General features: G+C 73.8%; 56 protein-coding genes and 4 tRNA genes (1 of these 60 cut by a window edge). 42 read left to right on the forward strand and 18 right to left on the reverse strand.

Annotation, left to right across the window (positions count from 1 at the left end):
- Positions 1-254: 254 nt before the first annotated feature.
- Positions 255-1,448 (reverse strand): helix-turn-helix domain-containing protein, encoded by a 1,194-nt coding sequence (locus ABD879_RS10250; RefSeq protein WP_345019964.1) that lies wholly within the window; start codon positions 1,446-1,448, stop codon positions 255-257.
- A gap of 306 nt (positions 1,449-1,754) precedes the next feature.
- On the opposite strand from ABD879_RS10250, the gene ABD879_RS10255 reads away from it, so the two are divergent.
- Positions 1,755-2,924 (forward strand): serine hydrolase domain-containing protein, encoded by a 1,170-nt coding sequence (locus tag ABD879_RS10255; protein WP_345019846.1) that lies wholly within the window; start codon positions 1,755-1,757, stop codon positions 2,922-2,924.
- 73 nt (positions 2,925-2,997) lie between these two features.
- On the opposite strand, the gene ABD879_RS10260 is transcribed toward ABD879_RS10255, so the two are convergent.
- The 6 genes from ABD879_RS10260 to ABD879_RS10285 form a co-directional block, all read right to left on the reverse strand.
- Positions 2,998-4,452, reverse strand: a complete 1,455-nt coding sequence (locus tag ABD879_RS10260) for a serine hydrolase (protein WP_345019848.1) — start codon at positions 4,450-4,452, stop codon at positions 2,998-3,000.
- Between the two features lie 129 nt (positions 4,453-4,581).
- Positions 4,582-4,977 (reverse strand): NUDIX hydrolase, encoded by a 396-nt coding sequence (locus ABD879_RS10265; protein ID WP_345019850.1) that lies wholly within the window; start codon positions 4,975-4,977, stop codon positions 4,582-4,584.
- A gap of 2 nt (positions 4,978-4,979) precedes the next feature.
- Entirely contained in the window at positions 4,980-5,807 is an 828-nt protein-coding gene (locus tag ABD879_RS10270; RefSeq protein ID WP_345019851.1) for an SAM hydrolase/SAM-dependent halogenase family protein, read from the reverse strand.
- A 24-nt stretch (positions 5,808-5,831) separates the two neighbouring features.
- Positions 5,832-6,143: a DUF202 domain-containing protein gene (locus ABD879_RS10275; protein ID WP_345019852.1), complete on the reverse strand. Its 312-nt coding sequence runs from the start codon at positions 6,141-6,143 to the stop codon at positions 5,832-5,834.
- An 11-nt stretch (positions 6,144-6,154) separates the two neighbouring features.
- Entirely contained in the window at positions 6,155-6,532 is a 378-nt protein-coding gene (locus ABD879_RS10280; RefSeq protein WP_345019853.1) for a YidH family protein, read from the reverse strand.
- 108 nt (positions 6,533-6,640) lie between these two features.
- Complete coding sequence (locus ABD879_RS10285; RefSeq protein WP_345019854.1) at positions 6,641-7,315, reverse strand: MerR family transcriptional regulator; 675 nt, start codon at positions 7,313-7,315, stop codon at positions 6,641-6,643.
- A gap of 80 nt (positions 7,316-7,395) precedes the next feature.
- On the opposite strand from ABD879_RS10285, the gene ABD879_RS10290 reads away from it, so the two are divergent.
- Positions 7,396-8,409, forward strand: a complete 1,014-nt coding sequence (locus ABD879_RS10290) for a redoxin domain-containing protein (RefSeq protein ID WP_345019855.1) — start codon at positions 7,396-7,398, stop codon at positions 8,407-8,409.
- Between the two features lie 28 nt (positions 8,410-8,437).
- On the opposite strand, the gene ABD879_RS10295 is transcribed toward ABD879_RS10290, so the two are convergent.
- Positions 8,438-9,157 carry an IclR family transcriptional regulator gene (locus ABD879_RS10295; protein ID WP_285493300.1) on the reverse strand — a complete coding sequence of 240 codons (720 nt, stop codon included), beginning with the start codon at positions 9,155-9,157 and terminating at the stop codon, positions 8,438-8,440.
- 101 nt (positions 9,158-9,258) lie between these two features.
- On the opposite strand from ABD879_RS10295, the gene leuC reads away from it, so the two are divergent.
- The 4 genes from leuC to ABD879_RS10315 all read left to right on the forward strand — a co-directional run bounded on the left by leuC (position 9,259) and on the right by ABD879_RS10315 (position 12,094).
- Complete coding sequence (gene leuC, locus ABD879_RS10300) at positions 9,259-10,656, forward strand: 3-isopropylmalate dehydratase large subunit (RefSeq protein ID WP_345019856.1); 1,398 nt, start codon at positions 9,259-9,261, stop codon at positions 10,654-10,656.
- A gap of 14 nt (positions 10,657-10,670) precedes the next feature.
- Positions 10,671-11,258, forward strand: a complete 588-nt coding sequence (gene leuD, locus ABD879_RS10305) for a 3-isopropylmalate dehydratase small subunit (RefSeq protein WP_345019857.1) — start codon at positions 10,671-10,673, stop codon at positions 11,256-11,258.
- Between the two features lie 130 nt (positions 11,259-11,388).
- Positions 11,389-11,658 carry an SCO5555 family protein gene (locus ABD879_RS10310; protein ID WP_345019859.1) on the forward strand — a complete coding sequence of 90 codons (270 nt, stop codon included), beginning with the start codon at positions 11,389-11,391 and terminating at the stop codon, positions 11,656-11,658.
- Positions 11,659-11,815: 157 nt separating this feature from the next.
- The gene (locus ABD879_RS10315; protein WP_067916442.1) at positions 11,816-12,094 is read left to right on the forward strand and encodes an HU family DNA-binding protein; all 279 of its coding nucleotides are present in this window, start codon (positions 11,816-11,818) and stop codon (positions 12,092-12,094) included.
- Positions 12,095-12,265: 171 nt separating this feature from the next.
- Here ABD879_RS10315 and ABD879_RS10320 read toward each other — a convergent pair whose 3' ends face one another.
- Both ABD879_RS10320 and cofC read right to left on the reverse strand, forming a co-directional pair.
- A complete protein-coding gene (locus ABD879_RS10320) occupies positions 12,266-12,478 on the reverse strand; it encodes a hypothetical protein (RefSeq protein ID WP_345019862.1) in 213 nt (70 codons plus the stop codon).
- A gap of 69 nt (positions 12,479-12,547) precedes the next feature.
- Positions 12,548-13,219, reverse strand: coding sequence for a 2-phospho-L-lactate guanylyltransferase (cofC, locus tag ABD879_RS10325; protein ID WP_345019865.1), 672 nt, complete (start codon positions 13,217-13,219; stop codon positions 12,548-12,550).
- A gap of 84 nt (positions 13,220-13,303) precedes the next feature.
- Between cofC and ABD879_RS10330 the strand changes: the two genes are divergently transcribed.
- From ABD879_RS10330 to ABD879_RS10350, 5 genes are all read left to right on the forward strand, one after another.
- The gene (locus tag ABD879_RS10330; protein WP_345019867.1) at positions 13,304-14,218 is read left to right on the forward strand and encodes a lysophospholipid acyltransferase family protein; all 915 of its coding nucleotides are present in this window, start codon (positions 13,304-13,306) and stop codon (positions 14,216-14,218) included.
- 17 nt (positions 14,219-14,235) lie between these two features.
- The gene (locus tag ABD879_RS10335) at positions 14,236-15,225 is read left to right on the forward strand and encodes an NAD(P)H-dependent glycerol-3-phosphate dehydrogenase (protein ID WP_345019966.1); all 990 of its coding nucleotides are present in this window, start codon (positions 14,236-14,238) and stop codon (positions 15,223-15,225) included.
- Between the two features lie 13 nt (positions 15,226-15,238).
- Positions 15,239-16,516 carry a trans-sulfuration enzyme family protein gene (locus ABD879_RS10340; protein ID WP_345019869.1) on the forward strand — a complete coding sequence of 426 codons (1,278 nt, stop codon included), beginning with the start codon at positions 15,239-15,241 and terminating at the stop codon, positions 16,514-16,516.
- A gap of 20 nt (positions 16,517-16,536) precedes the next feature.
- A complete protein-coding gene (locus ABD879_RS10345; protein WP_345019871.1) occupies positions 16,537-17,649 on the forward strand; it encodes a D-alanine--D-alanine ligase family protein in 1,113 nt (370 codons plus the stop codon).
- 250 nt (positions 17,650-17,899) lie between these two features.
- A complete protein-coding gene (locus ABD879_RS10350; RefSeq protein ID WP_345019872.1) occupies positions 17,900-18,535 on the forward strand; it encodes an acetamidase/formamidase family protein in 636 nt (211 codons plus the stop codon).
- Here the strand turns inward: ABD879_RS10350 and ABD879_RS10355 are convergent.
- From ABD879_RS10355 to ABD879_RS10370, 4 genes are read right to left on the reverse strand one after another with little or no spacing between them, the layout of a single operon-like run.
- On the reverse strand, positions 18,532-18,888 hold the full coding sequence (locus tag ABD879_RS10355; protein WP_345019874.1) for a carboxymuconolactone decarboxylase family protein: 357 nt from the start codon (positions 18,886-18,888) through the stop codon (positions 18,532-18,534). The two genes, ABD879_RS10350 and ABD879_RS10355, sit on opposite strands and share 4 nt — an antisense overlap.
- Positions 18,881-19,723 (reverse strand): NAD(P)-dependent oxidoreductase, encoded by an 843-nt coding sequence (locus ABD879_RS10360; protein WP_345019876.1) that lies wholly within the window; start codon positions 19,721-19,723, stop codon positions 18,881-18,883. Before ABD879_RS10360 ends, ABD879_RS10355 begins: the two co-directional genes overlap by 8 nt.
- The gene (locus ABD879_RS10365) at positions 19,720-20,454 is read right to left on the reverse strand and encodes an SDR family oxidoreductase (RefSeq protein ID WP_345019877.1); all 735 of its coding nucleotides are present in this window, start codon (positions 20,452-20,454) and stop codon (positions 19,720-19,722) included. The genes ABD879_RS10360 and ABD879_RS10365 overlap by 4 nt, the downstream gene beginning before the upstream one ends.
- Positions 20,455-20,464: 10 nt before the next feature.
- A complete protein-coding gene (locus ABD879_RS10370) occupies positions 20,465-21,943 on the reverse strand; it encodes an aldehyde dehydrogenase (protein WP_345019878.1) in 1,479 nt (492 codons plus the stop codon).
- 44 nt (positions 21,944-21,987) lie between these two features.
- Here ABD879_RS10370 and ABD879_RS10375 point away from each other — a divergent pair, with 44 nt between their 5' ends.
- The 5 genes from ABD879_RS10375 to ABD879_RS10395 all read left to right on the forward strand — a co-directional run bounded on the left by ABD879_RS10375 (position 21,988) and on the right by ABD879_RS10395 (position 23,592).
- Positions 21,988-22,668, forward strand: coding sequence for a hypothetical protein (locus tag ABD879_RS10375; RefSeq protein ID WP_345019881.1), 681 nt, complete (start codon positions 21,988-21,990; stop codon positions 22,666-22,668).
- A 365-nt stretch (positions 22,669-23,033) separates the two neighbouring features.
- A tRNA-Leu gene (locus ABD879_RS10380) sits at positions 23,034-23,110 on the forward strand.
- A 1-nt stretch (position 23,111) separates the two neighbouring features.
- A tRNA-Leu gene (locus tag ABD879_RS10385) sits at positions 23,112-23,186 on the forward strand.
- Between the two features lie 253 nt (positions 23,187-23,439).
- Positions 23,440-23,516: transfer RNA gene (locus ABD879_RS10390), tRNA-Leu, on the forward strand.
- 1 nt (position 23,517) lies between these two features.
- Positions 23,518-23,592, forward strand: a tRNA-Leu gene (locus ABD879_RS10395).
- Between the two features lie 866 nt (positions 23,593-24,458).
- Here the strand turns inward: ABD879_RS10395 and ABD879_RS10400 are convergent.
- Positions 24,459-24,587 carry a hypothetical protein gene (locus ABD879_RS10400; RefSeq protein ID WP_345019883.1) on the reverse strand — a complete coding sequence of 43 codons (129 nt, stop codon included), beginning with the start codon at positions 24,585-24,587 and terminating at the stop codon, positions 24,459-24,461.
- Positions 24,588-24,742: 155 nt separating this feature from the next.
- On the opposite strand from ABD879_RS10400, the gene ABD879_RS10405 reads away from it, so the two are divergent.
- The 7 genes from ABD879_RS10405 to ABD879_RS10435 all read left to right on the forward strand — a co-directional run bounded on the left by ABD879_RS10405 (position 24,743) and on the right by ABD879_RS10435 (position 32,477).
- Positions 24,743-27,721, forward strand: coding sequence for a tetratricopeptide repeat protein (locus ABD879_RS10405; RefSeq protein ID WP_345019885.1), 2,979 nt, complete (start codon positions 24,743-24,745; stop codon positions 27,719-27,721).
- Positions 27,722-27,794: 73 nt separating this feature from the next.
- Complete coding sequence (locus ABD879_RS10410; RefSeq protein WP_345019887.1) at positions 27,795-28,370, forward strand: TetR/AcrR family transcriptional regulator; 576 nt, start codon at positions 27,795-27,797, stop codon at positions 28,368-28,370.
- A gap of 10 nt (positions 28,371-28,380) precedes the next feature.
- Positions 28,381-29,580, forward strand: a complete 1,200-nt coding sequence (locus ABD879_RS10415) for a cytochrome P450 (RefSeq protein ID WP_345019888.1) — start codon at positions 28,381-28,383, stop codon at positions 29,578-29,580.
- A complete protein-coding gene (locus ABD879_RS10420) occupies positions 29,581-30,363 on the forward strand; it encodes an SDR family oxidoreductase (protein ID WP_345019890.1) in 783 nt (260 codons plus the stop codon). It begins immediately after the preceding gene.
- The gene (locus tag ABD879_RS10425) at positions 30,360-31,715 is read left to right on the forward strand and encodes a cytochrome P450 (RefSeq protein WP_345019892.1); all 1,356 of its coding nucleotides are present in this window, start codon (positions 30,360-30,362) and stop codon (positions 31,713-31,715) included. Before ABD879_RS10420 ends, ABD879_RS10425 begins: the two co-directional genes overlap by 4 nt.
- Positions 31,712-31,903: a ferredoxin gene (locus ABD879_RS10430; protein WP_345019894.1), complete on the forward strand. Its 192-nt coding sequence runs from the start codon at positions 31,712-31,714 to the stop codon at positions 31,901-31,903. The genes ABD879_RS10425 and ABD879_RS10430 overlap by 4 nt, the downstream gene beginning before the upstream one ends.
- A gap of 16 nt (positions 31,904-31,919) precedes the next feature.
- Positions 31,920-32,477 (forward strand): nuclear transport factor 2-like protein, encoded by a 558-nt coding sequence (locus tag ABD879_RS10435; RefSeq protein WP_345019897.1) that lies wholly within the window; start codon positions 31,920-31,922, stop codon positions 32,475-32,477.
- 20 nt (positions 32,478-32,497) lie between these two features.
- On the opposite strand, the gene ABD879_RS10440 is transcribed toward ABD879_RS10435, so the two are convergent.
- Complete coding sequence (locus ABD879_RS10440; protein ID WP_345019899.1) at positions 32,498-32,983, reverse strand: DUF3515 domain-containing protein; 486 nt, start codon at positions 32,981-32,983, stop codon at positions 32,498-32,500.
- A gap of 36 nt (positions 32,984-33,019) precedes the next feature.
- Positions 33,020-33,253 carry an Lrp/AsnC family transcriptional regulator gene (locus ABD879_RS10445; protein ID WP_285493286.1) on the reverse strand — a complete coding sequence of 78 codons (234 nt, stop codon included), beginning with the start codon at positions 33,251-33,253 and terminating at the stop codon, positions 33,020-33,022.
- Positions 33,254-33,354: 101 nt separating this feature from the next.
- On the opposite strand from ABD879_RS10445, the gene ABD879_RS10450 reads away from it, so the two are divergent.
- The 3 genes from ABD879_RS10450 (at position 33,355) to thiD (ending at position 35,866) form a co-directional block, all read left to right on the forward strand.
- Positions 33,355-34,275: a thiamine-phosphate kinase gene (locus tag ABD879_RS10450; RefSeq protein WP_345019902.1), complete on the forward strand. Its 921-nt coding sequence runs from the start codon at positions 33,355-33,357 to the stop codon at positions 34,273-34,275.
- Between the two features lie 120 nt (positions 34,276-34,395).
- Positions 34,396-34,995, forward strand: coding sequence for a cellulose binding domain-containing protein (locus ABD879_RS10455; protein ID WP_345019904.1), 600 nt, complete (start codon positions 34,396-34,398; stop codon positions 34,993-34,995).
- A gap of 52 nt (positions 34,996-35,047) precedes the next feature.
- The gene (thiD, locus tag ABD879_RS10460; RefSeq protein WP_345019906.1) at positions 35,048-35,866 is read left to right on the forward strand and encodes a bifunctional hydroxymethylpyrimidine kinase/phosphomethylpyrimidine kinase; all 819 of its coding nucleotides are present in this window, start codon (positions 35,048-35,050) and stop codon (positions 35,864-35,866) included.
- A gap of 151 nt (positions 35,867-36,017) precedes the next feature.
- Here the strand turns inward: thiD and rpmB are convergent, their stop codons facing one another.
- Positions 36,018-36,212: a 50S ribosomal protein L28 gene (gene rpmB, locus ABD879_RS10465; RefSeq protein ID WP_067916462.1), complete on the reverse strand. Its 195-nt coding sequence runs from the start codon at positions 36,210-36,212 to the stop codon at positions 36,018-36,020.
- A gap of 269 nt (positions 36,213-36,481) precedes the next feature.
- Here rpmB and ABD879_RS10470 point away from each other — a divergent pair, with 269 nt between their 5' ends.
- The 16 genes from ABD879_RS10470 to ABD879_RS10545 all read left to right on the forward strand — a co-directional run.
- The gene (locus tag ABD879_RS10470) at positions 36,482-38,071 is read left to right on the forward strand and encodes a DAK2 domain-containing protein (RefSeq protein ID WP_345019908.1); all 1,590 of its coding nucleotides are present in this window, start codon (positions 36,482-36,484) and stop codon (positions 38,069-38,071) included.
- A gap of 49 nt (positions 38,072-38,120) precedes the next feature.
- Positions 38,121-40,328, forward strand: coding sequence for an ATP-dependent DNA helicase RecG (gene recG, locus ABD879_RS10475; RefSeq protein WP_345019910.1), 2,208 nt, complete (start codon positions 38,121-38,123; stop codon positions 40,326-40,328).
- Positions 40,329-40,551: 223 nt separating this feature from the next.
- A complete protein-coding gene (locus ABD879_RS10480; RefSeq protein WP_345019912.1) occupies positions 40,552-41,436 on the forward strand; it encodes a HEAT repeat domain-containing protein in 885 nt (294 codons plus the stop codon).
- Between the two features lie 169 nt (positions 41,437-41,605).
- Positions 41,606-42,175 carry a 16S rRNA (guanine(966)-N(2))-methyltransferase RsmD gene (gene rsmD, locus ABD879_RS10485; protein ID WP_345019914.1) on the forward strand — a complete coding sequence of 190 codons (570 nt, stop codon included), beginning with the start codon at positions 41,606-41,608 and terminating at the stop codon, positions 42,173-42,175.
- A gap of 123 nt (positions 42,176-42,298) precedes the next feature.
- Entirely contained in the window at positions 42,299-42,784 is a 486-nt protein-coding gene (coaD, locus tag ABD879_RS10490) for a pantetheine-phosphate adenylyltransferase (RefSeq protein WP_345019915.1), read from the forward strand.
- Between the two features lie 181 nt (positions 42,785-42,965).
- On the forward strand, positions 42,966-43,532 hold the full coding sequence (locus tag ABD879_RS10495; RefSeq protein WP_345019917.1) for a YceD family protein: 567 nt from the start codon (positions 42,966-42,968) through the stop codon (positions 43,530-43,532).
- A gap of 1 nt (position 43,533) precedes the next feature.
- Positions 43,534-43,713, forward strand: coding sequence for a 50S ribosomal protein L32 (rpmF, locus tag ABD879_RS10500; protein WP_285493276.1), 180 nt, complete (start codon positions 43,534-43,536; stop codon positions 43,711-43,713).
- A gap of 284 nt (positions 43,714-43,997) precedes the next feature.
- Positions 43,998-44,816, forward strand: a complete 819-nt coding sequence (gene rnc, locus ABD879_RS10505) for a ribonuclease III (RefSeq protein ID WP_345019920.1) — start codon at positions 43,998-44,000, stop codon at positions 44,814-44,816.
- Positions 44,817-44,862: 46 nt separating this feature from the next.
- Complete coding sequence (mutM, locus tag ABD879_RS10510) at positions 44,863-45,795, forward strand: bifunctional DNA-formamidopyrimidine glycosylase/DNA-(apurinic or apyrimidinic site) lyase (RefSeq protein ID WP_345019922.1); 933 nt, start codon at positions 44,863-44,865, stop codon at positions 45,793-45,795.
- A gap of 19 nt (positions 45,796-45,814) precedes the next feature.
- Positions 45,815-46,096: an acylphosphatase gene (locus tag ABD879_RS10515; protein ID WP_345019924.1), complete on the forward strand. Its 282-nt coding sequence runs from the start codon at positions 45,815-45,817 to the stop codon at positions 46,094-46,096.
- A gap of 248 nt (positions 46,097-46,344) precedes the next feature.
- Positions 46,345-46,542, forward strand: a complete 198-nt coding sequence (locus ABD879_RS10520) for a hypothetical protein (RefSeq protein ID WP_344945204.1) — start codon at positions 46,345-46,347, stop codon at positions 46,540-46,542.
- Between the two features lie 636 nt (positions 46,543-47,178).
- Entirely contained in the window at positions 47,179-50,847 is a 3,669-nt protein-coding gene (gene smc / locus ABD879_RS10525; protein ID WP_345019926.1) for a chromosome segregation protein SMC, read from the forward strand.
- 90 nt (positions 50,848-50,937) lie between these two features.
- Entirely contained in the window at positions 50,938-52,101 is a 1,164-nt protein-coding gene (gene ftsY, locus ABD879_RS10530) for a signal recognition particle-docking protein FtsY (protein ID WP_345019928.1), read from the forward strand.
- A gap of 294 nt (positions 52,102-52,395) precedes the next feature.
- Positions 52,396-53,751, forward strand: a complete 1,356-nt coding sequence (locus tag ABD879_RS10535) for an ammonium transporter (protein WP_345019930.1) — start codon at positions 52,396-52,398, stop codon at positions 53,749-53,751.
- The gene (locus ABD879_RS10540) at positions 53,748-54,086 is read left to right on the forward strand and encodes a P-II family nitrogen regulator (RefSeq protein ID WP_345019932.1); all 339 of its coding nucleotides are present in this window, start codon (positions 53,748-53,750) and stop codon (positions 54,084-54,086) included. Before ABD879_RS10535 ends, ABD879_RS10540 begins: the two co-directional genes overlap by 4 nt.
- Positions 54,087-54,094: 8 nt before the next feature.
- Positions 54,095-55,540, forward strand: the 5' portion of a protein-coding gene (locus ABD879_RS10545; RefSeq protein ID WP_345019936.1) for a [protein-PII] uridylyltransferase. It continues 957 nt past the right edge of the window; only the first 1,446 of its 2,403 coding nucleotides appear in the window; its start codon is at positions 54,095-54,097; its stop codon lies off the right edge, out of view.

Here is a 55,540-nt window from a genome sequence, read left to right on the forward strand (position 1 = left end):
CCTGCAGACCGTCCGCCGTGCGGACGACCGCCAGCCCGTCCGCACCCAGCGACGCGCCGAGCGCGAACAATGGGTCATACTCGTACATCAGTCGGACCTCCTGGTCAGGTTCCGGCAAGGCCCCCGGGCCTTCCCGCTGTGGCCGCAGCGGGCCGGGGGCCGGTTTTGCATTGTGGGGCACAGGTTCCCCCTACGCGAAGGCCCCGGTGTTCTAAACCGGAACACCGGGGCCTTGCGCGCTGCCGCCCGATGGGCTAGACGCTCATGCGGTTGTAGAGCCGCCGGAGCGGCTCGGGCAGCGTGCGCCGCACGTCTACCAGGTGATGCACCACAGAACGTGCGGTCGGATGGAAGGCGACCATCTGGGGGGCGATGCGGTCGGCGGTCTCCAGACGCTCCTCGGCCATGCGGTAGCTCCCGGTCTCCACGTGGAGCCGCGACATGTCGATCTCATGGTGTGCACGCCGTTCCGGGGGCAGCGTCGCCAGCGTGGGCTCTTGGATCGTCTGGTCACGGCGTGCCGCCTCGTCCAGGTCGCCCAGCTCCACCGCGACGGCCGCCCCGTGGATGGCGACATTCGCGGGGGTGAACTCCAGCAGGTGAACCGGTCTGCCGCCGCGTCCCCGTTGGATGCGCTCGGACGCCTTCCCCCAGTACTCCCACGCTCGGGTGCTGTAGTCGTCCTGATCTCGTGCGGCACGCGCGGCGATGATGGCCGACCGCAGCTCGATGGCGCCGCTGATCTCGCCGCCGTCCGGCCGGTCTTCGTGGACGTCGGCGGCGGCTTGGTCGAGCAGTCTCAGCGCGGGTTTGGGTTCGTTGAGGCCCAGCAGGAGCAGCGACCGTGCCAGCGTCACCAGGTGCGGCAGGTTCGGGTCCTGTGAACGTCGGGCCGCATCGGCGGCGCATTCGAGAAGGGCCAGGGCGTCGCCGCTGTACCCGAGTCGGCGGGTGAGGCTGACCGCGCGGCCGTACGCCAGTGACAGCAGGCCCCAGGCGCGCGGGTCGTCGGTCTCGTACGCCCAGTACATGAGTTCTTCGAGCACGGCGGGGAGTCGCTGCGAGATCTTCGTGAGATGCACTTTGTGCATGAGCCGCCGCAGAGTGGCGACTTCGGCGGCGAGGACGTCCAGACTTCGGGGCGGCCCCGCCAGCTCTGGCCCGACGCCGACGTAAGCGAGCACGCGGCGGAGCTCGGGGATGGCCACGTGCAGGTGGTCGTCATGGCCGTAGGGCTGGCCCCACAGCACGGCCGGATCGACCCCGAGCGCGGCGGCCGTCGCGGCGACGAAAGCGGGGGTGGCGACTTTGTGACCGGCCTCCACCTGCGCGAGGTGGGAACGTGAGTAGTGCGCGCGTTGCGCGAGACCGGCTTGTGTCAGGTCGCGCTTCTTCCGCCACCGGGCTATGCGCCTGCCGACGTGCTCGGGGGTAGCATCTTCGGACATAAGGCCCTGCACCTCCTGGGTGGTCGCACTCTCAGGCTACGGTGCAGGGCTTTTGCGCGTCAGAGGTCTCGGGCATGCGCCCGCTGGAGGGTGGTGGGGTGTGAGCGGGATGGCGCGGTGCATTGGTCACTGCAGGGTCCGGCGCGTTCTTTTAGGTGCGGCGCCGTTGCGGGTGACGTTGTTCATCTGAGAGGGGCTGGGCGCGCAGTTCGGGCCTCGGAGACCGGGGGTGGGGCCAACCCCACCGGGCCGTCTGCGGGTGGCCTCATCGTGCGGGCGGGACGCCGATCCATAGCCTTGGGGCGCATGATCAGACGGATCGCCATGTGCGCGGGCGGGATCGGTCTCGACGCGCTCGTCGCAACGGCCGCCGCGGTGCCCGCCTCCGGGGCGCCGCGCTACTCGCGGGAGCAGTTGCAGCGGGATGTCGACGCCATCCGCGACACCGGGACCACCGGGGTGCTGGCGCAGGTGGTGAACGAGAAGGGGAGCCTCAAGGCGCGCAGCGGAGTCGCCGATCTCGGCACCCGGCGGCCGGTGCCCTGGAACGGGTACTACCGGGTCGGCAGCAACACCAAGACGTTCGTGGCGACGGTGCTGCTGCAGCTGACGGCCGAGGGGAGGGTCCGCCTCGACGACACGGTGGAACGCTGGCTGCCCGGCCTGGTGCGGGGCAACGGCAACGACGGGTCGAAGATCACCGTGCGGCATCTGCTCCAGCAGACCAGCGGGCTGCACGACTACAGCCACTACCTGCCGCAGGACCAGGACCGTACGCCGGAGACCTACCGCAAGGTGCGGTTCCGTTCCTACCGGCCGGAGGAACTGGTCGCGATGGCGATGCGGCACGCGCCGGAGTTCGCGCCGGGCGAGCGCTGGAGCTACTCCAACACCAACTACGTCGTCGCCGGGATGATCGTCGAGAAGGCGACGGGGAACCCCTGGGAGCACGAGGTCCACGAGCGCATCATCGCGCCGCTGGGGCTGGCGCACACCTACAGCCCCGGGACGTCGGCGTACGTGCCGCAGCCGCGCGCCAAGTTCTACGAGCGGTTCACGCCGGGCGGGCCGCTGGTGGACGTGTCCGTCTTCTCCGACGGGTACGCCGACGGGGGCCTGACCAGCACCACCGACGACATGAACCGGTTCCTGCGGGCGCTGCTGGGCGGACGCCTGCTTCCGGCGGCGCAGCTTGCGCAGATGAAGCAGACCGTGCCGGCCACCGAGTGGCGGGTGGTGTACAAGGACGCCGGCTACGGGCTGGGGCTGGCCAAGCGGCGCACGTCCTGCGGCACGTGGGCCTGGTTCCACGGCGGCAGCATGTTCGGCGTGTCCAGCGTCAACTCCGTCTCCGCGGACGGCGGCACGAGTGTGGAGATCATGCTGGCCACCCAGCCGGGGGAGGAGAAGGCCAAGCTCGCTCAGCTCACGGCCGCCAACGAGCTGACCGACCGGGCGCTGTGCGGGAGCCGGTGACGACCGGAACCCGCGCTGAAGGGGAGAACGCGACGGCGTCCGCCCCCCGAACGGACGCCGTCCGCGGTGCCTGTCAGTTCCGCTCGGCTCGCTTGGCCATGTAGGTGTCCATGGCGCGGCCCAGCTGGGCGAACTTCTCGGTGTAGCTGAACGGGTAGATGCCGGCGGGCGTGTCGGGACGGTTCGCGTCGATGTACTGCGTGCCCAGGTTGGAGAACACCACGATGATGTAGTGGCGGCCTCCCTTGCCCGGCAGGGCCCGGACGATGCCGGCGTCGGCGGCGGTGTTGTTCACCCAGCCGGTCTTGTGGGCGAAGGACACCTGGGCCTTGGCGTTGCAGGGCCGCACGTCCCGGCCGAACTTGTTGCCCGCGACGGTGACGGTGCCGTCCGCGCCGATCCAGCGGGACGCGACGGTGCTGGGGATGCCGGGCGCCGGGTAGGTGCCGCCGCACCAGTTGCCGGTCGACAGCATGTCGTTGAAGCCCTGCTGCCTGAGCTTGGACAGGAAGAACGCGCGCGACGCGGCGCTCAGCACGCCGTCGCTGGTGACCGGCTTGCCGTTCGGCGCGGTCCACACGCGGCCGGGGGCGCCGTTGATAAGGGTCAGCAGCTTGGCGGTGTCCAGCGAGCTCATGGTGATGGAGTTGGACCACCGGCCGCCGGTCGCCGGGTTGGTGCCCTTGAGCTGGAGCGTCTCCAGGCCGAGGTCCTGGAAGGTCTGGTTCAGCGGGTCGATCGCGTTGTGCTCGTGCAGCAGCTTGACCAGGGCGCAGGACGCGGGGTTCGACGACCAGGTGAGCGACTCGTCCATGTACTGGCGCACCGTCTTGGAGGCGGCGGTGCCGCACAGGGACACGGAGCTGTCGGAGGTGGGCCGGTAGTCGAAGGTGTCGTCCAGGCCGATCTCGCCCTGGTCCACCAGCCGCAGGACGCCGAAGTTGACCATGAGCTTCAGGACCGAGGCGGGGTAGTTGAGCATGTGGTCCAGCGGGGCGTTCTCCCGGCCCGCGACCACGTCGATGGAGCCCTGCCCCTTGTCGGCGTACCAGCCCGCGTCGTCCCACTGCCGCCAGCGCACGCTCGTGGTGGACAGGTTGCGGTCGACGGGGACCACGACGCCGTCCTTGTAGAGCGGGCTCATCAGCACGGTGCCGGACGAGACGGGGCGCCCCTTCCGGTCCAGCTCGATGATGGTCGCGTCCATCTGCGGCTGCTGGACGATCGGCTCGGGGTCGGCCGCCGCCGCGTACCGGCGGGCGCGCAGCCGCGGAGACTGCGTCGCCTCCTTGTCGACGGGGGTCCGCAGCGCACCGGCCTGGGCGGTGCCGGGCGGCGCCGTGTCCAGGACCTCCTCGAACCGCAGCCGGTCGATGGTCGCCCGCAGCCGTTCGGCGAGCGGGCTCGCCGTCTCCTTCTCCGACTGGGCGGCACTCCGCACGTCGACCGCCTCCGCTCCGGTCGGGCAGCCCGCCAGCGCGATCACCGTCATCAGGCCGACGGAGCCGCGCAGCCATCCACGTCTCATCGTGTTTCGCCTTTCCCCGATGGGTGAGTTCGTGATCATAGGGGCACGGAACGCATCCACCGCGGGAAACGGGGAAACCGGCGCCGAAGCACAAGGAATTCGGCGCCGCAGAACAAATACGTGAAGGGGTCAGGACAGCAGGCCGTGGGCGGCGGCCATGTCGAGCGCCGCCTGCGCGGCCGGGGCCAGCAGGTCGCGGTCGGCGGGGGCCACGTAGCGGTACTCGTCGACCTCGCCCGCGGGGAGCATGTCGCCCTGGTAGGCGGCCGTGAAGCAGGCCATGCGGACGTGGGTGAAGGCGGGCTGGTCGTGGGCGGGGGCCCGGACGACGCCGACCTCGCGGAAGGAGCCCTCGTCCAGCCGGACGGCCAGCTCCTCGCGGATCTCCCGGGAGAGGGCCGACCAGTCGTCCTCGCCGGGTTCGCGCTTGCCGCCCGGCAGGTAGAGCAGGTCGCGGCCGCGAGACCGGACGGCGAGCAGGCGGCCGTCGACGGCGTGCAGCCAGGCGACGACGTCCAGTTCCATGGTCACTCCTCGGGGGCGGGACGGATGGTGAGCACGGCGTCGGGGGCGAGGCCGAAGCGGGTGGCGGCCGAGCCCCGGTTGACGGCCAGGCCGAGCCGGCCGGAGGAGTCCACCCAGATCAGGGGCTCCCCCTCGGCCACGCTGCCGAAGGTCTCGGCGAAGGCGGCGCGGACGGTGCGGGGCGCGCCGTCCCGGTCGGTCCAGGCGACCTCCAGGGGCGTGCCGTAGGCGAGCGTCGCGGGCAGGTCGTCCCGTCCGGCGGCGAGGATGAGGCTGCCGAAGCGGTCGATGTAGAGGACGGACGCGGTCACCGCGTCGCCGTCCCTGGTGACCGGCGGCACCCGCAGCGGGCACAGCTCGCCCGGCGGGACGCGCGGGCCGAGCGCGGACGGGGCCAGGCCGCCCGCCACGTGGGCGGCGGCGGGGGAGAAGATGTCGCGGCCGTGGAAGCTGGTGGACACCTCCGGCAGCCGGTAGGCGGGGTCGGCCAGCTCGTACGCGTCGACCGCGCCGCCCAGCGCTTCGGCGGCCGGCGGCAGGAGGCCGTTGTCGGGGCCGATCAGCACGTCGCCGCGTCCGGTGACGACCGCCACGGGGCGGCGCGGGGTGCCGACCCCCGGGTCGACGATGCCGACGTGCACGCCGGTCGGCAGGTACGGCAGGGCCTGGCGGAGCAGCATGGCGCCCTCGGTCACCGCGTAGGGCGTCACTTCGTCGCTGAGGACGAGCACGTTCGCCGACGGGGCGATCGAGTAGACCACACCGGCGCAGATGGCCGTGTAGGCGGCGCCGAAGTCGGTGGTCAGACTGACGAACGCACGGTCCTGCACGGCAGCGAGGCTACCAACCGATCTTCAGGCGGCGGCGAAGAGGACGCCGATGACCCCGAGCAGCACGGTGACGGCGGTGGCGAGGAGGACGGAGGCGGGGTCGGCGACCGGGGCTCCGGCGGGCAGGCGGCGGCCGCGGCGGCGGTGGGTGCGGCGGGCGCGGCGCAGTTGCAGGGCGGCGGCGCCGCAGACGGCCCCGGCGGCCAGCGCGGCGCCGGCGGCGGACGGCGCGAGCCGGACGCACAGCAGCCCCGCCACCAGCAGGGACAGCGTGGTGCGCGACCAGGCGAGGGCGGTGCGCTCGGGCTGGGCGCCCGGGTCCCACAGGCGGCTCACCGTCCGCCTCCTCAGGTGGCCAGCAGGGCGACCAGCAGGACGACCGCGGCGGCCGCCAGCCCGTACGACATGACCGGGGCCAGCGCGGGCGGCGGCAGCGTCTCGGCGCGGCGCAGCGCGCGTTCGGTGCGCAGCCAGCGGCGGAAGGCCAGCACGGCGATCAGGGCGCCGGTGGCGGCGCAGCCGACGGCCAGCGCGTCGCGCACCGGACCGGCCAGCAGGTCGCGGCTGAGGGCCAGCCCGATCCCGGCGGCGATCACCGCCAGGGCGGTGCGGATCCAGGCCAGGAACGTGCGCTCGTTGGCGAGGGTGAACCGGGGGTCGGGGTCGTCGCCCTCGGCGAGCAGCCGGTCGGTCCACCGCCCGCGCTCGGGGTCCGCGGCGGTCATCGGAGCATCACCCGGTGTGGTCGGCATCGCCGGTTCATCGTATGCGGATTCCGTTTTTTCCGCCGAACCGATTTGATTGGGGAATTCGACCGAAAAAGCGTGGTTTGTCTAATTGATTGCGCCGGGGTCGTCGGCGCCGAAGCGGCGGGCCGAGGCGTCCTCCTGGGCCAGCCGGTGCAGGGCGGTGAGCACCTGCTCGTACAGCACCGCGGACACCAGCATGGCGTGCACCGCCCGGCCGCGCGGGGCGTCGGCGGCGACCGAGCCGATCTCGTGCTCGGCCACGGCCGCGGCGGCGCGCGTGTACGGCAGCAGGTCCTCCGGCGTGACGGGGAAGCCGAGGCGGCGCAGCGCGACGAAGGTCTGGGCGAGCAGGTCGCGGGCGGGGGCGCGGTCGGTGACCTGCCAGCCGAGCTCGCGGATCAGCGCGTCGACGTCCCGGCGCGCGGCCCGCCACTGGGCCGCCAGGTCCTCGGGCGCGGCCGGGTCCTGGTCGGGCGCGTCCACGTGCGGGCCGATGGCGTACTGGGTGATGCCGAACAGCCGGTGCATGCCGACGTCCTCGTCGTCGACCGCCGCCACGATGCGCCGGATGGCGGCCACCGGCAGGTCGCCGACCTCGCGCAGCGCCCGCACCAGCCGCAGCCGCTCCAGGTGCCGCTCGTCGTACTCGGCCCGGGTGGCGCCGGTCGCCGTGCCCTTCGGCAGCAGGCCCTCGCGGATGTAGTACTTGATCGTCTGGATGGTCAGCCCGCTGCGGTCGCTGAGCTCGGAGATCTTCACCGCGCACCCCTCCCCTTGACTGGATACTAGAACTATCCAATACTTGGATACCGACACTATCCAACAAGGGGGAGGCCCGGATGTTCACCGTCATCGCCGGCGACCGCGTCGAGCGGATCGAGGCCCGGCCCGGTCCCGGCGGGCGGCTCCTGGCCCCGCCGGACCGGCCGCTGCTCGGCTGGGAGCGCAAGCCGCACGGCTGGTGCCGCGACGACGCCTGCCTGCCCGCCGCCCGCGCCGCCGCGGCCGAGACGCCCGACGGTGTGGACGTGGCCGCGTTCGCCGAGCTCACGGGGCAGGTCGCCGTCATCGACGCGGCCGCGCGCGTCGTGGCCCTGGCCGCCGCCGCGCCGCGCCTGACCGCCGCCGAGGCGCCCGGCTTCGAGCTGGACGGCGTCCGCCTCGCCGACTTCCGCGGACGCAAGGTGGCGCTGGTGTTCTGGGCCTCCTGGTGCGGATGCCGCTACGACCTGCCCGCCTGGGAGGAGCGGCACGCGGCGCTGCGCGACCACGGCCTCACGGTCGTCAGCGTGGCGTGCGACCGGTCGGCCGACGACGCGCGGCCGTGGATCGAGGAGGCGAAGGCCACCCATCCCGCCCTGGTGGACACCGAGGGCGTCGTCGCCGAGCTCTACAACGTGATCAACGTGCCCACGGTGGTGTGGATCGACGAGCGCGGCCGCATCGCCCGCCCCCAGGACACCCAGACCGCCACCGACCTGTTCCGCTCCATGAACGGCCTGGACTCCCAGGAGTCCTACGCGGCGCTGCGCCGCTGGGTGCTCGACGGCGACGCCGGGCTGGACGAGGCGCAGGTCCGCGAGCACCTGCGCGTCCCGACCGCCGACGAGCAGCGGGCCCGCGCGCACGCCCGCCTGGCGGTCTGGCTGGCCCGCGGCGGCCGGGGCGAGGCGGCGCGGCGGCACGTGGCCGCGGCCGCCGCCCTCGCCCCGCACGACGTGGCGATCCGCCGCGGCCTCATGCCGCTCACCGGGGAGGACCCGTTCGGCGACGCCTACTTCGCGTTGCGCGACGAGCTGGAGAAGGCGGGCATCCCCATCCACCGGCCGCTGCCCGCCCGTCCGACGGCATGACCGGGGGCCGAGGACCCCGGCCGGGAGGCTAGGACGCGGTCCGGCGCATCGCCTCGGAGATCTTCTCGGCCGCGGCCATCACCGGGCCGGCGTGCAGGCGGCCGGGGGAGCGGGTCAGGCGCTCCAGCGGGCCGGACACCGACACCGCGGCGATCACCCGGCCGCCCGCGCCGCGGATCGGCGCCGACACCGAGCCGACGCCCTGCTCGCGCTCGCCGACGCTCTGCGCCCAGCCGCGCCGCCGCACCTGGGCCAGCGTGGTGGCCTCGAACTTGGCGCCGCGCAGGCCCCGGTGCAGCCGGTCGGGCTCCTCCCAGGCCAGCAGCACCTGCGCGGCCGACCCGGCGGTCATCGGCAGCGCGGCGCCCACCGGGATGGTGTCGCGCAGCCCGCTGCTGCGCTCGGCGGCGGCCACGCAGACCCGCACGTCGCCCTGCCGCCGGAACAGCGAGGCGCTCTCGCCGGTCAGGTCCCGCAGCTGGGCCAGGATCGGCTGGGCGATCGCCAGCAGCCGGTCCTCGCCCGCGGCCACCGCCAGTTCGGCCAGCCGCGGCCCCAGGATGAACCTGCCCTGGGTGTCGCGGTGGACGAAGCGGTGGTGCTCCAGCGCGACGGCGAGCCGGTGGGCGGTCGGCCGCGCCAGCCCGGTGGTCTGGACGAGCTGCGCCAGCGAGGCGGGACCCGCCTCCAGGGCGTTCAGCACCAGAACCGCTTTGTCAAGTACGCCGACTCCGCTAGAGTTGTCCATGACTTGATATTGCCGTCTCGTTATGTGAGATGCAAGTCGGACGGCGAGCCCGGCGCGACCCGCGCGCCCGGTGCGAACGGAATCTTCAGGTGAGGTGAGCGATGGGCCGTACATTGGCCGAAAAGGTGTACGACGCGCACGTCGTACGGCGTGCCGAGGGTGAACCGGACCTGCTCTACATCGACCTCCACCTGGTGCACGAGGTGACCAGCCCGCAGGCGTTCGACGGCCTGCGCCTGGCCGGCCGCACCGTCCGGCGCCCCGAGCTGACGATCGCGACCGAGGACCACAACGTCCCCACCACCGACCTGCTGCGGCCGATCGCCGACCCGGTGTCGCGCACGCAGGTGGAGACGCTGCGCAAGAACTGCGCGGAGTTCGGCATCCGGCTGCATCCGATGGGCGACGACGGGCAGGGCATCGTGCACGTCATCGGCCCGCAGCTCGGCCTGACCCAGCCCGGCATGACGGTCGTGTGCGGCGACTCGCACACCTCCACGCACGGCGCGTTCGGCGCCCTGGCGTTCGGCATCGGCACCAGCGAGGTCGAGCACGTCCTGGCCACCCAGACGCTGCCGCAGGTCAAGCCCAAGACGATGGCCGTCACCGTGAACGGCACGCTGCCCGAGGGCGTCACCGCCAAGGACCTCATCCTGGCGATCATCGCCCGGATCGGCACCGGCGGCGGCCAGGGCCACATCATCGAGTACCGCGGCGAGGCGATCCGCTCGCTGTCGATGGAGGGCCGCATGACGGTCTGCAACATGTCCATCGAGGCGGGCGCCCGCGCCGGCATGATCGCGCCGGACGAGACCACCTTCGCCTACCTCAAGGGCCGCCCGCACGCCCCCCAGGGCGAGGACTGGGACCGCGCCGTCGAGTACTGGGAGTCCCTGCGCACCGACGACGACGCGACCTTCGACAAGGAGGTCGTGATCGACGCGTCCGAGCTGACCCCCTTCGTCACCTGGGGCACCAACCCCGGCCAGGGCCTGCCGCTCAGCGAGTCGGTGCCCGACCCGGCCTCCTTCGACGACCCGGTGGAGCGCGCCGCCGCCGAGCGGGCGCTGCAGTACATGGACCTGACCCCGGGCACCCCGCTGCGCGAGATCGCCGTGGACACCGTCTTCGTCGGCTCCTGCACCAACGGCCGCATCGAGGACCTGCGCGCCGTCGCGGGCGTCCTCAAGGGCCGCAAGGTCGCCGACGGGGTGCGCATGCTGGTCGTCCCCGGCTCGATGAAGGTCAAGCAGCAGGCCGAGGAGGAGGGCCTGCACGAGGTGATCTCCGCCGCCGGCGCCGAGTGGCGCGAGGCGGGCTGCTCGATGTGCCTGGCGATGAACCCCGACAAGCTCACCCCGGGCGAGCGCAGCGCCTCCACGTCCAACCGCAACTTCGAGGGCCGGCAGGGGCCCGGCGGCCGCACCCACCTGGTGTCGCCCGCCGTCGCCGCCGCCACCGCCGTCACCGGACGCCTGACCGCGCCCGCCGACCTGTAAGGACGTTTCGCACCATGGAAGCCTTCACCACCCACACCGGACGCGCGGTGCCGCTGCGCCGCAGCAACGTCGACACCGACCAGATCATCCCGGCCGTCTGGCTCAAGCAGGTCAGCCGCACCGGGTTCGACAAGGGGCTGTTCTCGGCCTGGCGCGAGGACCCCGACTTCGTGCTGAACCGGCCCGAGTACCAGGGCGCCAGCATCCTGGTCGCCGGGCCGGACTTCGGCACCGGCTCGTCCCGCGAGCACGCCGTCTGGGCGCTGCAGCAGTACGGGTTCCGCGTCGTGATCGCCCCCCGGTTCGGGGACATCTTCCGCAACAACTCCACCAAGATGGGGCTGCTGCCGGTCGTGCTGCCCGGCGACGTCGTCGAGCGGCTGCAGACCCGCGCCGAGCAGGAGCCCGCCGCGGAGATCACCGTGGACCTCGGCGCCCGCGAGGTGCGCGCCGGCGACCTGGTCGTCCCCTTCGAGATCGACGACTACACGCGCTGGCGCCTGATGGAGGGCCTGGACGACATCGGCCTGACCCTCCGCCACGCCGACGACATCGCCGCCTACGAGCAGCGCCGTCCCGGCTGGATGCCCACCACCGTCTGAACGGTCCGCCCGGGGGCGGCATCCGGCTCGTGACATGCCGGACCGCCCCCCGGGTGCGCGGGCACGCACGCCCACCGACGACAATCGACAGTGTGCGAAGACACACGCTCCTATCGTTGGGGGGCTCTCCTTGACCCATGCCCGATCCCAGCCGGGCGAGCAGCCGGCGGTCCCGCCGCCGTGGAGCGGCCCCGAGTGGGACGACCCCACGCTCACCCTGCTCGCCCGGCGGCTGCGCGACGCCCACCGCCTGGTGGCGCCGCTGCCCCGGGACACCCGCCGGCGCCTCATCCGGCACCTGCTGGCGATCACCGACCTGGCCAAACGGGACGCCCAACTGGCCTCCCGCAGGCTGGACGCCTTCCTGGCCGACTTTTCGGGCACGACCGACGCCCGCTAACGTGCGGGGTGGCCGGACAGGTCCGGCTCCCGGGTGAGACAGGGGCGATGCCGACAAAAACGCCAGCGACACAAGGATTCTTGCGTGCAGGTGATTGTCTCGCTGCGGAGGCTGCCTTAGTTTCGTTCGGGCAAGGGGGGAACTAGAGGAGTAACCCATGAACAAGCGTGAGCTGGTCGACGCCATCTCAGAGCGGCTGGGCAGTAAGAAGGCCGCAGCCGAGGCGGTCGACGCGATCCTGGAGACGATCCAGGACGCCGTCGCCAAGGGCGACAAGGTCGCGATCACCGGGTTCGGTTCGTTCGAGAAGGCCGACCGGCCTGCCCGTACGGCGCGCAACCCCGCAACCGGCAAGACCATCCAGGTCCCCGCGACGTCCGTGCCCAAGTTCAAGGCGGGCGCCGACTTCAAGAACCTGGTGGCCGGCAAGAAGTAGGTCGTCGGCAGATCACCCGTGGCAGCGCCCGGGCCGCCGCCCCAGGCGGCTCCCCGGGCGCTGCGGCATTCCTGGCGCGCTTCCGGCCCCGCCGGGGCCGCCTGTGCGTGCTCGGCGGGCCGCACGGCGAAGTTCCGGGGCCGCCCTGCGCCCCTGGACCCGCGCGGACGGTCAGGGGCCGGCGTCGGGCAGCGGGAACGTCGACAGCGTCACCACCGTGATGCGGCCGCCCTCGGCGGCCAGGTTCACCCGCTGGCCGAACCGCAGCATCCGCAGGCCGCCCGCGTCGAACGCGGCGCTGTCGAAGGGAAGCTCGGTGCCGTCGTCGAGCAGCACGCTGCCCGAGCGCGTCTCCGGGTCGTACGTCCGCACCGTGCCCTGCATGGCGGCCACCCTAGCCGGTCCCGCGGCACACGCGATGATCAACGCTCGCGCCGCGTGCGCGTCCGCCCGCTACGCGGGCGTGTGCAGGGCGGTGATGCGGCGGGCCACGGCCGTGGTGCGCGGGCCGCACCCCAGGGCGAGGGCCTCGCGCAGGTCCGGCAGGGTGTCGACGTCGCGGCGGACGCTCGCGGTGTCCGGCACCAGCAGCTCGCGGGCCCCGCGGGCGCGGTGCGCGGCGCGCGAGTCGCCGCCGAAGGCGGGCGCGAACGGCACGCCGGGCCGCGCCGTGTACAGGGTGGTGCCGATCCCGGCGGCGTCCGGCACGAACGCCGTCGGCGCCGCGGCCGCCGCGTCCAGCACCCGGGCCAGCTCGTCCGGGCGCAGCGCGGGCAGGTCCGCCGACAGCGCGCCGACCCCGCTGTCCGGGGACAGCTCGCGGCCGCGCCCCGCCCCGTACACCAGGGCGGGATTCAGCCCGGCGTCCGGCTCGTCCGGCACCACGCGGGCGCCCAGCGCGGCCAGCTCGGCCGCGGGCACCGGGTCGTCGGTGACGACGATCACGTCGCGGACGCGGTCGCAGCGCAGCGCGGCCGCGACCGTGTCGGCCGCCACCGCGAGCGCCAGGGCCTGCCGGTGCGGGCCCGCCGCCGCCGACATGCGGGTTTTCGCCCGGGCCAGCACCTTGACCGGCACCACGAGCGACCACTGGAGATGAGACGCAGCGCGCTGTGCTGTAGACATGGCAACTCGACACTATGCGCACGCAACCGCGAAACTGAGGACACCCCGCGCTCACCGCGTGGGCGCATCGAGAAAGGGACGGGCATGAGTCAGGGGTACGGGTATTCGCCGGGCTGGCGGAGGCTCACCATCGTCGTGCTGCGCCCGCTGCTGTTCGGGCTGCTGAAGCGGGACTGGCGCGGCCGCGGCAACGTGCCCCGCAAGGGCGGCATGATCCTGGCCGCCAACCACATCTCCGAGTCGGACCCGCTGGCGCTGTCGCACTTCGTGTACGAGTCGGGGCGCTACCCGGTCTTCCTGGCCAAGTCCCAGCTGTTCGAGGTCAAGTTCATCAAGAAGGTCCTGTACGGCACCGGGCAGATCCCGGTCTACCGCGACCGCACCGACGCCGCGCTGGCCCTCAAGGAGGCCGAGAAGGCCCTGGAGGCCGGCCAGTGCCTGATCTTCTTCCCCGAGGGCAGCTGCACCCGCGACCCGGAGCTGTGGCCGATGACCGGCCAGACCGGCGTGGCCCGCATGGCGCTCAAGACCGGCGCGACGATCGTCCCGGTGGCCATCTGGGGCACCCACGAGCTGCTGCCGTACGCCAAGGTCGAGAAGCGGGGCCTGGCGGGCACCCTGAAGAAGGGCTTCCACCCGTTCCCCCGCAAGAAGATCAAGGTGATCGCCGGGCCGCCCGTGGACCTGTCCCGCTACCAGGGCAAGCCGCTCACCAAGAGCACCCTGCGCGAGGCCACCGACGAGATCATGACGACCATCGCCGGGCTGCTCGGCGAGCTGCGCGGCCAGGAGCCCCCCAAGGAGCTGTACGACCACCACAAGGTCCTGGAGGAGCGCCGCCGGGCCGCCGCCGCGGCCGCGCCCGAGGACCGCTCTCAGGCCCCGTCCGAGGCCCGTGCCGAGACCCGTTCCGAGGCCCGTTCCGAGGCCCGCGCGCAGGCCGGGGGGCCGGACGGGGCGGCGGACGCCGGCGAGAGCAAGGAGGCGGAGACCGCGTGACAGTCCGCACCGCCGTGATGGGGGCGGGGTCCTGGGGGACCGTGTTCGCCAAGCTGCTGCGCGACGCGGGCGGCGAGGTCACGCTGTGGGGGCGCCGGCCCGCGGTCGTCGAGGCGATCAACGAGCGCCGCGAGAACCCCGACTACCTCCCGGGGATCGTCCTGCCCGAGGGGCTGCGCGCCACCACCGACCCGGCCGAGGCGCTGGCCGGCGCCGACTTCGTGGCGCTGGCCGTCCCCGCCCAGTCGCTGCGGGAGAACCTGGCGGCCTGGACCCCGCTGCTGCCGCCCGAGTCGGTGCTGGTCAGCCTGATGAAGGGGGTGGAGCTCGGCACCTGCCGGCGGATGTCGGAGGTGATCGCCGAGGTCGCCGGGGTGCCGGACGAGCGGGTCGCGGTGTTCTGCGGGCCCAACCTGGCCCGCGAGGTCGCCGCCGGGCAGCCCGCCGCCGCCGTCGCCGCGTGCGTGGACGAGGAGCGCGCCCGGCGGCTGCAGGCCGCCACCATGACCCCGTACTTCCGCGTCTACACCACCACCGACGTGATCGGCTGCGAGCTCGGCGGCGCGGTCAAGAACATCGTGGCCCTGTGCGTGGGCATCGCGGTGGGGCTCGGCTTCGGCGACAGCACCCGGGCGCTGCTGATGACCCGCGGGCTGGCAGAGACGGCCCGGCTGGGCGCCGCGCTGGGCGCCGACGAGCACACCTTCGCCGGGCTGGCCGGGATGGGCGACCTGATCGCCACGTGCAGCTCGCCGCTGTCGCGCAACCGCACGTTCGGCGAGAACCTGGGCCGCGGCATGACGCTGGAGCAGGTGGTGGCGGTCACCAAGCAGACCGCCGAGGGCGTCAAGTCGTCGGAGGCGGTGCTGGAGCTGGCCCGCAAGCACAACGTCGAGATGCCGATCACCGAGGCGGTCGTCAACGTGCTGCGCCACAAGGTGCCCATCAAGGACGCGGCGATCTCACTGATCTCGCGTTCTCCCAAGCCGGAGCGCTACGGAGTGTGACATGCTGTGAACGATGCGTACCACGGGAAGCAGTCGTTCACACGGTGAGAACACCCGAGCCGTCCACCTGCCGGCGCCGCCGCTGCCGCGCCAGGCGCCGGTGGGGCAGCCGGTCTGGCGGGCCGGCGCGTTCGCCTTCGCCGGCGCCGCCGAGCACGCGGCCATGCTCAGCGGCCGCGCGCCCGGCTACAGCTACGGCCGGATCGCCAACCCCACCGCCGACGCGTTCGCGGCCGGCCTCGCCGCCCTGGAGGGGCACGGGACGGCCGGGCCGGTGGAGGGCGAGGCGTTCGCGTCCGGCATGGCCGCCGCCACCGCCGTGCTGCTGGCGTTCACCGACGCGGGCGCGCACGTGGTCGCGCCCGCCGGGCCGCACCGCGACCTGTACGTGCTGCTGGACGGGCTGCTGTCGCGGTTCGGCGTCGACGCCTCGTTCGTCGACCTCGCCGACACCGCCGCCGTGCGCGAGGCGATGCGGCCCACCACCCGGCTGATCTGGGCCGAGGTGCCCGGCAACCCCGGGCTGGCGGTCCCCGACCTGCCGGCCCTGGCCGCGCTGGCCCGCGGCGCCGGGGCGCTGCTGGCCGTCGACGCCACCCTGGCCACGCCGGTGGTGTGCCGTCCGCTGGAGCACGGCGCCGACCTGGTGGTGCACTCGGCGACCGCCGCGATCGGCGGGCACGGCGACGCCACCGGCGGCGCGGTCGTCGGCGCGGCCGACCTGGTCGAGCAGGTCCGCCGGGTCCGCGTGCAGACCGGCGCGGCGCTGGCGCCCGACGAGGCGTTCCTGCTGCGCCGCGGCCTGGAGACCCTGCCGCTGCGGGTGCGCCGCCAGTGCGACACCGCCAACCTGTTCGCCGCCGCCGTCGCCCGGCACCCGGCGGTCCGCTCCGTCGACTACCCGGGGCTGCCCGGACACCGCGGGCACGAGCAGGCCCGCGCCCTGTTCGACGCCGGCCCGGAGGGCACCCGGTACGGCGCCGTGGTCACCGTCACCCCGGCGGGCGGGCGCCGCGCGGGCCTGGCCCTGGTCGACGCCCTGCGGCTGGCGACCCCGGCGACCTGCGTCGGCGGCACCCACACCCACGTCGCCCACGTGGCCTCCACCACGCACCGCTGCCACGACGACGCCGCGCTGCGCGCCGCCGGCATCGACCCCGGCGCGGTCCGCTTCTCCCTCGGCCTGGAGGACGCCGACGACCTGGTCCGCGACGTGACCGAGGCGCTCGACGCCGTCGGCCGCACGCTGAACGGCGCCGACGGCACCCGGCTCGTAGCCGACACCCACTGATCGCTGTAGGGTCGGACATCATGTCCGACGCTTCACCAAAGATCCGTGTGGCCGTGGTCTTCGGCGGACGCAGCAGCGAGCACGCGATCTCCTGCGTCACCGCAGGAGCAGTCATGGCCGCCATCGACCGCGACCGCTACGAGGTGGTGCCCGTCGGCATCGCCCGCGACGGCCGCTGGGTGCTCGCCTCCGAGGACCAGCAGCTGGCCATCGAGGACGGGCGGCTCCCCGAGGTCTCCGGCGACGGCAAGGCCCTGGCGCTGCCGTTCGACCCCGCCACCAAGGGCCTGGTGGTGGTCGAACCCGGCCGGGTGCCCGCCACCCTCACCGAGGTGGACGTCGTCCTGCCGCTGCTGCACGGCCCCTACGGCGAGGACGGCACCATCCAGGGCATGCTCGACCTGGCGGGCGTCCGCTACGTCGGCGCGGGCGTGCTGGCCAGCGCGGTCGGCATGGACAAGGGCTTCATGAAGCTGGTCTGGCAGGCCCGCGGCCTGCCGGTCGGCCGGTACGTGATGGTCGGCGACCGGGAGTGGCGCACCGCCCGCACCGCCAAGCTGGACGAGATCAAGCAGCTGGGTCTGCCGGTGTTCGTCAAGCCCGCCCGCGCCGGGTCCAGCATGGGCATCTCCAAGGTGGAGTCCGAGGACGACCTGACCGCGGCCGTCGAGGCGGCCCGCGAGCACGACCCCAAGGTCATCGTCGAGGCCGCCGTCGTGGGCCGCGAGATCGAGTGCGGCGTCCTGCAGGGCCTGGACGGCGGTCCCGCCGAGGCCAGCCTGCCCGCCGAGATCCTCATGACCGGCGACCACGACTTCTACGACTTCCAGACCAAGTACCTGGACGGCACGACCCGGCTGGCCATCCCCCCGGACCTGCCGCCCGGGGCCGTCGCCGAGGTGCAGCGCCTGGCGGTCGCCGCGTTCGACGCCCTCGACTGCGAGGGCCTGGCCCGCGTCGACTTCTTCTACACCCCCGACGGCCGGTGGATCCTCAATGAGATCAACACGATGCCGGGCTTCACCCCGTCGTCGGCGTTCCCGCAGATGTGGGCCGCCAGCGGCCTGGACTACCCGGCCCTGGTCGACCGGCTCATCCGAACCGCCCTCGACCGCCCCAGCGGCCTGCGGTGACCGCCGTCCGGCGCCCGCCGGGGAACGCTAACCGGGTCGTAAGGGTGTCGAAATCACTCGGAAACAGGTCGGTCGGCAGGATTTCTTCGTAGCCAGTCTCCGTGAGGAAGGAATCCCGTTGTCGCTCCCGCTTGCCTCCGAACGGTCCATCAGTGCGGCCGCTCCCGCGTCTGCCGTGTCGCCGTGGGGCGCCGGGGACGCGAGCCGCGCGGTGCCCGGGCACGACCGGTGGCACCCGGAGATTCCGGCGGTGGCCGAGGTGCTCACGGGCGGCTCGATCCGCATGGAGTGCCAGGCCCGCGAGCCCGGCGCCGACCCGGTGCTGTGCGGTCCGGTCGTGGTGGTGGGCGCCGAGCCCGGTGACGTCATCGTGGTGGACGTGATCGGCGTGGGCCGCTCCGACGGGGTGTACGCGCCCAACGGGCACCCCGGCGTGATCGGCTGCGCGCCGGACGCGGCGATGCTCGCGGCCGCGGCCGCCGCCGAGCCGGACGCCGAACCGGCCGCCGAACCGGACGCGGAGGTGTGGCGGCTGGACCCCGGTGCCCCCAGGATCCTGCTCGGGCACGTCGAGGAGGGGACGGCCGAGTACCGGCGCATCGCGGCCGAGGCGGTGCGCAGCCAGGCCCGCGGACGGCAGATCGGCGGCTGCGGCATCGCCCCGCTGACCGCCGGGTCGCGGGTGCTGCTGCCGGTGCACGTGCGCGGCGCCAAGCTGTCGGTGGGCGACCTGCACTTCCCGGTGAGCGGCGCCGACGAGTGCCGCCTGGCCGCCCGGTCCGGGTGGATCGACCTGCGCGTCCACCTGACCCGCCGGGGCGTGGAGCGGTTCCGGGTGAACGGGCCGATGCTGATGCCCGCCCCCAGCCCGCCGGTCGGCCGCTAACCGCGCTCGTACTCGGCGATCAGCTTCTCGATCTGCACGTGGAGGCGGGACCCCAGCGGCCAGCCGACGTAGTGGGTCAGGAAGATCGCCGTCTCGCGGAGCTCGTCGGGGGACAGCTCGCCGCCGGCGAGGGCGGCGGGGATCTGGATGTCCAGCACGTCGTTGAGGCCCTGCCCGGCCAGCACGCCGATCAGCAGCAGCCGCCGGTCGCGGACGCTCAGCCCGGGGCGCGTCCACACGTCGCCGAACAGGTGGTCGACGGTGATGCCGAAGAAGTCGTCGGCGGAGTCGGCGACCTCCCACCCGTACACCCGGCGCATCATCTCCAGGCCGCGGCGGCGCCGCTCATCCATCGTGGTCCTCCTCCAGTCCGAGGGCCGCGCCGAAGCGGTCCAGGGCGAGCCGTGCCAGGGGGACGTCGACGTCCAGGTCGGACGCCAGCTCCACGGCCAGGGAGAGGTCCTTCTCGCCCAGGTCGCGGACGTTGCGCAGGATGTCGTACAGCTCGTCGCCGGGACGCAGGGGAGCGGTGCTGGGGCGCAGCATGATCGCGCCCGGTCCGCCGGTGACGGCGTCGGAGTGCCGGACGACGCGGGCGAGCCGGCGCAGTGAGACGCCCGACGCCTCGGCCAGGCGCTGCGCCTCGGCCGCCGCGGCGAACGCCACGAAGTGCAGCAGGTTGCGGGCCAGCTTCGTGCGGGTCCCCGCACCGACCGGCCCCATGTGCAGCACGAGGTCCGCCCAGGCGCCGAACGGTTCGCGGCAGCGCTGGAACGCCTCGGCCGAGCCGCCGACCATGACGGCCAGGGTGCCCGCGGTCGCGCCCATGAAGCCGCCGCTGACCGGGGCGTCCACCACCTCGATGCCGTACGGCGCGGCCCGCCGCGCCAGCTCCTGCGCGGTGCGCGCGCGGATCGTGGAGTGCACGGCCAGCACGGTGCCGGGCCGCGCGGCCGCCAGGATCTCGGCGCCGACCTCGTTCACCTGGTCGTCGTCGCGCACCATCACCGAGACGATCTCGGCGGAGCGGGCCGCCTCCGCGACGGTGCGGGCGGCGCGTGCCCCCGCCTGCACCAGGGGCTCCATGGCCTCGGAGCGGGTGTCGTAGACGACCAGGTCCGGGCCGGCCAGGTGCCGGGCCATCGGCGCGCCCATCTGCCCGAGGCCGACGAACCCGTACCTGCTCACGACCGGAACACCTCGCCGCCGTCCACGTTGAGGATCTGGCCGGTGATCCAGGACGCCTCGTCCGACAGCAGGAACAGGCACGCGCCGACCAGGTCCCGCGGCGTGCCCATCCGCTTGATCGCCATCTTGTCCTTGACGATCTTCTCCGACATGCCGCCGGGGACGACCGCGCGGTGCGCGGCGGTGTCGGTGGGGCCGGGGGCGATGGCGTTCACCCGGATGCCCATGCCGCCCAGCTCGTGCGCGAGCTGCTGGGTGAGCCCGTTGACGCCCGCCTTGGCCAGCCCGTAGAAGCCCGCGTACTGCCAGGCGGCCGTGGACGACTGGTTGACGATCGCGCCGCCGCCGCGCTCGCGCATGTGCGGCACGCAGGCCCGGGTGCACAGCAGCGCCCCGTCCATGTTCACCGCCATGAACCTGCGGTAGTAGTCCCAGTCGACGGTCAGCAGCAGGTCGATGCGCATGCCGCCGAAGATCGCCGCGTTGTTGACCAGGAGGTCGATGCCGCCGAACCGCTCGGCCGCCGCCGCGGCCATCGCCTCGACCGACGCCGGGTCGGCGACGTCGGTCCGCACGAACAGGCCCTTGACGTCGTCGGCGACGCGCCGCCCGGCCTCGTCGACGTCCGCGACGACCACCGCGGCGCCCTCGCCGGCCAGCGCCCGCGCGTACGCCTCGCCGATGCCGCCCGCCGCCCCGGTGACGACCGCGACCTTCCCCTCGAACCGCACTGTGCCTCCCCTACGACGGGCTTTCGGCGATCGCCTTGGTCTCCAGGTACTCCTCGAACCCGGCCACGCCCATCTCGCGGCCGATGCCGGACTGCTTGTAGCCGCCGAACGGGACGTCCGCCGCGTACCACACGCCGCCGTTGACGCTGACGGTCCCGGTGCGCAGCCGCCGCGCGACCGCCCGGGCGCGCTCGGCGTCGCCGCCGTGCACCGCGCCCGACAGCCCGTACGGCGAGTCGTTGGCCAGCCGGACCGCGTCGTCGTCGCCGTCGTGCGGCAGGATCACCAGCACCGGCCCGAAGATCTCCTCGCGGGCGGTGCGGCAGTCGTTGGTCAGGCCGGTGACCAAAGTCGGCTCGATCCAGAAGCCGTTCTCGCGGCCCGCCGGACGGCCGCCGCCGCAGGCGAACGAGCCGCCCTCCCGCACCGCCAGCTCCAGGTAGCCCTCGACGCGGGCGCGCTGCCGGGCGGAGATCACCGGACCGCACACCGTGCCGTCGTCGCGCGGATCCCCCACGCCGATCCCGGTGAGGGCCTTGGCGGTGAGGTGCACGGCCTCGTCGTACCGCTCCCGCGGCACCAGCAGCCGGGTGGTGATCGCGCACCCCTGCCCGGCGTGGGCGGCCGCCGCGAACGCCGCGTACGAGCAGGCCGACCGCAGGTCCGCGTCGTCCAGCACGATGAACGCCGACTTGCCGCCCAGCTCCAGGAACACCTTCGCCAGGTTGCGTGCGGCGGCGGCCATCACCTCGCGGCCGGTGGCGGTGGACCCGGTGAACGACACCGCGTCCACCCGCGGGTCGCCCGCCAGCTGCGCGCCCAGCCGGTGGTCGGCGGAGGTGACGATGTTGACCACGCCCGGCGGGATGTCGGTCTCCTCGGCGATCAGCTCGCCCAGCGCGGCCGCGCACCACGGCGTGTCGGGGGCGGGCTTGAGCACCACCGTGTTGCCGGCCGCCAGGGCGGGGCCGAGCTTGGCCAGGTTGATCTGGTGCGGGAAGTTCCACGGCGTGATCGCGCCGACCACCCCGACGGGCTCGCGCCGCACCCGCCGCAGGCTGGGGACGCCCATCGGCTCGGCCCGGCCGAGGTCGCGCTCCCACGCGTACGACTCGGCCAGGTCGGCGAACCAGCCCAGGTCGTTGACCGGGGCGTCCAGCTGCGCGCCGAACGTCAGAAAGCGCGGGGCGCCCACCTCGGCGATGGTCAGCTCGCGCAGCTCGTCGGCGTGCCGCCGCAGCGCCTGCCGCAGCTGGCGCAGGCAGCGCACGCGCAGCGCCGGGTCGGCGGGCCAGGAGGTGGCGTCGAACGCGCGGCGCGCCGCCGCGATCGCCTCGTCCATGTCGGCGGCCGTGGCGTCGGCCGCCTCGCCGAGGGTCTGCCCGGTGGCCGGGTTCACGGTCGGGAAGGCGCCGCCGGACCCGGCGGTCAGCCGTCCGTCCACCAGCAGCGGCGAGGGGCCGCGGGCGCCGTCCGGTCGGCCGAGCAAGCGATCGGTTGTTCTGGACACGTGTCCAGACTACAGTTCAGGCCATGACGGAACGCAAGCCCCGCGACGACTATTCGGGGGAGTTCGACCCCGACTTCCGGTTCGAGGACCTGTCCAAGGAGGCCCTGGTCCGGCTGGTGCGCGAGTACGCGCTGATCGTCCACCTGCTCGACCGGTCCGCGCTCACCGCGATCGGGCTGCGCTACGGCCAGCGCGCCGTCGAGGAGATCGCGATCGAGGAGTGGCGCGGCGCCAGCCCCGTCTACACCCGGCGCATCCGCGAGATCATGAAGATCGAGGGCGACGGCGTCTCGGCGATCTTCAAGTGCCTCCAGCTCGACCCCGGGTTCGCCCAGCACTACATGGACGTGGAGTACGAGCTGGTCTCCGAGACGCGCGGCTTCTTCCAGCTGCGCTCCTGCGGCGCCCTCCTGGACGTCGAACCCTTCGGCGAACGCTCCATCAAGGGCATGTGCCACACCGTCGAGGACGGCACGTTCGACATCACCGCCCAGGCGGTCAACCCCAAGGCGCGGATCCGCCCCGTGCACCGCCCGCCCCGCGTCCCCGCCGACCGCGTCCCGCACTGCCGCTGGGAGGTCGTCATCGACGACGACACCGAGGTGCTCCCCGAGGCCGACATCACCCGCATGACCGCCGGCACGACCGCAGCCCGCCACCGCTTCCCGCCCATGCGCGACGGCACCCCCCACATCCCCGACTGACCCGGCCGAAGAAGCGCACGCTGATCTGCCGAGAAGCACGCCGGCTTGTTCCGGCGCCCCCGTGAATATCGAACCGTCCGGCGAACACCGGGCATGTGCCGCACCAATGAGTCATGCGGCCGCCGCCGGAGTTGCGAAATAAGTGTTGCTTGCACGGGGACTTTCTGGCACAGTGGTCTTCGTCAGCCCGACAGGGGAACGACACCGAGACTTTTGGAGAGGAGGACCGGCCATGACGCTCGAACTACTGCGACTGCGACTGCCCGGGGCGTCGCTCGCCAGCCATGGCCGGTCCCTCGCCTGATCTTCCGGCCGCGCGGTTCCGAGCGACGCCTTCCCCGACCCATCGCCCCTTCTTTCCACGCGCGGCTCTACTCCAACCGGCAGAGAGGCCACTTTCAGGAAGTGGATGTTCCGGGTTCGAATCCCGGGAGCCGCACCACGCCCCCGTTGCCCAACTGGTAGAGGCGCCTGTTCGAGATGCAGGAACGGTGCAGGTTCGAATCCTGTCGGGGGTACGTTCCGGCCCCACGCCCACGTGCGCTGGGCGGAAGGCCGGGCAGGGCACGCGGCACGCCGGGTGACGGCGCTCCGCGAGCAGGCAGCCCGACAGTGAACGGACACCAAGACCGAGGGGAAGGCCACCATGGAGTTCGAACGACTGCGACTGCCCGGGGCACCGCTCACCCGCCGCGGCGGGTCCCTCATCTGATCTCCAGCGGCGCATTTCCGAGCGACGCCTTCTCCAAGGATCACCCCTTCTCTTTTCGCGCGGCTCTACTCCAACCGGCAGAGAGGCCACTTTCAGGAAGTGGATGTTCCGGGTTCGAATCCCGGGAGCCGCACCACGCCCCCGTTGCCCAATTGGTAGAGGCGCCTGTTCGAGATGCAGGAACGGTGCAGGTTCGAATCCTGTCGGGGGTACGTTCCCATTTTCTCGCCTACGTGCGATGAACACGATCCCACGGCACGGAAAAACCTCCGTGATTACGCTGGGCCGCAATAGGCGCCGCCAACGCGCCTGGAGCCTGCCCACCCCACAGCACGACACCGTCCCGGCGTCGCATCCCTCGTCCAGGTGCGGTGGGCGGAAGGCCGGGCGGGTTGTGCGGCGCACCGTGCGATGCGTGTGCCTGCTCTGCGGTTTCTCTAGGCCGCGATGGGGTCCACTGTGCGGCATGTGACTGCCTGGGGTGGACGACGTGCCTGGGGGTCTGCCTGCGCTGCGGTGTGACGCCGGCCTGGAGCCGCACTTCGCCCATGCGGGGTGGGTCGGGCAGTGTGCGGCGCGCCGTGCGATGCGGTGCGTGCTTCCCGGTTTGGTTGGGCCGCGATGGGGTCCGCTGCACGGCGTGTGACCGCCGGAGGTGGGCGACGCGCCTGGGGGTCTGCCTGCGCTGCGGTACGACACCGTCCTGGCATCACACGCCTTGTCCGCGCCGGTGGGGGAAGGCTTGGCAAGACGTGCGGCACACCGCGGTGCGGTGTGCTTCATGGTTTTGGCCGCAATGGTGTGCGCCGTGCGCCGTGTGCCCGGCGGTGACGTGTCTGGGAGAGCTTGGCATGTCGCGGACGGAGTTGCCCTGGTGTCGCCTTCCTCGCCCACGTGCAGTGGGCCGGAGTACGCGGCGCACCGCTGCGGTGTGACGCCGGCCTGGAGCCGCACTCTTCGCCTATGCGCGGTTTCGCCAGCTGAGGTTCCGTACCGGGCGGCGGGTCGGGCGGGGAGCTGTCTCCTCGCCCGACCCGTGCGATGGCCCCGGCCCGCCGCGCAGGGCCGGGGCGGCCGATCACTCTTCCTCGTTCCGCCGGTTACGCACCTGCCGTGCCCGCCGCACCTCCCGCGCGACCGCGAGGCCGGTTGAGGTCGCCTGCAGCAGCAGGCTGATGAGCGGCAGCCACTGGAACACGTGGTTCATGTCCGTCGTCCCTTCACCGCGGGCGTCTCTCGCGATCTCAGGGTCGGCAGCCGCCGCGTCGTCCGGTATCGGGCTCGGACAACTCGCGGACAAACCTGCCGCGGCCTGTGATGTCCGTAGGACAATCGCGATGTTCGCGACGGTCAGGAGAAGGCATGGGGCGGCTGCAGAACCCGATCGACGAGGACGCTCCGGAACCGATGCGCGCTCTGGCGCAACGGCTGCGGAATGTGGCGAAGGCGGCGGGCTACAGCGGGGTGCGGGATCTCGCGGCCGCCGGCGGGCTCGGCCGCGGCACCGTCTCCGACGCCCTGAGCGGGAGCAGGGCACCGAGCTGGCAGACCGTCCGCCGGATCCTGCAGGCGTGCGACGTGCAACCCGACACCGGGTGGAAGGCGGCTCAGGAGGCGGCGAAGAACGCCGAGGCGCAGTGGAAGCAGGCCGCGCGCCGCACCGGCCCGCCGCCGGAGTCCGCCGAGACCGGCGATCCGCGCCCGGCCGGGCCGGGGGACTGGTCGTTGCGGCCGCCGTTCGGTGAGCTGCCCGTCCACGTGCGCGGCCGCGACGACCTCTTGGCGGCACTGCGGGACCGGCTGGCCGCCCCGGCCCGGCGCATCCAGGTCCTGCACGGCCTCGGCGGCGCGGGGAAGACGACGGTCGCGCTCCGCCTGGCGCAGCACGCGTGGGAGCTCGGCCACGACGTCTTCTGGGTGTCGGCCGTCGACCGCGACCACCTGATCACCGGGATGCAGGAGGTCGCCCGGCAGGTCGGCGCGGACGACGAGGACATCGAGGACGCCTGGGCGGGGCGCGCCAGCGCGATGGACCTGGTGTGGCGTCATCTGGACGCCGCCGACCGGCCCTGGCTGCTCGTCATCGACAACGCCGACGAACCCGCCTGGCTCGCCGCCGACAGCGGCCTGCCGGGAGACGGCACCGGGTGGGCGCGGCCCAGCGGCAGGGGGCTCACCGTGGTCACCAGCAGGGTCGGCACCGCCGAGGTCTGGGGCGGCGAGGCCGAATGCCATCCGGTGGGCGTGCTCGACACCGACGCCGGCGCGGACGTGCTCATCGACCTGGCCGGTCACGCCGGTGCGCGCGAGGAGGCGCGGACGCTGGCCGAACGTCTCGGCGGCCTGCCGCTCGCCCTCACCCTGGCGGGCTCCTACATCGCCCGCGCCGGCCGCGGGGCGGGGCTGCTGCGGCACCGCAGGGAGGGCCGGTCGCGGGTGCGCACCTTCACCGCCTACACCGAGGCGCTCGGCGACATCGGCACCGAGCTGCTGGACGCGGGCGTCCGCGGTGACCTGTCGGCGGACGGCCGTGCGGAGATCCTGCACCGCCGGCTCGTCGGCCGCACCTGGGAACTGACCCTCGACCTGCTCGACACGCAGGGCCTTCCGGAGGCGCGGGCGCTGATGCGGCTGCTGTCGTGCTTCGCGCCCGCCCCCTTCCCCGTGGACCTCATCGACCCCGAGGTCGCCGCCCGGCACGGGCTGCTGCCGGACCCGCCGAGCATCGACCGCATCGACCTGGCCCTGGAGGCGCTGGTCGATCTCAGCCTGCTCGATGTGGTGGAGAACACGCCGTCTGCCGAGGGGGACGCCGAGCCCGTGCCGTGCCTGGTGGCGCACCGGCTCGTTTTGGAGACCAACGCCCACTGGGTGCGCGCGGACGCCGACCAGAGCGCGGTCTGGGAGGCGGCCGTCGAGTTGCTGGAAGCGGGCTGCACCTCCGCTCCGGAACAGCCGGCGAACCACGCGTGGTGGCGGCTGCTGGCCCCGCACATCCAGGCCGTCGTCGGCGCTCTTCCGCCCGGGCATGCGCGGTTGCCGGCACGAGCGCTGTCCCTCGGCCTGAAGGCGTTCTCCTACCTGTGGTTCCGCCGGAGGTTCGACGAGGCGGAGCGGTTCGTGGACGTGCTGCACCGGCGAGCCGGGGAGCTGGACGCGTCGCATCCTGTCAGGTTGTCGATCCGGCACCGGTACGCACTGGCCCGTCTGGACGGCCAGGAGGCGATGGCCGAGTACGCCGATGTTCTGCAGGCCCAACGGCGCGTCCTCGGGCCGGAAGACCCCGAGACTTTGATCACTCACCACCAGTGGGCGGTCTCCCTTCAGAACGCGGGACGCCTGGCCGAGGCCGAGCGGGAGCTCGGCGACGTCCTGGCCAAGCGCAGGCGCGTCCTGGGCCCGTCCGATCCCTATACCGCCGTGACCTACGTGGCGCTGGCCGAGCTGATGCGCGAGCGCGGTCACTCGGAGGAGGCCGACCGGTACTACCAGGAGATGCTCCGGCATTCGGGAGGCGATCACGTCTTCCTGGGCCTGGAGGAGCGGCATCAGCTGGCGCACGCCCTGGACGAAGCGGGACGCTACACCGAGGCCGAGCAGGAATACCGCTCGATCCTGAGCGATCTGGAGGAGCACGACCGGGCGGACACCACCTTGTACCGCGCGATGAGGCGCTGCCTGGCGCGCAATCTGGTCCAGCAGGACCGTGCCGACGACGCCACGGCCGAGTACGACGCGTGCGTCGCCCTGTTCGCCGAAGCCTGCGGCGACGACGATCCCAAGACCCTCGACGTGCGTCACGAACGCGGGGACATGCTCCGGCGTTTCGGACGGCACGAGGCCGCGGAGGCCGAGATCCGGACGGTCCTGGAGATCCGCCGGCGGACCGAACGGTCGGAGGACTCGGTCGTCCTGCAGGAGCGGCACTGCCTGGCGCACACCCTCAGCAGTCAGGACAGATTCGACGAGGCCGCGGCGGAGATGCGGCCGGTCGTCCAGGCGTACGAGGAGATCCTCGGGCCCGAGGAGAAGACCACGCGCCAAGCGAAGTACTGCCTCGCAGGCACGTTGCAGGACGCCGAGCGGTGGGCCGAGGCCGAGGAGTGCTATCTGGCGGTGCTCGCCGCAGAGACGGCGGTGCTGGGAGCCGACCATGGAGACACGCTCATCACCCGCCTGAGGCTGGCCGAGGTGCGGCTGGCGAGCGGAGCGATCGATACGCAGACGGCCTTCGCCGAGTACGACGAGATCATGCCGAAGCTCGTGGAGGCGCGGGGAGAGGACGACGAGTGGCTGCAGGACGTCCGCGGCACCTGGGAGGCGCGGCGGCCGCAGTCCTAGCGTTCCGCGTCCGAGGTCCCGGGCACCGGCCGTGTCTTGTCACGGGCACGTGACTGAACTAATGTCTGGACACATGTCCAGCGAGTTGGCGACCGAGCCCACCCGGCGGCGGCTCACCGAGCGGCAGGCCGACACCGTGCGGCGGCTGACCGACGCGGCCGTCGCCGAGCTGCGCGACCACGGGTACGACGGGCTGACCGTGCGGAACGTGGCCCGCCGCGCCGGGGTGGCGCCGGCCACCGCCTACACCTACTTCACGTCCAAGAACCACCTCATCACCGAGGTGTTCTGGCGGCGGCTGAGCGCGCTGCCGCCCGTCGAACGGGGGACGGGCCCGGCGCGCGAGCGGGTGGCGGCGGTGCTGCGCGAGGTGGCGCTGCTGGTGTCCGACGAGCCGGAGCTCGCGGCGGCGTGCACGGCGGCGATGCTCGGCGGCGACCCCGACGTGCGCGAGCTGCGGCAGCGCATCGGCCTGCGGATCCGCGAGCGCCTGCGGACGGCGCTCGGCGACGACGCCGACCCCCGGGCGCTGGGCGCGCTCGAGATCGCCTACGCCGGTGCGCTGGTGCACGCCGGCATGGGACACACCTCCTACGCCCGCATGGCCGACCGGCTGACGGAGATAGCGGAGCTGATACTGCCCGAGTGAGGTGACGGCTGTGGAGCCCCTGCGGGATCCCCCCGCCTACAGCCCGTTCGACTACGCCGTCCACGAGGACCCCTACCCGACGTACGCGCGCCTCAGGGAGGAGGCGCCGCTCTACCGCAACGACGAGCTCGGCTTCTGGGCGCTGTCGCGGCACGCCGACGTGGCGGCGGCGTTCCGCGACCACGTCACGTTCTCCAGCGCCAACGGAGTCTCGCTGGAGCCCAGCGCGTGGGGCCCGCAGGCGCACCGGACGATGTCGTTCCTCGCGCTCGACCCGCCCCGGCACACGCGCATGCGCGCCCTGGTCTCCAAGGGCTTCACCCCCCGCAGGGTGCGCGAACTCGAAGGCCGCATCAGGGAGCTGACCAGAAGGCACCTCGAACCCGCCCTGGCGGCACGCGAGTTCGACTTCGTCGCCGACTTCGCCGGCCTGCTGCCCATGGACGTCATCTCGGAGATGATGGGCGTCCCCGAGGCCGACCGCGCCGAGGTGCGGCGCCTGGCCGACACGGTGGTGCACCGCGAGGAGGGCCTGAACGACGTCCCGCCCGCCGGGATGGAGGCCGCGCTGGAGCTCGTCGGCTACTACGAGGGCATGCTGGCCGAACGGCGCCGCCGCCGCACCGGCGACCTCACCTCGGCGCTGCTGGACGCGCAGATCGACGGCGACCGCCTCGACGACCGCGAGATCATCGCGTTCCTGTTCCTGATGGTCGTCGCGGGCAACGAGACGACCACCAAGCTGCTGGCCAACGCCGTGTACTGGGCGTGGCGCAACCCCGCCGAGCTGGCCAAGCCGTTCGGCGACCCGGCCCGCGTGCCCGAGTGGGTCGAGGAGACCCTGCGCTACGACACCTCCAGCCAGATGCTGGCGCGCACGGTGACGCGCGACACGGTCTGGCACGGCCGGCGCGTGCCCGCCGGCGACCGGATGCTGCTGCTGGTCGGGTCGGCCAACCGCGACCCCCGCGTGTTTCCCGACCCGGACGCCTACCGCATCGGCCGCGACACCTCGCAGCTGGTCAGCTTCGGCGGCGGGCGGCACTACTGCCTGGGCGCCAATCTGGCCCGGCTGGAGGCCCGCGTCGCGCTGACCGAGCTGGTGCGCCGCGTCCGCGGCTACGAGGTCGACGAGGCGCGCGCCGAACGCGTCCACTCGGTGAACGTGCGCGGGTTCGCCTCGCTGCCCGTCCGCGTGGAGGTGGGGTAGGTGCCGAGGTTCGATCCGCATCCCGAGCGGCGTCCCGCCGTGGTCGGCGGCGCGTCGTCCGGCATCGGCGCCGCCACCGCGACGGCGCTGGCGAAGGCCGGGCACCCGGTGGCGCTGGGCGCCCGCCGCGTCGCAAAGTGCGAGGAGCTGGCCGCCGCGATCCGCGCCGAGGGCGGGGAGGCGTTCGCGCACCGCCTCGACGTCGCCGACCCCGGCTCGGTGCAGGAGTTCGCCGCGGCCGCCGCCGACGCGCTCGGCCCGATCGAGGTGGTGGTGTCCGGCGCCGGCGAGCTGTCCGCCGCACGCGTCCACGACCTGGACTCCGAGACGTTCCTGGCGCAGCTGCAGGTGCTGCTGGTCGGGGCGCACCGGCTGGTGTCGCACCTGGTGCCGGACATGGTGCGGCGGCGCCGCGGCGACGTGGTGTTCATCTCCTCGGACGTGGTGCGGTCGCCGCGCACGCGCATGGGCGCCTACGTCGCCGCCAAGAACGGCGTCGAGGGCATGGCCCGGGCGCTGCAGATGGAACTGGAGGGCACGGGCGTGCGGGCGTCGATCGTGCGGCCCGGCCCCACCGCGACCGCCATGGGCATGGACTGGGACGCCCGCACCACCGGCGAGGTGCTGGAGGAGTGGGTGAAGTGGGGCCACGCCCGGCATCCGTACTTCCTGCGCCCGTCCGACGTCGCGGCCGCCGTGACGGCGGTGGTGTCCACGCCGCGCGGCGCGCATCTGTCCCTGGTGGAGGTGCAACCCGAAGCGCCCCTGGAGGAGTCGCCATGACCACCGCCCTGCTCGACGTGCCCTTCGTCTCCGGCGGTCCCGACCACCTGGACGAACTGCGCACCGACCCCATCGCGCTGATGCGCCGCGTCCGCGCCGAGTGCGGCGGCGTCGGCGCGTTCCGCATCGGCGGGCGCACGGTGGTGCTGCTGTCGGGCGCCGAGGCCAACGAGTTCTTCTTCCGCGCCCCCGACGAGGAACTCGACCAGGCCGAGGCGTACCCGTTCATGACCCCGATCTTCGGGGAGGGCGTGGTGTTCGACGCCACGCCCGAGCAGCGCCGCGAGGCCCTGCACAACCAGGCGCTCAAGGGCGCCCACCTCAAGGGGCACGCCGCGACCATCGCCGCCGAGGTGGACCGCATGGTGGCCGACTGGGGCGAGGAGGGCGAGATCGACCTGCTCGGCTGGTTCGCCGAGCTGACCATCTACACCTCGTCGGCCTGCCTGATCGGCCGCAAGTTCCGGCAGAGCCTGGACCGGCGGTTCGCCGAGCTGTACCACGACCTGGAGCGCGGCACCGACGCGATCGCCTACGTCGACCCGTACGCGCCGATCGACGGCTTCCGGCGGCGCGACCGGGCCCGGGCGGAGCTGGTGCGGCTGGTCCGGCAGATCATGGACGCGCGGCCCCCGGACCCGCCGCGCGAGGACCGCGACCTGCTCGACGTGCTGATGTCCATCCGCGCCGCCGACGGCACGCCCCGGTTCGACGCCGACCAGATCACCGGCATGTTCATCTCGATGATGTTCGCCGGGCACCACACCTCGTCCGGCACCGCCGCCTGGACGCTCATCGAGCTGCTGCGCCACCCGGACGTGCTGGCCGGGGTCGTGGCGGAGCTGGACGACCTGTACGCCGACGGGCGCGAGGTCGGCTTCCAGGCGCTGCGCGCCATCCCGCGCCTGGAGGCGGCCATCAAGGAGACGCTGCGGCTGCACCCGCCGCTGATCCTGCTGCTCCGGGTGGCCAAGTCCGAGCAGCGGGTGCTCGGCCACCGCGTCCCGGCGGGCACGTTGGTCGGGTGCAGCCTGGCGGTGTCCAACCGCATCCCCGAGGACTTCCCCGACCCGGACGCCTTCCGCCCCGAACGCTATGCCGCGCCGCGCGAGGAGGACCTGGTCAACCGGTGGACGTGGGTGCCGTTCGGGGCGGGACGGCACCGCTGCGTCGGCGCCAACTTCGCGATGATGCAGCTGAAGGCGATCTTCTCGGTGCTGCTGCGGGACTGGGAGTTCGAATTGGCCCAGCCGCCGGACAGTTACCGCAACGACCACTCCACGATGGTGGTGCAGCTCGCGCGGCCGTGCACCGTCCGCTACCGCCGCAGGCGGCCGGGGGCGGCGCGATGAGGATCGAGGCCGACCTGGACCTGTGCCAGGGGCACGCCATGTGCGAGCTGGAGGCGCCCGACGTCTTCGAGGTGCCCCGCAAGGGGAAGGTGCGCGTCACCGACCCCGAACCTTCCGAGGACCTGCGCGAGGAGGTCGCCGCCGCCGTCCGCTACTGCCCCGCGCAGGCGCTCAAGCTCATCGACTGACCACCGGAGGTGCCGGATGCCCGCGTTCCCGCGCGAGGAGCTCGAAGACATGGTGGAGCACTGGCTGGAGGCCAACCGGCGGTGCGAGCGGCTGGGCGACTGGCGGCCGCTGGCCGACCTGTACACCGAGGACGCCACCTACGGCTGGAACATCGGGCCGAACCAGGACTTCATGGCCGTGGGCCGCGAGGAGATCCGCGAACTGGCGCTCGGCTCGGAGATGGGCGGGCTGGACGGCTGGCGCTACCCGTACCAGAGCATCCTCATCGACGACCGCAGGGGCGAGGTCGTCGGGTTCTGGAAGCAGGTCGCCGACGCCCGCCGCCCCGACGGCACCCCCTACGAGGTGGCGGGCATCGGCGGAAGCTGGTTCCGGTACGCCGGCGGGCGGCGGTGGGCGTGGCAGCGCGACTGGTTCGACCTCGGCAACGTCACCGCGGTGTTCGTGGAAATGATGAAGGCCGACGTGCTGTCGGACGGGATGCGGCGGCGGCTGGAACGCGCCGCGTCCGGCGGGCCCGTCCCCGGCTGCTACCCCCGCGGCGAAAGCCCCGTGCCGCTGTGGGGCGGGTGACCGCGGCGGGGCGGGCCCGCCTAGATCTGGCCCTCGGGCTTCTCGGGGATGGTGGCGGTGATCGCCGAGCCGAGCTCGATGAGGACGTCGCCCGGCGGCGCGTACTTGGCGGGCACGGTCACCTCGACGTACGCCTGGCGGGCCACGGCGGTGAACGTGACGGGCCGGTCGGCGGGCACGCCGAACCAGTCCACCCCGTTGATGGTCATCAGCTGGGAGTCCGGCCGCAGCCCGGCCGGGCGTGGCACGCCGCAGCGCAGCGCGATCGCGGGCGAGCCCCACGCGGCGGTCAGCGGCGACTCCGGGTCGGTGTCGCGGCGCTGCTGCCCGCGCACCTTCTCCGGCAGCCGCAGCCCCGCGCACAGCCGGGCCGTCGCGGTGTCCGGCGTGGGAACGGGCACCTGGACGGCCCCGGCGCCGCATCCGGACAGCAGCAGGGCGGCGGGCAGGAGCGCCAGGGCGGCGCCCCGGGCCCGCACCGCGCGGCGGACGCCGGGCGGCGGCATGCGGGGGACGGGAGGGCGCACGGTCGGGTCGGAGCCTCAGATGTGCACGATCGGGCAGGTCAGCGTGCGGGTGATGCCCTCGACCGCCTGGATCTGGGCCACCACCAGCTTGCCGAGGTCGTCGACGTTGCCGGACTCGGCGCGGACGATCACGTCGTACGGGCCGGTCACGTCCTCGGCCTGGACGACGCCCGGGATGTCGGCGATCTGCCGGGCGACCTCGGCCGCCTTGCCCACTTCGGTCTGGATGAGGATGTAGGCGCGCACCATGTCGTCCTCCCCGGGCGAAGAGTGTGTCGTCGGACGGTCACCGTATCGTGATACCCGCTGTGACGGCGCCTTGGGGGCGATGTCCATTTTTCGGGGGGCGTATGACCACGATCGGTGACTTGGGGGAGTTCGGGCTGATCGCCCGGCTGACCGGGGGGCTGCCGCTCGGGCCCGACGTGGCGCTCGGCCCCGGCGACGACGCGGCCGTGGTCGCCGCGCCGGACGGGCGTGTCGTGGCCACCTGCGACCTGCTCGTCGAAGACCGGCACTTCCGCCGCGACTGGTCGTCCCCCTACGACATCGGGCGCAAGGCCGCGGCGCAGAACCTCGCCGACGTGGCCGCCATGGGCGCCCGTCCCACCGCGCTGCTGGTCGGGCTGGCCGCGCCCGCCGCCACCGACGCCGCCTGGGCGCAGCGCCTGTACGCGGGGCTGGCCGACGAGTGCGCCGAGGCCGGGGCGTCGGTGGCCGGCGGCGACGTGGTGGCGGCCCCGGCGGTCACCCTCGCGATCACGGCGCTGGGCGACCTGGGCGGGCGGCCGCCGCTCACCCGGTCCGGGGCGCGCCCCGGCGACCTGGTGGCGGTGCGGGGGCGGCTCGGCTTCTCCTCGGCGGGCCTGGAGGCGCTGCGGCGCGGCGAACGCGAGCCCGCGGAGCTGGTCGAGGCGCACCGGCGGCCCCGTCCCCCCTACGAGGCGGCCGAGGAGGCGCGCGCGGCCGGCGCCACCGCGCTGCTGGACGTCAGCGACGGTCTGCTGCAGGATCTCGGTCACATCGCCGACGCCTCCGGCGTGCGCGTCGAGATCGACTCCGCGGCCGTCCCGGTGCCGGCGGTGCTCGGCCCCGACGGGCTGCGGCACGCGCTCACCGGCGGCGAGGACCACGCCTTCGCCGGCACCTTCCCGCCCGCCGCGAAACCGCCTTCGACCTGGGCGGTCATCGGCCGCGTCGCCGAGGGGACGGGCGTCGTGGTGGACGGCCGCCCCTACGGGCCCGGCGGCTGGGACCACTTCCGCGGCTGACCCCGGCGGGCTCCGCCGACGAGCCGATGCCCCCGGCCCGCGGGGCGGCGCGTCTTTCACCGTCTGGTGGGCACATTTGAGGCTGGTTTGGTATACATCCTCTGATCGAAGAGGGATGGGATGGGACGACACACCAAGCCGAACCGGCCCGCCGACGAGGGCGACGCGACCGGCGCCGATCCGCCGGAGAACGGCCGCCGGTGGACCAGGCTCATCGGCCTCGTCCCCCTTCCGCTCTTCCCGATGCTGGCGCTGGTGGTCGCGGTCGGCGTGGTCGCCTACGCGTTCAGCACCCAGCAGATCTCCCTGAACTTCGCCGGCGGCGCCCCCTCCGAGCCGCACACCGGCAACAGCCAGGTGTCCGAACGCGGGCAGGGCGACCGCGCCAGCCGGGGCGCCGAACGCGCCGACGGCCTGGTGGTCGCCTTCCGGGTCGCCTCCCGCACCGAGACCGGCTACCGCGCCACCGCCACCGTCACCAACCGCGGCTCCAAGCCGGTGGCCAAGTGGGCCCTCGCCTTCAGGATCAGGAACTCCCGGATCGTGTCGTTCTCCGGCGCCACCGTCGTGCGCACCGGCACGACCGGCTTCGTGCGCAGCCGCCCCGGCGCCCCGGCGCTGGCCCCCGGCCAGTCCGTCCGCGTGGTGTTCGTCGGCACCGGCACCCCGCGCGGCCCCTACTACTGCATTCTGAACCGCCTGCGCTGCACCCGGGTCTGACCGGCCCGCCGCGCGGATCATCCCGGCGGTGAAACCGCCTAAAGTGGGCGGCATGACGCACAACTCCCCAGGCGACAAGGCACCGCCGCTCGTGCTCACCGTGGCGGGCTCCGACTCCGGCGGCGGCGCCGGCATCCAGGCCGACCTGAAGACGATGCTCGCGCTCGGCACCCACGGGATGAGCGTCATCGCGGCGGTGACCGCGCAGAACTCCCTGGGCGTGCAGGGCTACTGGGAGCTGCCGCCCGAGGCGGTCCGCGCCCAGCTCGACTCGGTGCTGTCCGACATCGGCGCCGACGCGGTCAAGACCGGCATGCTGGCGTCCTCGGCGCTGGTGGAGACCGTCGCCGAGGTGCTCGCCGGGGTGGACGCCCCCGTCGTGGTCGACCCGGTCGGCGTGTCCAAGCACGGCGACCCGCTGCTGGCCCCCGACGCCGTCGACGCCGTCCGCGGCGCGCTGCTGCCCGTCGCCACCGTCGTCACCCCCAACCTGTGGGAGGTCGAGCAGCTCACCGGCGTGAAGGTGGTGGACGAGACGGGGATGCGCGAGGCCGCCGAGGCGGTCAAGGCGCTCGGCCCCCGCTGGGTGCTGATCAAGGGCGGCCACCTGCCCGGCGAACCCGCCGACCTGCTGTTCGACGGCGAGCGCGAGTACCGCTTCACCGCACCCCGCCACGACAACCGCCACACCCACGGCACCGGCTGCACCCTGGCGTCCGCGATCGCCTCCTACCTGGCGCGCGGCGAGGACGTCCACGACGCCGTGGCCAAGGCCAAGGAGTACGTCACCGGCGCCATCGCCGCCGGCTTCCCCCTGGGGTCGGGCATCGGCCCGGTCGACCACGGCTGGCGGCTCCGCGACTCCGCCTGACCCGCCCGCGCGGACAGCAAAAAGTCGGCTCGCCGGAGACCCGGTGAGCCGACTCGCGGATATTCCAGAGGGACGCCCCTGGGAGACGGGACGGGCGCGACTGCGACGCCGGGCAGGCCCCGGCGAGCGGCCCCCGCCGCCCCGGTCCGTCTCAGACGGAGGGCTTGACGACCTTGCCCGCCTTGATGCAGGACGTGCAGGCGTTGATCCGCTTGGTGCTGCCGTTCACGACGGCGCGCACGCGCTGGATGTTGGGGTTCCAGCGGCGCGGGGTGCGGCGGTGCGAGTGGGAGACGCGCATGCCGAAACCGGGTCCCTTGCCGCAGACGTCGCAGACGGAAGCCACGGGAAACTCCAAGTGGTGTCGATGCTGTGCGATGGAGCGACCGGTGTCTCAACCGGACGGACCGGCGCTCGCCGATGGCACCCCGGACGAGGCGCACGGACCAGGGTAGCCGACCCGGTGTCGGGGAGGCGAATCGGCCGCGCCCCCACCCCGGGCGCGGCCTGTTCCCAAGGGTACGTTGCCCGCGGTACAGATGAGGACGCGGAAACCCCTGCGGCACCCGGCGGGCACCCCCGGCGGGGGCCGGGCACCGGTGGAGAGGGGCGGGTGTGGGCGAGGTCCTCGACGCGGCGGCGGTACGGCGGTGGAGCAGGCTGGCGGCCGACGCCCTCGGCCGGACCCGCGCCGAGATCGACTCCCTCAACGTCTTCCCCGTCCCCGACGGCGACACCGGCACCAACCTGCACCTGACCGTCCTGGCGGCCGCCGAGGCGGCCGAGCAGGCGGACGGCGACGCGGCCGGCGTATGGCGGGGGCTGGCCCAGGGCGCGCTGCTGGGCGCCCGCGGCAACTCCGGGGTGATCCTCAGCCAGGTGTTCCGCGGCCTGGCGGAGATCCTCGGACCGGGCGGCGCGTCCCCCGACCCGGCCCGTTTCGCCGAGGCGCTGGGATACGCGGCGGTCCTCGCCCGCAACGCCGTCGCGCACCCGGTCGAGGGCACGATCCTCAGCGTGCTGGACGCCGCGTCCGCGGCGACCGGAGACGGCGCGGCCGGCGGCCTCGCCGAAGCGCCCCGCGCGGCCGCCGCCGGGGCGCGGCAGGCGCTGCGCCGCACCACCGCGCAACTCGACGTGCTGGCCCGCAGCGGCGTGGTGGACGCGGGCGGCGCGGGCCTGTGCGTGGTGCTCGACGCCCTCGCCGCCGTGATCACCGACGAGTACCCCGAACGGTACGAGGTGCCCGCCCGCACCGGGACGCCCCCGGCCGGGGAGCGCGCCGCCCGCCGGGAGGCCGCGGCCGCCCCCGGCTACGAGGTCATGTACCTGCTGGACGCGCCCGACGAGGCCGTCCCGCGACTGCGCGAGGACCTCGACCGGCTCGGCGACTCCCTGGTCGTCGTGGGCGGCGACGGGCTGTGGAACGTCCACGTGCACGTCGACGACGCGGGCGCGGCCGTCGAGGCGGGCCTGCGGGCGGGCCGCCCGCACCGCATCCGCATCACCTACCTGCACGCCGAGGAGCACCCGCAGGCGCCGTGCACGGGACGCGCCGTGGTGGCGGTCACGGCGGCCGGCGGGCTGGCCGAGCTGTTCGAGAGCTGCGGCGCGCGGGTGGTGCGGCACGAGCCCGGCGCCGCGCCGCCGCTGGCCGTGCTGGCCGACGCGGTCGTCGCGGCGGGCGACGAGGTGGCGGTGCTGCCCGACGAGCCCGGGGTGCTGGGCCTGGCCGAGGCCGCCGCCGAGCGGGCCCGCGACAGCGGCGTGCGCATCGCGGTCGTCCCCACCCGGGCGGCGGTGCAGTGCCTGGCGGCGCTGGCCGTGCACGACCCGCTGCGCCGCTTCCACGACGACGTGATCGCCATGACCCGGGCGGCGGGCGCGACGAGGTTCGGGCACCTGGAGGTGGCCGCCGGGGAGGCGATGACCAGCGTGGGCCTGTGCCGGCCCGGCGACGTCCTCGGCCTGATCGAGGGCGACGTCGCCATGATCGGCACGGATCTGGCCGAGGTGGCCCGGCAGGTGCTGGACCGGATGCTGTCGGGCGGCGGCGAACTGGTCACCCTCATCGCCGGCGCGCAGGCCCCGCCCGGGCTGGCGGCCGCGCTGGAGGACCACCTGCGCGAGCGCCGCCCGGACGTGGAGGTCGCCGTCTACGACGGCCGCCAGGACCGGTGCCCCCTGCTCGTCGGGGTCGAGTGACCCGTGCAACGCCCGGTTCCTGACGGTGCCGCGCGGTAGAAAAGGGGGCGTGGCGAAACTCGACGAGCCGTTGCGCAAGGTCCTGGGCGACCGGACGGCCAAGGTGCTGGACAAGGGCCTCGGCCTGCGAACCGTCGGCGACCTGCTGCACCACTATCCGCGCCGGTACGCCACCCGCGGCGAGCTCACCCCGCTCAACGACCTGCAGGACGGCGAGCACGTCACGGTCATGGCCGAGGTCGTCAAGGTGCAGGGCCGCACGCTGTCGCGCAGCCCCGGCTACGTCCTGGAGATCACCGTCACCGACGGCACCGGCGAGCTGAAGCTGAGCTTCTTCGGCCGCAAGGGCTCCTACCGGCCCGAACGGGAGCTGTCGCCGGGCACCCGCGGCCTGTTCGCCGGGAAGATCAGCACCTACCGGCCGCGCAGCGGACGCGCGCAGCGCCAGCTGGCCCACCCCCAGTACAAGGTGGTCGCGGCGCGCGACGCCGAGGAGGCCGCCCAGGAGTGGGCCGACGAGATCATCCCGATCTACCCCTCCACCAAGGGGCTGGACATCGAGACGATCGGCAAGTCCGTCGGGATCCTGCTGGACAACCTCGACGACCTGGGGCTCGGCGACGACCCGCTGCCCGAGCCGCTGCGCCGCCGCTACGGCCTCGTCGGCCTGCGCGAGGCGTACGAGGGCATCCACCGCCCCCGCGGCTGGGAGGAGCTCGGCCGCGCCCGCAAACGGCTCAAGTGGGACGAGGCGTTCGTCCTGCAGGTCGCCCTGGCCCGGCGCCGCCGCGCCGCGGGCGCCCTGCCGGCCACGCCGCGCCCCGCCGTCGCCGGCGGCCTGCTCGACGCCTTCGACGCCCGTCTGCCGTTCGAGCTCACCAAGGGCCAGCGGCAGGTCGGCGACGAGATCGCCGCCGACCTGGCCCGCGAGCACCCGATGCACCGCCTGCTGCAGGGCGACGTCGGCGCGGGCAAGACCATCGTGGCGCTGCGGGCGATGCTGCAGGTGGTCGACGGGGGCGGGCAGGCGGCGCTGCTGGCGCCGACCGAGGTGCTGGCCCAGCAGCACTACCGGTCGATCACCGGGATGCTCGGGGAGCTGGCCCAGGCCGGGCAGATCGGCGGGGCCGACCACGCCACCCGCGTGGCGCTGCTGACCGGGTCGCAGGGCGCCAAGCCCCGCAAGGAGGCGCTGCTGGACGTGGCGTCCGGCGCCGCGGGCATCGTCGTCGGGACGCACGCGCTGCTCCAGGGGCACGTGCGGTTCGCCGACCTGGGCCTGGTGGTGGTGGACGAGCAGCACCGGTTCGGGGTCGAGCAGCGCGACGCGCTGCGCGAGAAGGTGTCCGGCGGGCGGCCCCACGTGCTGGTGATGACCGCCACGCCGATCCCCCGCACGGTCGCGATGACGGTCTTCGGCGACCTGGAGACCTCGGTGCTGGGGCAGCTGCCGGAGGGGCGGTCGGAGATCCGCACCCACGTGGTGCCCCCGGAGAAGCCCGCCTACTTCGCCCGCATCTGGGAGCGCATCAAGGAGGAGGCGCGGCAGGGCCGCCAGATCTACATCGTCTGCCCCCGCATCGGCGAGCAGGAGGGCGCCGAGGAGGACGCCCCGGTGGTGGCCGAGGACGAGGCCGGGCGGCGCTCCCCGCTGGGCATCATGGAGCTGCTGCCGCGGCTGGAGAACGAGCTGCTGACCGGGCTGCGCATCGGCGTGCTGCACGGCAAGCTCCACCCCGACGACAAGGACGCGGTCATGCGCCGGTTCGCGGCCGGGGAGCTGGATGTGCTGCTGGCCACCACGGTCGTCGAGGTCGGCGTGGACGTGCCGAACGCCACCGTCATGGTGATCATGGACGCGGACCGGTTCGGCGTCTCCCAGCTGCACCAGCTGCGCGGCCGGGTCGGCCGCGGCACGCTGCCCGGCCTGTGCCTGCTGGTCACCGACGCCGAGCCCGGCAGCGGGTCGCGGGCGCGGCTGGACGCGGTGGCCTCCACCACCGACGGGTTCCGGCTGTCCCGGCTGGACCTGGAGCAGCGCCGGGAGGGCGATGTGCTCGGCGCGGCGCAGGCCGGCCGCTCGTCCAGCCTGCGGCTGCTCACGCTGCTGCGCGACGAGGACGTCATCCGCGCGGCCCGCGAGGAGGCCACCCGGCTGGTCGACCGGGACCCCGACCTGGCCGGGCATCCCGCGCTCGCCGACGAGCTGGCCGTCCTGCTGGACGAGGACCGCGCCGGCTACCTGGAGAAGGCCTGACCGTCCGCGGGCGCCGCCCGCGCCCTGTGACGGATGCCATGCGCACAATTCCCTAGTTAATAGGTTGACTTAATGGAGTTTTCTCGTTGACGATGGGGGCGTGTCTCCGATCCGGCCCCTCACCGCGCGGCTGCACGTCGACTTCCGGCGGCAGGCCAGCGCCTTGTGTCCGCGCCGCTGAACCGACGTCCACAGGTTCCGACGGCACCGGAGGCATGTTGCCATGACCACCACCGACCGCGGCGGGCCCGCCGACCCGCCCATCGATCTTGACGGGCTCCTGCGCGACCCCGAACCCGAGGTGCGCGCCGCCGCCCTCCAGACCCTGGCCGACCTGGTCCGCGACGACCGCGGCCCGCTGTCGGCCGGCGACACCTTCGCCTGGGCGCTGGCCGACGCCGACCCCGGCGTCCGCCGCGTCGCCGCCGCCGCCCTGCGCGACCTGCCCGAGCTGTACCTCGGGGACGAGGGCGTCGAGGCGCTGCTGCTGGCGCGGTCCGGCGGCGCCGACCCCCACGTCCGCCAGGCGGCCGCCGACGTGCTGGCCGCCCTCGTCCGCACGGCCGGCGAGCTGTACGCGCAGGGCCTGCAGGACGGGGAGCCGCACCTGCGGGTGCAGGCCGTCGTCGGGCTCGTCGCCCTGCACGCCGCCGCCGAGGTCGCCGACGCCGCCGACGACCCGGCGCGCGAGGTGCGGGTGGCGGTCGCCGAGGGGCTCGGCAGGCTGGCCCGGCCCTCCGGCCTGCCCGCCCTGGAGCACCTGCTCGCCGACCACGACCCGGTGGTGCGGATGGCCGCGCTGGACGCCGCGGCCGCGCTGGGCGTGCCCGAGCCGCTGGCCGGACGCGTTGTGACAGCTCTCACTCACCCCAGCTGGCAGGTGCGCCGACGTGCGGCGTTGGCGCTGGGCGCCGCCGACGACGCAGAAACGGCCGTCCCGCCGCTCCTGCGGGCGCTGCGTGACCGTATCGTGGACGTGCGACGCGCAGCGGTCCAGTCTCTGGAACGATGGGCGTCGCACCGACCGGACGTGCTCACCGCGCTCACCGAGGCGCTGGCCGATCCGGATCCGGGTGTGCGCACGCAGGTCCGCTGGGCGCTGGCCTGACGGCCGGCGGCGCACACGGGCCCGCACGGGCCCGATACCGGCGTGGGCGGGGCGTCCTGGGGTGGGGGCGCCTCGCCCGCCTTATCTCCGCTCATCTCCACCTGCCTCTTTTGGGCCCGCCTCATCCGCGTCGTCTTCTCTCCGCCCGGGCGCCGGGATACTGAGGGGCATGACGAGGGTCATTGCGGGCAGTGCCGGAGGGCGGCGGCTCGCCGTCCCGGCGGGGCGGGACACGCGGCCCACCAGCGACCGCGCCCGCGAAGGGCTGTTCTCCACCATCGGCGCGCTGCTCGGGCCGCTGGACGGGCTGCGCGTCGCCGACCTGTACGCGGGGTCGGGCGCCGTCGGCCTGGAGGCGCTGTCCCGCGGGGCCGCGCATGCGCTGCTGGTGGAGTCGCACCCGCGCGCGGTCAAGGTCATCCGGGAGAACGTGGCCGCCCTGGGCCTGCCGGGCGCGCGCGTCTGCGCCGACCGCGTGGAGCGCCTCGTGCGGCGGCCCCCGGACGAGCCGTACGACCTCGTCTTCGCCGACCCCCCGTACGCGCTGTCCGACGACGCCGTGACGAGCCTGCTGGAAGCGCTGCGGGACCAGGGCTGGACGGCCCCCGACGCCCTCGTCGTCGTGGAACGCGCGGCCCGCGGCGCCCCCCACCGGTGGCCCGAGGGCTATCTCCCCGAGCGGGACCGGCGTTACGGTGAGGCGGTGTTCTGGTACGGCCGTGCCGAGCGGCGGTCGTAGGAGCACCCGCGCCCGTCCGAGGGCCGGTGCGGGCGGGGCAGGAGCCCGGGTGAAACCGCGCCGAACGCGGTTTGGTACGGTCGCGCCGCAGGTCACAACCGCGGGACCGAAGGGGCTAACCTCGTGCGCCGTGTCGTCTGTCCGGGATCTTTCGACCCCGTCACCAACGGGCATCTCGACATCATCAGCCGGGCCTCCCGCCTCTACGACGAGGTGGTCGTCGCCGTCCTGATCAACAAGGCGAAGAAGAGCCTGTTCACCGTCGACGAGCGCGTCGACATGATCGCCGAGGTCACCAAGGAGTACGGCAACGTCAGGGTGGACAAGTTCTACGGGCTCACCGTCGACTACTGCAGGCAGCAGAACATCCCGGTGATCGTCCGAGGGCTGCGCGCCGTCAGCGACTACGAGTACGAGCTGCAGATGGCGCAGATGAACCACCGCATCGCCGGGGTGGAGACCCTGTTCATGGCCACCAACCCCGAGTACGCGTTCCTGTCGTCCAGCCTCATGAAGGAGGTCGTGAAGTTCGGCGGGGACATCTCCGGGCTGGTGCCCGACATCGTCCACGAGCGGCTGGTCGAACGCCTCCAGAACGACGGCGACTGAACCGGCGCCGCCCGGACCCGCGCCCCCGGACCGCCGCCCGGACCGCTGCCGGGCCGCCTGAGTTGGGGGCGGGCCGCGCGGTTCGCTACCCTGGGAAATCGGCCTGGAGCGACGGCCGCGATCCACCATGCGTCACGAAAGCAGGAATCCTCTGTCCCGCCTCGACTCGACCCGCCCGCTGGTGCTCGACACCCGAGCGCTGAGCCGGCAGCCCGGGTCGTCGCGAGAGGAGACCCTGGTCGTGCCCGCCCCGGCGGATTTCGGCGTCGAGATGGTGGGCGTTCCCGAGGGCGCGGACCTGGAACTGGACCTGCGGTTCGAGGCGGTGCTGGAGGGCGTGCTCGTGACCGGGACGGTGCGCGTGCCCCTGGAAGGGGAGTGCGCGCGCTGCCTCGACCCGATCGCCTCGACCTTCGAGGCGGACTTCCAGGAGCTGTTCGTCTATTCTGACACCCGCTCCGGCGGGCACGCGGAGGATGACGAGTTCCTACTCGAGGACGACCTCATCGACCTCGAACCCGTGCTGCGGGACGCGGTGGTGCTGGCGCTGCCGCTGTCCCCGCTGTGCCGGGAGGACTGCCCGGGGCTGTGCCCGGAGTGCGGCGCGCGGCTGGCCGACGTCGGGCCGGAGCACCGCCACGAGGCGGCCGACCCCAGGTGGGAGGCCCTTCGGGGCCTGCTTCCCCCGGATCTGCCTTCGGGCGGGAGCCGACCACACGACCGACGAGAAGGAAAGCAGGAGGGCTGACGTGGCCGTCCCCAAGCGGAAGAAGTCGCGCAGCAACACGCGGCACCGGCGTGCGCAGTGGAAGGCCACCGCGCCGAACCTGGTCGAGTGCCCGACGTGCCGCGACAAGAAGCTCCCGCACGTCGCGTGCCAGACGTGCGGCACCTACGACCGGCGGCAGGTCATCGCCCCGTCGGCCTGACCTTCGTACCCCGGGGGGGCGGATCCGCGCGCCGCGCGGCCGCCCCTTGCGGTGCTTTCGCCATCGACCACCCCCGGCGGGCCGAGGCCGGCGCGGGCAGCGAGGTCGGGGACGGGCGCCCGAGGCCGTGGTGCACGCCGGGAATGGCCCGCTGGGCCGGTCGACCGGCGCGCACCTCGTCTTCGCGGAACTCTCCTCGCCGCACCGCTTTGTGCCGTCCGGCCGGTCGCCCGCCGTGACGGCAGCCGCGGCGCACGCGGCTGCGGGCCTTGCGAGGAGGGCCTGTGAGCGCCAAGAAACCCGAACCCGTGCCCGCCGACCGCGCCGAACTCGTCGCCGCGCTCGGCGTGGAGGTCTCCGACGAGCTGCTGGAACGGGCGCTGACGCACCGTTCGTACGCCTACGAGAACGGCGGCCTGCCCACCAACGAGCGCCTGGAGTTCCTCGGCGACTCGGTGCTGGGCCTGGTCGTCACCGACACCCTGTTCCGCGGCCATCCCGACCTGCCCGAGGGGCAGCTGGCCAAGCTGCGCGCCGCCGTGGTCAACATGCGCGCGCTGGCGGGGGTGGCGCGGACGCTGGGCGTGGGCGCCCACATCCGGCTCGGCCGGGGCGAGGAGGGCACCGGCGGCCGCGACAAGGCGTCCATCCTCGCCGACACCCTGGAGGCGCTGATCGGCGCGGTCTACCTGGACCGCGGCCTGGACGAGGCGTCCGCGCTGGTGCACCGGCTGTTCGACCCGCTGATCACCCGTTCGGCGGGCCTGGGCGCGGGCCTGGACTGGAAGACCTCGCTGCAGGAGCTGACCGCGGTCGAGGAGCTCGGCGTGCCCGAGTACCACGTCGCCGAGAGCGGGCCCGACCACCAGAAGACCTTCCGCGCGTCCGTGCGGGTCGGCGGCGTCACCTACGGCTCGGGCGAGGGGCGCAGCAAGAAGGAGGCCGAGCAGCACGCCGCCGAGGCCGCCTGGAACGCCATCCGCGAGATGGCCGTGCGGCGGGAGGCCGCCCAGGGCGCCGAAGGGGGCGAGGCGGACGGTGCGCGCGACGTCTCCGGCAACGCCGCCGCCGGCGACGGCACGGGCGCGTCCGGGCGCCCGTAGTCTGGCGACATGATCGGATCCGCCGTGCCCGCCCCGGGGGCCCGGGATGCCTGAACTTCCCGAGGTCGAGGTCGTCCGGCGCGGGCTGGAACGCCATGTCGCGGGCCGCACGATCAGGTCCGCCGAGGTGCTGCACCCGCGGGCGGTGCGCCGCCACCTCCCCGGACCCGACGACTTCGCCGCCCGCCTGGCCGGCCGCACGGTGGACGTGCCGCGCCGCCGCGGCAAGTACCTGTGGCTGCCGCTGACCGGCCCGGGGAGCGCGTCCGGTGCCGACGCCGACGCCGACGCGGGCGAGGCGCTGCTGGCCCATCTGGGCATGAGCGGGCAGCTGCTGGTCGGGGACCCCGGCCGCGCCCCGCAAAAGCACCTGCGGGTCCGGATCGTGTTCGACGACGGCGGGCACGACCTGCGGTTCGTCGACCAGCGGACGTTCGGGCACCTGATGCTGACCGGGCTGGTGCCCGACGCCTTCGCTCCGCCGCCGGAGCAGGCGAAGGCGGCGCCCGTCCCGGAGCCGATCGCGCACATCGCGGCCGACCCGCTGGAGGACGCCTTCGACGACGAGGCGTTCTACCGGGCGCTGCGCCGCAGGCGCACCGGGGTCAAGCGGGCCCTGCTGGACCAGTCGCTGATCAGCGGCGTGGGCAACATCTACGCCGACGAGGCGCTGTGGCGGGCGCGGCTGCACTGGGCGCGCCCCACCGAGACCCTCACCCGCGCCGAGGTGCGGCGCCTGCTGGAGGCGGCGCGCCAGGTCATGGCGGCGGCGCTGGCGGTGGGCGGCACCTCGTTCGACAGCCTGTACGTCAACGTCAACGGCGAAAGCGGCTACTTCGAGCGCTCCCTGGAGGTGTACGGGCGCCGGGACGAGCCGTGCCGGCGCTGCGGCTCGCCGATCAGGCGCGACGCGTTCATGAACCGCTCGTCCTACAGTTGCCCGAAGTGCCAGCCGCGTCCCCGCCGGGCGCGTTACTAGTGGGTCGTGGGGGAGGACTGTGACCGACGAGGCGAAGGTGCGGCTGACCGCGTGGGTGCGGGGCCGCGTGCAGGGCGTGGGCTTCCGCTGGTGGACGCGGGCCCGGGCGCTGGAGCTGGGCCTGGCGGGCAGCGCCACCAACCTGCGCGACGGCCGGGTGGAGGTGGTCGCCGAAGGGCCGCGCACGGACTGTGAGCGGCTGCTGGAGCTGCTGCGCGGGCCGGAGACGCCCGGGCAGGTGGCCGGCGTCACCGAGCGGTGGAGCGAGCCGCGGGGCGCCGTCGGTTTCGAGGAGCGCTGACCGGCTCCCGCGGCCGGCCGCCGACCTGCGGGAAGGCGGGCGGTGCGGCCGCCGGGACGGGACCGGCGATCGAGTAGGGAATTCCGGTTTGTACCTGCTAAACTGGGGACGACAGGTTGTTACCGGCCTGTGATGTGCGTCTTGACCAGGACACCGGCCGGTGCGACTCTAGACGATACGCGCACCAACACTTCGTTGCTCTTCGTGCGCGATCCCTGCTGGTTACTCAGCGTGGAGGACCCTTAGTCATGGCGAAGGCTCTACTCGGCCACGTCGGCGGTCCCGACCCCCGGATGGTCGCGGAGATGCGGCGCCTGCAGCAGCGCGTACGTGATCTGGAAGCCGAGCTGGTGCGGCTTCAGGCGGAGAACGACGCGCTCGCTTCGGCGGCAGACGACGACGTTATCTCTCTCGGGGTGAAGGACCGCGAACCGGCGCTGACCTGATCGGCGCCTTTTCCAGCGAAACAACCACAGGGACGTCGAAGGTGGGCGTCCCTATTGTTTTGCACCTTTTTACCGGTCGTTGGTGATGTTCCTGCGGGGCGGCGCATTCTCTGCGGGCGGCGCGAGATGTCGCGCCCGGGCCCGGTGCCGCCCGACGAGACCCCAGGTGCACCCGGTAGCAGCAGCCTCGTGACGACCGCCGGGCGTCCCGCTCGTCGGCCGTAACGGCATGCCGTCCCTTTTGATGTCATAGGCGCACTTCCTGTACGCGACCGCTTGTTCCGCCGTCGGACCCCGGCGCCTGCGCCCGCCCCCGCGTGAGCGATACCGGCCCCCTCTTCGGCCCCCTCTTCGGCCCCCTCCTCGGCCTCCACCGCAGCGCCCGCGGCCCCCTCCGACGATGTTCGGCGATACGGGCGGACCCCGGCACATCGGGCGTGGCACATTAGAAGGAAGCGGCAGCGCGGATGCCGGGCCAGGCGCGTCTTGGCCGGTATCGTTCGACAAGCTCCCGGCCCTGCGCGCCGGGCATGCGACACGGGCCCGCCCGTCTGGGGGACGCAGGGGCGGCCCGCGCACAATCAGCGTTCCGGGGGGCGTGGCCCTGCGCGATCCGTCGAGGAGGACAGCGAGCGCGTGTACCTGAAAAGCCTGACGCTGCGCGGCTTCAAGTCCTTCGCGTCCTCCACGACCCTGAAGTTCGAACCCGGCATCACCTGCGTCGTCGGGCCGAACGGGTCGGGCAAGTCCAACGTCGTCGACGCGCTGGCCTGGGTCATGGGCGAGCAGGGCGCCAAGTCCCTGCGCGGCGGCAAGATGGAGGACGTCATCTTCGCCGGCACCGCCAGCCGCCCCCCGCTGGGCCGCGCCGAGGTCGTCCTGACCATCGACAACTCCGACGGCGCCCTGCCCATCGACTACACCGAGGTCACCATCAGCCGGCTGATGTTCCGGTCCGGGCAGAGCGAGTACGCCATCAACGGCGACCCGTGCCGCCTGCTGGACATCCAGGAGCTGCTGTCGGACTCCGGCATCGGCCGCGAGATGCACGTGATCATCGGGCAGGGGCAGCTGGACCGGGTGCTGCACTCCGGCCCCGAGGGCCGCCGGGCGGTGATCGAGGAGGCCGCCGGCGTCCTCAAGCACCGCAAGCGCAAGGAGAAGGCGCTGCGCAAGCTGGACGCCATGCAGGCCAACCTGACCCGCGTGCAGGACCTGGTCGGCGAGCTGCGCCGCCAGCTCAAGCCGCTCGGCCGGCAGGCCGAGATCGCCCGCCGCGCCGCGGTCATCCAGGCCGACCTGCGCGACGCCCGGCTGCGGCTGCTCGCCGACGACCTGGTGACATTGCGCACCAGGCTGGAGCAGGAGGCCGCCGACGAGGCCGCCGTGCGGGAGCGGCGCGCCGAGACCGAGCGCGCCCTGGCCGAGGCGCAGCGCCGCGAGGGCGAGCTGGAGGCCGAGGAGGCCGTCGAGGCGCCCAAGCTGGCCCAGGTGCAGGACACCTGGTTCAAGCTGTCGGCGCTGCGGGAGCGGCTGCGCGGCGTCGCCGACCTGGCCGCCGAACGGCACCGCAACGCCACCGAGGCGCACGAGGAGGAGCGGCGCGGCCGCGACCCCGAGGAGCTGGAGCGCGAGGCCGCGCAGATCCGCGAGCAGGAGGAGATGCAGCGCGCCGCCCTGGAGGAGGCGCAGGCCGGGCTGGACGGCGCCGTCGCCGAACGCTCCGCCGCCGAGGAGGCCCTCGCCGCCGAGGAGCGCCGCCTGCAGGCCGCCGCGCGCGCCGCCGCCGACCGCCGCGAGGAGCTCGCCCGGCTGCGCGGACGCGTGGAGGCGCTGCGCAGCAAGGTCCACGCGGGCGAGTCGGAGATCGGCCGCCTCACCGAGGCCCGCGCCGAGGCCGAGGCGCGCGCCGAGGCCGCCCAGGCCGAGTACGAGGCGTACGAGGGCGAGGTGGCCGAGGACCCCGAACTCCTCGCCGAGCACGAGCTCGCCCAGGAGACCCTCGCCAACGCCAAGGAGGCCGCGGAGCAGGCCCGCGCCGCCGTGGAGGGGCCCCGCCGGCGGCTGAAGGAGGCCCGCGAGGCCGTGGCGGCGGCCCGCTCGGCCGACCAGGCCGCCCAGAAGAACGTGACGGCCCTGCAGGCCCGCATCGAGGCGCTGAACCTGACCCTGGGCTCGGCGGCCGACGGCGGGGAGGCGCTGCTCGCCGCGGGCTCCGACGGCTCGCTGAAGGGCGTCCTCGGCACGGTGGCGTCGCTGCTCACCGTGCGGCCCGGCTACGAGACGGCCGTGGCCGCCGCGCTGGGCGCCGCCGCCGAGGCCATCGCGGTCGGCTCGCTGGACACGGCGCAGGCCGCCCTCACGCTGCTGCGCGCACGCGACGCGGGACGGGCCGGCCTGGTCGTCGGCGGCGGGGACGAGCCGCCGGACGACCGCGTCCCCGGCGTCGACTACGCGGCCGACGCGGTGACCGTCCCCGACGAGATCCGCCCCGCCCTGCGGCACCTGCTGCGCGACGTGGCCGTGGTGGACGACGTGGCGGCGGCCGCCGACCTCGTCCGGCGCGAACCGCGCCTGCGCGCCGTCACCCGCGACGGCGACCTGGTCGGCGCCCACTGGGCCCAGGGCGGCGCCGCCGGAGGCGCCCAGAGCCTGCTGCAGATGCGCGCCGCCCTCGACCAGGCCACCGAGGACCTCGCCGCCGCCGAGGCCGCCGCCGAACGCAGCGCCGCCGACCTCGCCGAGGCGGTCGAGGCCGAGCAGCAGGCGCAGAGCGCCCTGGACGCCGCCCAGGCGGCCGTGAACCAGGCCCAGTCGGGCGTCAACCAGGCCCAGAGCGACCTGGACCGCGTCCGGGGCAGGCTGCGCGAGTTCGAGAGCAGGGCCGCGCAGGAGGCCAAGCACGCCGCCCGGCTGGAGGCGGCGGTGCGCGCCGCGCGCGGCGAGGTGGAGCGGCTCACCAAGGCGCTGGACGCGGCGAACGAGTCCCTGGAGCGCGACGCCCAGGCGGCCGAGGAGCTGGCCCTGCGGCTGGCCGAGGCGGAGGAGGCCGCCGAGGTCGCCGACGAGGCCGGGCACGACACGCAGGCCCGCGACGAGCTGGCGGCCCGCTGCCAGGAGCTGCGCGCCGCTGAGATGGAGGCGCGCCTGGCCGTGCGCACCGCCGAGGAGCGCGTGCAGGCCATCGCCGGCGGCGCCGCCGTGCTGGAGCGCGCCGCCCGCCGCGAACGCGAGGAACGCGTCCGGGCCGAGCGCCGCCGCGCGCGCCGCCGCCGGCAGGCCGAGATCGCCCGGGCGGTGCTGTCGGGGGCCCGGCAGTCCCTGGACCGCATCGAGGTGTCGCTGTCGGCGGCGGTCGCGCAGCGCGAGGCCGCCGAACGCGCCCGCGCCGCCCGCGAGGCGGAGCTGAAGGTGGTGCGCACCCAGGTCCGGGAGCTGTCGAGCACCCTGGAACGGCTGGTCAACGCCGTGCACGGCAGCGAGGTGGCCCGCGCCGAGCAGCGGCTGCGGCTGGAGCAGATGCAGCAGCGGGCGCTGGAGGAGTTCGGCCTGGAGGTCGAGGCGCTGATCAACGAGTACGGGCCCGACCAGCCCGTCCCGCCCGGCCCCGAGGCGGGGGAGGACGCCGAGCCCGTCCCCTACGACCGGGCCGCCCAGGAGAAGCGCGCGAAGACCGCCGAACGCCAGCTCAACCAGCTCGGCAAGGTCAACCCGCTGGCGCTGGAGGAGTTCGCCGCCCTGGAGGAGCGGCACGCGTTCCTCACCAACCAGCTGGAGGACCTGAAGAAGACCCGCCGCGAGCTGCTGGGCATCGTCAAGGAGGTCGACGACCGCGTCCAGCAGGTCTTCGCCGCCGCCTACGAGGACACCGCGCGGGAGTTCGAGCGGATCTTCGTGCGGCTGTTCCCCGGCGGCGAGGGCAGCCTGTCGCTCACCGACCCGGAGAACCTGCTGGAGACCGGGGTGGAGGTCGCCGCCCGCCCGCCGGGCAAGAAGGTCAAGCGGCTGTCGCTGCTGTCGGGCGGCGAGCGGTCCCTGGTGGCGATCGCGTTCCTGGTGGCGGTGTTCAAGGCCCGCCCGTCCCCGTTCTACGTGCTGGACGAGGTGGAGGCCGCCCTCGACGACACCAACACCCAGCGCCTGCTCACGGTGTTCGAGGAGCTGCGGGAGAACTCCCAGCTCATCATCATCACCCACCAGAAGCGCACGATGGAGGGCGCCGACGCCCTCTACGGCGTCAGCATGCGCGGCGACGGCGTCACGCAGGTCGTCAGCCAGCGGCTGCGCGAACCCGAGCCCGCCTGACCCGGCCGGCGGGCCGGGCGGCGGCCGGAGGACGGGTAGGGACCGGTGGTGTCGGCGCATCGGCGCCGGTCTGGAAAACTGGGGACCGCTATGGAGTATCTGATCCTCATCGCCGGGCTGACCGTCCTCGCGCTCGTCGTGGGCGGCGTGTTGTTCTTGCGGCCCGGCCGCCGCAAGCCCCGCCCGCCCGTCGAGCCTCCGGCGCCGCCCACCGTGTCGGGCGCCGGCACCGTCACCGTCGAGGGGGAGGATCAAGCGGCGCCGACGCTTGAGCGCGCGCCGCCGGCGGAGGCGCCGCCCGCCCCGCCCAAGCCCGAGATCGAGATCCCGCCGCCGTCGGCGGGGCGGCTGGTGCGGCTGCGGGCGCGGCTGGCCCGGTCGCAGAACGCCTTCGGCCGCACCCTGCTCGGCCTGCTGTCGCGCGAGACGCTGGACGAGGACGCCTGGGAGGAGATCGAGGACACCCTCATCGCCGCCGACATCGGCGTGAGCGTGGCCCGGCAGATCACCGAGGATCTGCGCACCCGCGTGCAGGTGCTGGGCGCCCGCACCCCCGAGGAGGTGCGCGCCCTGCTCAAGGAGGAGCTGCTCAAGCAGATCGGCCCGGACCTGGACCGCTCGCTGCGCACCGGGCGGCGCGGCAACCGGCCGGCGGTGCTGCTGGTCGTCGGCGTCAACGGCACCGGCAAGACCACCACCTGCGGCAAGCTGGCCCGCGTGCTCATCGGCGACGGCGGCAGCGTGGTGCTCGGCGCCGCCGACACCTTCCGCGCCGCCGCCGCCGACCAGCTGGAGACGTGGGGCTCGCGGGTGGGCGCCGAGGTGGTCCGCCGCGACGAGGGCGCCGACCCGGCCAGCGTCGCGTTCGAGGCCGTCAAGACCGGCATCGACACCAAGGTCGACACGGTGATCGTCGACACCGCGGGCCGCCTGCACACCAAGACCGGGCTGATGGACGAGCTCGGCAAGGTCAAGCGGGTGGTGGAGAAGCAGGCCGAGGTGGACGAGGTGCTGCTGGTGCTGGACGCCACCACCGGCCAGAACGGCCTGCAGCAGGCCCGCGTGTTCGCCGAGGTCGTCAACGTCACCGGCATCGTGCTGACCAAGCTGGACGGCACCGCCAAGGGCGGCATCGTCGTGCAGGTGCAGCGCGAGCTGGGCGTCCCGGTCAAGCTGGTCGGGCTGGGCGAGGGGCCCGACGACCTCGCCCCGTTCGAGCCCGAGGCGTTCGTCGACGCCGTCCTCGGAGACTGAGCATGCGCGCCTGAGCCCGCGCGCACCGGACGGGACGTCACACGCCCCGGCGGCACCCCGAGTGCCGCCGGGGCGTTCTTCTTTGCTGGTTTCGGACGCCTGTCAAGGCTTGTAACGTCCGCCGAAGACGGCCGGAAAACGCGAAACAACGGCCGGTGAGGTTTTTGAAACATTTCAGAAACATCTCTGTGGCGGGTTTCACACCGTAGAAACACGGGGGCCTTTCGGGTGAAACGGGTTCCGAACACGCTCTGAGCAGTCCAAGTTCGGTGTCGAGGAGGGACTCTCCCCGAGATGAAGATCGATAGCGGCAGTACCGCCTGGTTGCTGGTGAGCGCGGCGCTCGTGCTGCTCATGACCCCCGGATTGGCCTTCTTCTACGGCGGCATGAGCCGGGCCAAGAGCGTGCTCAACATGATGATGATGAGCTTCGCCAGCATCGCCGTGGTGGGGATGATCTGGGTCGTGTACGGCTACTCCCTCGCCTTCGGCGACGGAGGGGCGCTCAGCTCGTTCATCGGAGGCTTCGGCGACGCGGGCCTGGTCGGGCTGGAGAAGGCGGCCACGGCCGACGACGGCACCGGCATCCCGCAGCTGGTGTTCGTCGCCTTCCAGGCCACGTTCGCCATCATCACCGTCGCGCTGATCAGCGGCGCGATCGCCGACCGCGCCAAGTTCGGCGCCTGGCTGGTGTTCATCACCGCGTGGGTGACCCTGGTGTACCTGCCGATCGCCCACTGGGTGTGGTGGTCCGACGGGGAGGACAAGGCCGGCTGGATCTTCGACCTGGGGGCCCTGGACTTCGCCGGCGGCACGGTGGTGCACATCAACTCCGGTGTCGCGGCGCTGGCGCTCGCCCTCGTCCTCGGCAAGCGCAAGAACTGGCCGAAGGAGCCGGGCCGCCCGCACAACCTGCCGTTCGTGCTGCTGGGCGCCGCGCTGCTGTGGTTCGGCTGGTTCGGGTTCAACGCCGGCTCCGCGCTGGCCGCCAACGAGACCGCCGCGGTCGCGTTCATCAACACCATGGTCGCCACCTGCGCCGCCGGGTTCGCCTGGATCGTGGTCGAGAAGCTGCGCGACGGCGCGTTCACCACGCTGGGCATGGCCTCCGGCATCGTCGCCGGCCTGGTCGCCATCACCCCCGCCTGCGCGTTCGTCACGCCGATCGGCGCGCTCGTGCTCGGCCTGGTCGCCGGCGCGGTGTGCGCGTTCGCGGTCAGCCTGAAGTACCGGCTCGGCTACGACGACTCGCTGGACGTCGTCGGCGTCCACATGGTCGGCGGCATCGTCGGCGCGCTGCTCATCGGCATCCTGGCCACCACCGCCGTCAACGAGGGCGGCGCCGACGGGCTGCTGGCGGGCGGCGGGCTCGGCCTGCTGGGCAAGCAGGCGGTGGCCGTCGTGGCGACCCTCGCCTACTCCTTCATCGCGACGTTCGTCATCGCCAAGGTCATCGACCTGGTGGCGGGCTTCCGGATCCCCGAGGACGAGGAGGTGAGCGGCATCGACACCGCCACCCACGCCGAGACCGCCTACGATTTCGGCGGCGTGCCGTCGGGGGCCTCGCCGGCCGTCGCCGCCGCCCACAAGACCCCCGCCGTCACCGGGGACGGCGCCGCTTCGACCAAGAAGGTGCAGGCCGACGCATGAAGCTGGTCACCGCAGTCATCAAGCCGTTCAAACTGGACGAGGTGAAGGCGGCCCTGGAGACCTTCGGGGTCAAGGGGCTGACCGTCAGCGAGGCCAGCGGCTACGGCCGCCAGAAGGGGCACACCGAGGTGTACCGGGGCGCCGAGTACAAGGTGGACCTGGTGCCCAAGCTGCGCGTGGAGATCCTCGTCGACGACGAGGACGCCGCCGACGTCATCGACGTGGTCGTCAAGGCCGCGCAGACCGGCAAGATCGGCGACGGCAAGGTGTGGGCCGTCCCGGTGGAGACCGTCGTGCGCGTGCGCACCGGCGAGACCGGCCCCGACGCCCTGTAGGCCACCGCGTGGCCCTCGTTCACGGAGCATCCGGGGAACAGACCGAGCGGACCCGTCCCGCGGCCGGCGCGGGCGGCACCACGGACACGGCCCGCGCAGCCCTGGCGGCTGCGCGGGCCGCGCGCGCCGACGAGCTGGACCGCTGGCTGGCCGGCCTGCTCGCCCGCGATCGCGCGCAGGAGCGGGACGACCCCGCGCCCGGAGTGGCCCTGCTGGCGGTGGGCAGCCACGCCCGCCGCGAGCTGACCCCGGGCGGCGACCTGGACCTGGTGCTGGTGCACGACGGCCACCCCGCGATCGCCGACATCGCCGACCGGGTCTGGTACCCGATCTGGGACGCGGGCCTGCGGCTGGACCACTCGGTGCGCACCCTCACCGAGGCGCGGGCCGTGGCCCGCACCGACATGAAGGCGGCGCTCGGGCTGCTGTCGGCCCGCCCGATCGCCGGAGACTCCGCCCTGGTCGGCGAGCTGCGCGCCGCCGTGCTGGCCGACTGGCGGGCCGACGCCGCCCGCCGCCTGCCCGAGCTGGCGGACATGTGCCGCGAGCGCTGGCGGTCCCAGGGCGAGCTGGCGTTCCTGCTCGAACCCGACGTCAAGGAGGCGCACGGCGGGCTGCGCGACGTGCACGTCATGCAGGCGGTCGCGGCGTCCTGGGTGGCGTCGGCGCCCGGCGAGCGCGTCCGCGCCGCCCACGGCCTGCTGCTGGACGTCCGGCACGCCCTGCACGAGGTCACCGGGCGCGCCGCCGACCGGCTGGTCCTGCAGGAGCACGAGCCGGTCGCGCACGCCCTCGGCCTGCGCGACGCCGACGTGCTGCTGCGCGCCGTCGCCGAGGCCGCCCGGACCATCACCTACGCCGGCGACCACCTGTGGCGCCGCGTCGAACGCTTCCGCGCCTCCCGCCGCGGCACCGGCACCCCGCGCCCGGCGACGAGCGCCGCGACGGGACGCGGCGCGGCACGCACGGTGGAGCGCAAACCGGTGGGGGACGGCGCCGTCGAACACGACGGCGAGGTCGCCCTCGCGCGCGGCGCCGACCTCGACGACCCCTCCCTGGTGCTGCGCGTCGCCGCCGCGGCGGCCGAGGCGGGCATGCCGCTGGCCCCCGCCACCGTCGACCGGCTCGCCGAACGCGCCGCGCTGCCGTCCGCACCCTGGCCCGACGCGGCCCGCGACGCCCTGGTCGCCCTGCTGGGCGCGGGCGCCGCCGCCATCGGCGTGTGGGAGGCCCTCGACCAGGCCGGGCTGATCGTCCGGCTCATCCCCGACTGGGCACGCGTCCGCAACCGGCCCCAGCGCAACCCGTTCCACCGCTTCACCGTCGACCGGCACCTGGTGGCGGCCGCCGCCGAGGCCGCCGCCCTCACCCGCGAGGTCGCCCGGCCCGACCTGCTGCTGGTGGGCGCCCTGCTGCACGACATCGGCAAGGGCCGGCCCGGCGACCACTCGGTC

This window comes from Actinomadura keratinilytica (assembly GCF_039539665.1).
Classification (GTDB): Bacteria; Actinomycetota; Actinomycetes; order Streptosporangiales; family Streptosporangiaceae; genus Spirillospora; species Spirillospora keratinilytica.

What these genes read in the sequence shown, in the direction of transcription:
- ABD879_RS10540 (WP_345019932.1), top strand. Translation starts at nt 53,748, where the DNA reads ATGAAGCTGGTCACCGCAGTCATCAAGCCGTTCAAACTGGACGAGGTG.
- ABD879_RS10265 (WP_345019850.1), bottom strand. Translation starts at nt 4,977, where the DNA reads ATGGAACTGGACGTCGTCGCCTGGCTGCACGCCGTCGACGGCCGCCTG.
- ABD879_RS10445 (WP_285493286.1), bottom strand. Translation starts at nt 33,253, where the DNA reads ATGGTGCGCGCCTACATCCTCATCCAGACCGAAGTGGGCAAGGCGGCC.
- cofC (WP_345019865.1), bottom strand. Translation starts at nt 13,219, where the DNA reads ATGTCTACAGCACAGCGCGCTGCGTCTCATCTCCAGTGGTCGCTCGTG.
- ABD879_RS10455 (WP_345019904.1), top strand. Translation starts at nt 34,396, where the DNA reads ATGGGACGACACACCAAGCCGAACCGGCCCGCCGACGAGGGCGACGCG.
- ABD879_RS10520 (WP_344945204.1), top strand. Translation starts at nt 46,345, where the DNA reads ATGGCGAAGGCTCTACTCGGCCACGTCGGCGGTCCCGACCCCCGGATG.
- ABD879_RS10280 (WP_345019853.1), bottom strand. Translation starts at nt 6,532, where the DNA reads ATGACCGCCGCGGACCCCGAGCGCGGGCGGTGGACCGACCGGCTGCTC.
- ABD879_RS10480 (WP_345019912.1), top strand. Translation starts at nt 40,552, where the DNA reads ATGACCACCACCGACCGCGGCGGGCCCGCCGACCCGCCCATCGATCTT.
- ABD879_RS10450 (WP_345019902.1), top strand. Translation starts at nt 33,355, where the DNA reads ATGACCACGATCGGTGACTTGGGGGAGTTCGGGCTGATCGCCCGGCTG.
- ABD879_RS10290 (WP_345019855.1), top strand. Translation starts at nt 7,396, where the DNA reads ATGTTCACCGTCATCGCCGGCGACCGCGTCGAGCGGATCGAGGCCCGG.
- ABD879_RS10400 (WP_345019883.1), bottom strand. Translation starts at nt 24,587, where the DNA reads ATGAACCACGTGTTCCAGTGGCTGCCGCTCATCAGCCTGCTGCTGCAG.
- ABD879_RS10535 (WP_345019930.1), top strand. Translation starts at nt 52,396, where the DNA reads ATGAAGATCGATAGCGGCAGTACCGCCTGGTTGCTGGTGAGCGCGGCG.
- ABD879_RS10335 (WP_345019966.1), top strand. Translation starts at nt 14,236, where the DNA reads ATGGGGGCGGGGTCCTGGGGGACCGTGTTCGCCAAGCTGCTGCGCGAC.
- mutM (WP_345019922.1), top strand. Translation starts at nt 44,863, where the DNA reads ATGCCTGAACTTCCCGAGGTCGAGGTCGTCCGGCGCGGGCTGGAACGC.
- ABD879_RS10435 (WP_345019897.1), top strand. Translation starts at nt 31,920, where the DNA reads ATGCCCGCGTTCCCGCGCGAGGAGCTCGAAGACATGGTGGAGCACTGG.
- ABD879_RS10430 (WP_345019894.1), top strand. Translation starts at nt 31,712, where the DNA reads ATGAGGATCGAGGCCGACCTGGACCTGTGCCAGGGGCACGCCATGTGC.
- ABD879_RS10355 (WP_345019874.1), bottom strand. Translation starts at nt 18,888, where the DNA reads ATGGATGAGCGGCGCCGCCGCGGCCTGGAGATGATGCGCCGGGTGTAC.
- ABD879_RS10330 (WP_345019867.1), top strand. Translation starts at nt 13,304, where the DNA reads ATGAGTCAGGGGTACGGGTATTCGCCGGGCTGGCGGAGGCTCACCATC.
- ABD879_RS10320 (WP_345019862.1), bottom strand. Translation starts at nt 12,478, where the DNA reads ATGCAGGGCACGGTGCGGACGTACGACCCGGAGACGCGCTCGGGCAGC.
- ABD879_RS10340 (WP_345019869.1), top strand. Translation starts at nt 15,239, where the DNA reads ATGCGTACCACGGGAAGCAGTCGTTCACACGGTGAGAACACCCGAGCC.
- ABD879_RS10440 (WP_345019899.1), bottom strand. Translation starts at nt 32,983, where the DNA reads ATGCCGCCGCCCGGCGTCCGCCGCGCGGTGCGGGCCCGGGGCGCCGCC.
- ABD879_RS10375 (WP_345019881.1), top strand. Translation starts at nt 21,988, where the DNA reads ATGACGGAACGCAAGCCCCGCGACGACTATTCGGGGGAGTTCGACCCC.
- ABD879_RS10260 (WP_345019848.1), bottom strand. Translation starts at nt 4,452, where the DNA reads ATGAGACGTGGATGGCTGCGCGGCTCCGTCGGCCTGATGACGGTGATC.
- ABD879_RS10425 (WP_345019892.1), top strand. Translation starts at nt 30,360, where the DNA reads ATGACCACCGCCCTGCTCGACGTGCCCTTCGTCTCCGGCGGTCCCGAC.
- leuC (WP_345019856.1), top strand. Translation starts at nt 9,259, where the DNA reads ATGGGCCGTACATTGGCCGAAAAGGTGTACGACGCGCACGTCGTACGG.
- leuD (WP_345019857.1), top strand. Translation starts at nt 10,671, where the DNA reads ATGGAAGCCTTCACCACCCACACCGGACGCGCGGTGCCGCTGCGCCGC.
- ABD879_RS10410 (WP_345019887.1), top strand. Translation starts at nt 27,795, where the DNA reads ATGTCCAGCGAGTTGGCGACCGAGCCCACCCGGCGGCGGCTCACCGAG.
- ABD879_RS10250 (WP_345019964.1), bottom strand. Translation starts at nt 1,448, where the DNA reads ATGTCCGAAGATGCTACCCCCGAGCACGTCGGCAGGCGCATAGCCCGG.
- ABD879_RS10405 (WP_345019885.1), top strand. Translation starts at nt 24,743, where the DNA reads ATGGGGCGGCTGCAGAACCCGATCGACGAGGACGCTCCGGAACCGATG.
- ABD879_RS10255 (WP_345019846.1), top strand. Translation starts at nt 1,755, where the DNA reads ATGATCAGACGGATCGCCATGTGCGCGGGCGGGATCGGTCTCGACGCG.
- ftsY (WP_345019928.1), top strand. Translation starts at nt 50,938, where the DNA reads ATGGAGTATCTGATCCTCATCGCCGGGCTGACCGTCCTCGCGCTCGTC.
- rsmD (WP_345019914.1), top strand. Translation starts at nt 41,606, where the DNA reads ATGACGAGGGTCATTGCGGGCAGTGCCGGAGGGCGGCGGCTCGCCGTC.
- thiD (WP_345019906.1), top strand. Translation starts at nt 35,048, where the DNA reads ATGACGCACAACTCCCCAGGCGACAAGGCACCGCCGCTCGTGCTCACC.
- ABD879_RS10295 (WP_285493300.1), bottom strand. Translation starts at nt 9,157, where the DNA reads ATGGACAACTCTAGCGGAGTCGGCGTACTTGACAAAGCGGTTCTGGTG.
- ABD879_RS10345 (WP_345019871.1), top strand. Translation starts at nt 16,537, where the DNA reads ATGTCCGACGCTTCACCAAAGATCCGTGTGGCCGTGGTCTTCGGCGGA.
- ABD879_RS10315 (WP_067916442.1), top strand. Translation starts at nt 11,816, where the DNA reads ATGAACAAGCGTGAGCTGGTCGACGCCATCTCAGAGCGGCTGGGCAGT.